The 43,594-nt window shown below is 72.8% G+C and carries 31 protein-coding genes, 1 tRNA gene and 1 pseudogene; 16 read left to right on the top strand and 17 right to left on the bottom strand.

The genetic code is table 11. The annotated features are described in order from the left end of the window. Positions 1-1,089 (top strand): annotated as a pseudogene (locus LG632_RS13395) (YfhO family protein); the annotation flags it as partial. Here the strand turns inward: LG632_RS13395 and LG632_RS13390 are convergent. The 6 genes from LG632_RS13390 to LG632_RS13365 form a co-directional block, all read right to left on the bottom strand. After that, on the bottom strand, positions 1,074-2,588 hold the full coding sequence (locus LG632_RS13390) for a serine/threonine-protein kinase (RefSeq protein WP_226727247.1): 1,515 nt from the start codon (positions 2,586-2,588) through the stop codon (positions 1,074-1,076). The pseudogene LG632_RS13395 and the gene LG632_RS13390 sit on opposite strands and share 16 nt — an antisense overlap. Next, positions 2,585-3,232, bottom strand: coding sequence for a hypothetical protein (locus tag LG632_RS13385; protein ID WP_226727246.1), 648 nt, complete (start codon positions 3,230-3,232; stop codon positions 2,585-2,587). Before LG632_RS13385 ends, LG632_RS13390 begins: the two co-directional genes overlap by 4 nt. Positions 3,233-3,341: 109 nt before the next feature. Next, positions 3,342-5,348 carry an N-6 DNA methylase gene (locus tag LG632_RS13380; RefSeq protein ID WP_226727245.1) on the bottom strand — a complete coding sequence of 669 codons (2,007 nt, stop codon included), beginning with the start codon at positions 5,346-5,348 and terminating at the stop codon, positions 3,342-3,344. A 111-nt stretch (positions 5,349-5,459) separates the two neighbouring features. Then, positions 5,460-8,996: a transcription-repair coupling factor gene (mfd, locus tag LG632_RS13375; protein ID WP_226727244.1), complete on the bottom strand. Its 3,537-nt coding sequence runs from the start codon at positions 8,994-8,996 to the stop codon at positions 5,460-5,462. A 682-nt stretch (positions 8,997-9,678) separates the two neighbouring features. Continuing rightward, positions 9,679-12,255, bottom strand: coding sequence for an ABC transporter permease (locus tag LG632_RS13370; RefSeq protein WP_226727243.1), 2,577 nt, complete (start codon positions 12,253-12,255; stop codon positions 9,679-9,681). Continuing rightward, on the bottom strand, positions 12,252-13,028 hold the full coding sequence (locus LG632_RS13365) for an ABC transporter ATP-binding protein (protein WP_264201759.1): 777 nt from the start codon (positions 13,026-13,028) through the stop codon (positions 12,252-12,254). Before LG632_RS13365 ends, LG632_RS13370 begins: the two co-directional genes overlap by 4 nt. A gap of 331 nt (positions 13,029-13,359) precedes the next feature. Between LG632_RS13365 and LG632_RS13360 the strand changes: the two genes are divergently transcribed. Both LG632_RS13360 and LG632_RS13355 read left to right on the top strand, forming a co-directional pair. Beyond that, positions 13,360-15,036: an MFS transporter gene (locus LG632_RS13360; RefSeq protein ID WP_226727241.1), complete on the top strand. Its 1,677-nt coding sequence runs from the start codon at positions 13,360-13,362 to the stop codon at positions 15,034-15,036. Positions 15,037-15,205: 169 nt separating this feature from the next. After that, positions 15,206-16,036: a hypothetical protein gene (locus LG632_RS13355; protein WP_226727240.1), complete on the top strand. Its 831-nt coding sequence runs from the start codon at positions 15,206-15,208 to the stop codon at positions 16,034-16,036. Positions 16,037-16,330: 294 nt separating this feature from the next. On the opposite strand, the gene LG632_RS13350 is transcribed toward LG632_RS13355, so the two are convergent. The 3 genes from LG632_RS13350 to LG632_RS13340 form a co-directional block, all read right to left on the bottom strand. Beyond that, the gene (locus LG632_RS13350) at positions 16,331-17,206 is read right to left on the bottom strand and encodes a coiled-coil domain-containing protein (protein WP_226727239.1); all 876 of its coding nucleotides are present in this window, start codon (positions 17,204-17,206) and stop codon (positions 16,331-16,333) included. 227 nt (positions 17,207-17,433) lie between these two features. Continuing rightward, positions 17,434-20,349: an SUKH-4 family immunity protein gene (locus LG632_RS13345; RefSeq protein ID WP_226727238.1), complete on the bottom strand. Its 2,916-nt coding sequence runs from the start codon at positions 20,347-20,349 to the stop codon at positions 17,434-17,436. Positions 20,350-20,356: 7 nt separating this feature from the next. Then, on the bottom strand, positions 20,357-21,340 hold the full coding sequence (locus LG632_RS13340; RefSeq protein WP_226727237.1) for an SMI1/KNR4 family protein: 984 nt from the start codon (positions 21,338-21,340) through the stop codon (positions 20,357-20,359). Between the two features lie 252 nt (positions 21,341-21,592). Between LG632_RS13340 and LG632_RS13335 the strand changes: the two genes are divergently transcribed. After that, on the top strand, positions 21,593-22,126 hold the full coding sequence (locus LG632_RS13335) for a YwqJ-related putative deaminase (RefSeq protein WP_226727236.1): 534 nt from the start codon (positions 21,593-21,595) through the stop codon (positions 22,124-22,126). Next, the gene (locus LG632_RS13330; protein WP_226727235.1) at positions 22,126-22,650 is read left to right on the top strand and encodes an SUKH-3 domain-containing protein; all 525 of its coding nucleotides are present in this window, start codon (positions 22,126-22,128) and stop codon (positions 22,648-22,650) included. The genes LG632_RS13335 and LG632_RS13330 overlap by 1 nt, the downstream gene beginning before the upstream one ends. A gap of 215 nt (positions 22,651-22,865) precedes the next feature. Here the strand turns inward: LG632_RS13330 and LG632_RS13325 are convergent, their stop codons facing one another. Next, positions 22,866-24,203, bottom strand: coding sequence for a sensor histidine kinase (locus LG632_RS13325; RefSeq protein ID WP_226727234.1), 1,338 nt, complete (start codon positions 24,201-24,203; stop codon positions 22,866-22,868). 150 nt (positions 24,204-24,353) lie between these two features. Between LG632_RS13325 and LG632_RS13320 the strand changes: the two genes are divergently transcribed. The 7 genes from LG632_RS13320 (at position 24,354) to LG632_RS13290 (ending at position 30,090) form a co-directional block, all read left to right on the top strand. After that, on the top strand, positions 24,354-25,046 hold the full coding sequence (locus LG632_RS13320; protein WP_308108366.1) for a hypothetical protein: 693 nt from the start codon (positions 24,354-24,356) through the stop codon (positions 25,044-25,046). Between the two features lie 6 nt (positions 25,047-25,052). Further along, positions 25,053-25,123, top strand: a tRNA-Gln gene (locus LG632_RS13315). 109 nt (positions 25,124-25,232) lie between these two features. Next, positions 25,233-26,681: a bifunctional UDP-N-acetylglucosamine diphosphorylase/glucosamine-1-phosphate N-acetyltransferase GlmU gene (gene glmU / locus LG632_RS13310; protein WP_226727233.1), complete on the top strand. Its 1,449-nt coding sequence runs from the start codon at positions 25,233-25,235 to the stop codon at positions 26,679-26,681. Between the two features lie 123 nt (positions 26,682-26,804). After that, positions 26,805-27,782 carry a ribose-phosphate diphosphokinase gene (locus LG632_RS13305; RefSeq protein WP_226727232.1) on the top strand — a complete coding sequence of 326 codons (978 nt, stop codon included), beginning with the start codon at positions 26,805-26,807 and terminating at the stop codon, positions 27,780-27,782. Positions 27,783-27,969: 187 nt separating this feature from the next. Then, complete coding sequence (locus LG632_RS13300; protein WP_226727231.1) at positions 27,970-28,548, top strand: 50S ribosomal protein L25/general stress protein Ctc; 579 nt, start codon at positions 27,970-27,972, stop codon at positions 28,546-28,548. Between the two features lie 87 nt (positions 28,549-28,635). Further along, on the top strand, positions 28,636-29,229 hold the full coding sequence (gene pth, locus LG632_RS13295) for an aminoacyl-tRNA hydrolase (protein WP_226727230.1): 594 nt from the start codon (positions 28,636-28,638) through the stop codon (positions 29,227-29,229). A gap of 117 nt (positions 29,230-29,346) precedes the next feature. Continuing rightward, a complete protein-coding gene (locus tag LG632_RS13290) occupies positions 29,347-30,090 on the top strand; it encodes an LPXTG cell wall anchor domain-containing protein (protein WP_226727229.1) in 744 nt (247 codons plus the stop codon). Positions 30,091-30,162: 72 nt separating this feature from the next. Here LG632_RS13290 and ppc read toward each other — a convergent pair whose 3' ends face one another. Beyond that, positions 30,163-32,892: a phosphoenolpyruvate carboxylase gene (gene ppc / locus LG632_RS13285; RefSeq protein ID WP_226727228.1), complete on the bottom strand. Its 2,730-nt coding sequence runs from the start codon at positions 32,890-32,892 to the stop codon at positions 30,163-30,165. Between the two features lie 287 nt (positions 32,893-33,179). Between ppc and LG632_RS13280 the strand changes: the two genes are divergently transcribed. The 3 genes from LG632_RS13280 (at position 33,180) to LG632_RS13270 (ending at position 36,790) form a co-directional block, all read left to right on the top strand. Continuing rightward, entirely contained in the window at positions 33,180-34,160 is a 981-nt protein-coding gene (locus LG632_RS13280; protein ID WP_226727227.1) for an acyl-CoA desaturase, read from the top strand. Beyond that, positions 34,157-34,834: a TetR/AcrR family transcriptional regulator gene (locus tag LG632_RS13275; RefSeq protein WP_226727226.1), complete on the top strand. Its 678-nt coding sequence runs from the start codon at positions 34,157-34,159 to the stop codon at positions 34,832-34,834. The genes LG632_RS13280 and LG632_RS13275 overlap by 4 nt, the downstream gene beginning before the upstream one ends. 228 nt (positions 34,835-35,062) lie before the next feature. Next, entirely contained in the window at positions 35,063-36,790 is a 1,728-nt protein-coding gene (locus LG632_RS13270) for an FG-GAP repeat domain-containing protein (protein ID WP_226727225.1), read from the top strand. A 92-nt stretch (positions 36,791-36,882) separates the two neighbouring features. Here LG632_RS13270 and LG632_RS13265 read toward each other — a convergent pair whose 3' ends face one another. Continuing rightward, a complete protein-coding gene (locus LG632_RS13265) occupies positions 36,883-37,245 on the bottom strand; it encodes a VOC family protein (protein ID WP_226727224.1) in 363 nt (120 codons plus the stop codon). A gap of 5 nt (positions 37,246-37,250) precedes the next feature. Beyond that, a complete protein-coding gene (locus LG632_RS13260) occupies positions 37,251-38,120 on the bottom strand; it encodes a trans-aconitate 2-methyltransferase (RefSeq protein WP_226727223.1) in 870 nt (289 codons plus the stop codon). A gap of 161 nt (positions 38,121-38,281) precedes the next feature. Here LG632_RS13260 and tamR point away from each other — a divergent pair, with 161 nt between their 5' ends. Further along, positions 38,282-38,779, top strand: a complete 498-nt coding sequence (gene tamR, locus LG632_RS13255) for a MarR family transcriptional regulator TamR (protein WP_069920592.1) — start codon at positions 38,282-38,284, stop codon at positions 38,777-38,779. Here tamR and LG632_RS13250 read toward each other — a convergent pair. The 4 genes from LG632_RS13250 to LG632_RS13235 all read right to left on the bottom strand — a co-directional run. Beyond that, a complete protein-coding gene (locus LG632_RS13250; RefSeq protein ID WP_226727249.1) occupies positions 38,738-39,502 on the bottom strand; it encodes a LuxR C-terminal-related transcriptional regulator in 765 nt (254 codons plus the stop codon). The genes tamR and LG632_RS13250 overlap by 42 nt on opposite strands. 554 nt (positions 39,503-40,056) lie before the next feature. After that, entirely contained in the window at positions 40,057-41,025 is a 969-nt protein-coding gene (gene galE, locus LG632_RS13245) for a UDP-glucose 4-epimerase GalE (RefSeq protein ID WP_226727222.1), read from the bottom strand. A gap of 89 nt (positions 41,026-41,114) precedes the next feature. Then, on the bottom strand, positions 41,115-41,798 hold the full coding sequence (locus tag LG632_RS13240) for a response regulator transcription factor (RefSeq protein WP_226727248.1): 684 nt from the start codon (positions 41,796-41,798) through the stop codon (positions 41,115-41,117). A gap of 157 nt (positions 41,799-41,955) precedes the next feature. Further along, a partial coding sequence (locus LG632_RS13235) for a proline-rich domain-containing protein (protein WP_308108360.1) occupies positions 41,956-43,594 on the bottom strand: 1,639 nt, incomplete at its 5' end.

The raw sequence follows: 43,594 nt of genomic DNA, 5'->3' as shown, positions 1-43,594 counted from the left end.
GCGGCGCTGCTGCCGGCGGCCCTGCTGACGGCCGCGCTGGTGGTGCAGGCCGCGGCCACCGTGGCGTACGGGCACCGGGGCAAGCTCGGCGGGCTGGACGACTACCCGTCCTGGGGCCCGGCGCACACCGCCCGGGCCCGGGCCCTGGCCGCCGCCGACGGCTGGCCCGCGTACCGGACGGACGCCGGCCGGCCGGCGCTGACCGGCAACGACCCGATGCTGCTGGGCGGCGAGGGCGGGGCCTACTACAGCAGCCACACCCCGGACGTGTTCACCCGGACCATGGCCGCGCTCGGCGCCGGCTGGACCTCCCGCGGCCGCAACGTGCAGAGCATCGACAACCCGGTCACCGACGCGCTGTTCGCGGTGGGGGCCCGGCTGAAGCCGGACGGCACCGTGGCCCGCTCGGCGCTGCCGCCCCTGCCGCTGGTCACCACCCGCCCGCCGGGCGCGAGCCCCGGCTACGGAAACTCGCCGTTCGCCAACCAGGAGCTGCTGCTGGGCGCGGAGGTCTACGACCCGCCGGCGGCCCCCGGCGTGTGCGCGGCCGGGACCGAGGCCTTCCTGTGGGCACCGGCCTACGACGCCACGGCCCGCCTGGCGGACGGCCCGGCCGTCCGGCTGAACGGCCGCTCCCCCCGCAACCGGGCCGCCCTCCAGCCGCTGGGCACCTCGCACGGCGAGCGCTCGGCGCTGGTCCTCGACCGGCCCGCGCCGCCCGCCTGGGAGCTGGGCTGCCTGGACCGGGCCCGGCTGGCGGCCGCGGTGGAGCGGCTGCGGGCCACGGCGGCCACCTCCGTGGAGGTCCACGACTCGGGCGTCTCGGCGACCCTGCCCGCCGGGAGCACCGGTACGGCCGTCCTCGCCACCCCGGCCGTACGGGGCTGGCGCTGCAACGGCCGTCCGGCCGGCTCCCACCTGGGCCTGGTCGCCGTCCCGCTGGACGGCCGGACCACGACGGTCACCTGTACGTTCCGCCCGCCGGGGCTGTACCCGGGCGCGGTGGCCGCGGGCCTGGCGGCGGCTGTGCTCGCGCTCCGGCCGCTGCTGCGGCGCCGGTCCGCCGACCGGGCTCAGCCGCGGACCTGACCCAGCCAGTGCAGGGTGCGGCGGACCTCGTCCGGGAAGGGGTGCGCCGGACCGTGCAGGCGCTCGGCGTCGAACAGCAGCCGCGCCAGGGTGTCGTGGGCGGCCGGGCGGTCGCCCAGCGACAGCAGCAGGTGGGCGATGCGGCGGCGGACCTGGAGGGGCAGCTCCGGGTCGGGGTTGGCGTAGTGGTTCTCGAACAGCGGCAGCAGCGAGCGGTACTCGGCCAGGGCGGCGGCGGGCTCGCCGAGCTGCTCCAGGCACATCGCCGCGTCGTAGCGGAAGCGCAGGGCCTGCGGGTCACCCGCCGGGAACTCGTCGGCCAGCCGGCGCAGCTCGGGCAGGGCGCGGCGGTACTGGCCGTCGTCCATGAGCGTGGCGGCGTACTGCTTGCGCAGACTGCGCACGACCGGGGAGCGCTCGCCGTGCTGGGCGGCGGCGGTCGGCAGGATGCCGCCGAGCAGGTCGACGGCCTGGGTGAGGCGGCCCTGGTCGAGCAGCTCCTTGACCTGGTCGACGGTGGCGGCGAGGTCCGGTCGGGCGGGCACCGGCGGGGCCGCCGGGCCGGGGGCCGGCGCGGCGGTGGCCCGGTCGGGCCAGGGCGCCTGCGGGCGCAGGAACGGCCGGGTCGGGTCGAGCGGGCCGGCCGGGACGGCGGAGCCCGCGGTGGGCAGCAGCGGGACCAGCGCCTCGTAGACCTCCTGGGCCGAGGACGGGCGCTCCTGCGGGTCCTTGGCCAGCAGGTGCAGCAGGAGGTCCTCCAGCTTCTGCGGGATCTCCGGGCGCAGCTGGCGGACCGGCAGCGGGGGCTCGTACAGGTGCCGGTGGAGCACGCCGAGGGCGGTGGAGCCAGCGAAGGGGACGTTGCCGCTGAGCAGTTCGTACAGCAGCACGCCGAGGGCGTAGAGGTCGGTGTACGGGCCGACGGCGCCGCCCATGGCCTGCTCGGGGGCCATGTACGCCGGGCTGCCGATGGGCGAGCCGGTGCTGGTCAGGCGGGTGGTGTCGGTGTCCATGACGGAGGCCACGCCGAGGTCGAGCACGGTCACCGTGCCGTCGGGGCGGACCATCACGTTGCGCGGCTTGAGGTCGCGGTGGACGATCGGCACCGCGTGCACGGCGGAGAGCACCGAGCACAGCTGGGCGACGACGGAGACCGCCCACGGCCAGGGGTACGGGTCGTGCTCGGCGAGGTGGTCGGCGAGGTCGGCGCCCTCGACGTACTGCATGACGAGGAACAGGTCGTCGCCGTCGCTGCCCGCGTCGTGGACGGTGACCAGCCCGGGGTGGTCGACCTGGGCGGTGACCCGGCACTCGCGCACGAACCGGCGGCGCAGCTCCTCGGCGACGGTGCCGGGGCCGGCGACCTTGTCCGGGCGCAGCAGCTTCACGGCCACCCGCCGGTCCAGGCGCTGGTCGTACGCCGTCCAGACCTGGCCCATGCCGCCCTGGCCGAGGACGGTGGCGAGCTGGTAGCGGTCGCCGACGATCCGCTCGGTCACTGGTCGCGCTCCTGGCGGCGCAGCAGCTCGCTCAACTCGTCGAGTTCGGCGCGCACCTGGCCGATGCGGGGCTGCTGCGGGACGGGCGGCGGGGTGGGCTGCTGCACCGGCGGCACGGGCGGGACGGGCGTGGCCGGCTGCTGGGGCACGGGCGGGACGGGCGTGGCCGGCTGCTGCGGCACGGGCGGGAGCGGCGTGGCGGGCGTGTGCGCGTGCGGGTAGCCGTAGGCGGGCTGCTGTTGCTGCGGGGGCACCGGCGGGTAGTACGGGCCGGCCGGCTGCCGGCCGTACCAGCCGGCCGGGTGGGAGTTGTAGTGCCGGATGTCCTCGTAGAGGAAGTAGGCGACGACGGCGATCGCGGTGATGAGCGAGGTGGTCATCGCGATGTCGGTGCCGCGCGAGGTCTCGCCGTCGGGGGTGTCGTCGTTGCCGAGCAGGGCGATGCAGGTGATGTTGATGGCGACGGTGACGGCGAACAGCAGCCAGTTGCGCCTGCTGCGCGTGACGATGGCCAGCTTGAGCAGGCTCGCCCACGCGAAGAACCCGCAGGTGAGCAGGGTCAGCGCGGTGAACACCACGCGCAGCGTCACCTGCACCCCGTTGTTCGACGGGGCGGGGTGCTGCGGGAGGCCGGGGCCGTGCATCGCTGCTCCTGGTGACCGGGGCTGAAAACGTACGTGTCAGAGCGTATACAGGGACGCCGTCACCCGGTCGGCGGATGCACCAACCGTCATGCGGGTGTGACCACCGCCGTCAGGACGGGCCGACCGTGCCGTCGGACAACCCGTCGTACAGGCCCTGGACGAGCTGTTCGCCGAGCCGGGCGGCCGCCCGCAGCGCGTCCTCGAACGCGGCCAGCGCGCGGAAGCGTTCGCCGTAGCGGCGCTGGTCGGCCAGGGGCAGCCGGGGCAGCTGCAGGCGGCGTACGTCGAGCCGGGTGGCGGTGGAGGCGTGGCTGCTGGCCCGGCGGGCGGTGGCGGTGCCGCGCAGGAACCCGGCGAGGAACCAGGGGTCGAGGGCGGCCGGGTCGGGGCGCAGCAGGACCAGGTTGCGGCCGAGGGCGGCGCCGGCGGTGGCGTCGGTGACGACCCGGGCGGTGGCCGTGCCGCCGACGGCGGGGACGACCACGTCGCCCGCGGCCAGCGGCACCGGGGCTCCGCTGCCGGTGCCGGTGTGCAGCACCAGGGCGCCGGTCCGGGCGAGTTCGCCGAGGGTGGTGACCGGCGGCCGGGCCCGGTCCCCGGGGGCGGCCGGCGGCGGGGTCAGCTCGGCCGCCAGGTGCAGGGTCCGGTCCAGCCGCTCCCGTACGTCGGCCAGCTCGGCCAGGCCGCCGGGCGCGGCGGGCGGCGGCAGGTGGCGCCCGGGGGTGAGGTCCACGTCGTCGTCGAGCAGCTCGATGACGGACACCGCCCGGCTGCCGGCGGGCAGTTCGACCGCGCCGCCGGGGCGGTCGTAGGCGGCCCAGGCCCCGGTCACCAGGGTGTGCACGGCCGGCCAGGAGGCCTTCTCGCGTTCTGCGCCCCCGGTGGGGGCCGGTTCGGCGGCGTCGACGAGCAGCAGGTCCGCGGGGGCCGGGGCGCCGGGAACGGGCCGGCGCAGCACCCACAGGTGCAGCGGGACGCCGTACGGCGGCGCGGCCCCCGCGGGGAGCGCGACGACGGCGCGCAGCGCACCGCGGCGCAGCAGGTCGGCGCGGATGCGGCGGCCGGAGCGGCGGGCGGCGGCGGCCGGGGGCATGAGCAGCACGGCGGTGCCGCCCTCGCGCAGGTGGGCCAGGCAGTGCTGGACCCAGGCCAGTTCGGACTCGGCGCGGGCGGGCAGGCCGTACTCCCAGCGCGGGTCGTAGGCGAGGTCCTCGTGACCCCAGGCGCGCTCGTTGAACGGCGGGTGGCACAGCACCACGTCGACGGCGGCCTGCGGGAAGGCGTCGGCCCGCAGGCTGTCGCCGCCCGCGGCGCGGACCTCCCCGGCCCCGTGCAGGGCCAGGCGCAGCGCGGTGAGCGCGGCGAGTTCGGGTGCGGCGTCCTGCCCGTGGCGGACCAGGCCGCCGGGCGCGGCCCGCACGGCCCGCAGCAGCGCGCCGGTACCGCAGGCGGGATCGAGCGCGCTGCGCGCGGGCCCGGCCAGCGCCGCCATCAGCTCGGCGGGGCCCTGCGGGGTGAGCGTGTACTGCCGGGGATTGGCGTCGAGGTACCGCCCGACCAGGAACTCGAACGCCTGCCGGGCCCCCGTCTCGGCCGCCAGCCGGGCGGCGGCCCGCAACAGGGGGACGGTGGCGGCGCCGGCGGGCCCGGCGCTCGCGCCGGCGGCGGGTGCCGGGTCGGGGCCGGGCCGGGCGGGCAGGTGGGTCAGCGGGTGGTCGGGGCCCAGGCGTGCGGCCAGGAGCGGGGCCGCCACGTCGGGGAGCAGGGCCGCCATGCGCGCGTCCGACACGGCCGTCAGCTCCAGCCACTGCGTGGGCCGTTCACGGACGACGAGCAGGGCCCGGCCGACCTCGACGAGGGCGGCCACGGCTCCGCCCGGATGACCGAGGACCTGCTGCCAGACCCGCTCGCGCAGCGGCACCTCGGCCAGCTTCCCCTGCGCCCGCAGCCAGTCCTCGACGTCGGCCAGCGCGAAGGAGGGGCTGGCCGGGGTCCCGCCGACGGGGCGGGGGAAGTCGGCGTGGCGCCGCCGCCAGTTGCTGACGGCGGCCCGCCCCACCCCCGCCATGCGCGCGATCCCGGCGGCGGTCACCTCGGCGGCAGTGTGTTCCGGCATGGGGCGAGCGTACCGCGCCACACCGTGTTGACTCGGTTCACAGGCGAACAGGTGCTGAACGCTGCTCGCCACCGCCGACTCGGGCCCGGTCGGGCCCGAGGGCCGGCCCGCCTAGCTCAGCACCGTCGTCAGGAACTCGCCGGTCCACGCCAGCAGTTCACGCCCGACCAGCGGCTTGCCGCCGATCTTGCCCGTCTTCGGGCGGGGCACCAGCACCTGCGACGTCGCCGGCTTGAGGATCGTGCCCGGGTACAGGCGCTTGAGGCGCAGCTCCTGGGACTCGCGCAGCTCCACCGGGCCGAAGCGGATGTTGGTGCCCTGCAGGGTGATGTCGGCGACCCCGCAGGCCCGGGCCAGCATCCGCAGGCCCGCCACCAGCAGGAGGTTCTCCACCGGCTCGGGCAACTTGCCGTAGCGGTCGGAGAGTTCCTCGCGGACGGCCTTGATGTCCTCCTCCGAGGCGGCCGAGGCGATCGCCCGGTACGCCTGCAGGCGCAGCCGCTCCCCGGGGGCGTAGTCGTGCGGGACGTGCGCGTCCACCGGCAGCTCGATCTTGACCTCCAGCGGCGGCTCCTCCTGCGCGCCGCCCTCCAGGGAGGCCCGGTAGTCCGCCACCGCCTCGCCGACCATGCGCACGTACAGGTCGAAGCCGACGCCCGCGATGTGACCGGACTGCTCGCCGCCGAGCAGGTTGCCCGCGCCGCGGATCTCCAGGTCCTTCATGGCCACGTACATGCCCGCGCCCATCTCGGTGTGCTGGGCGATGGTGGCCAGGCGCTCGTGGGCCGTCTCCGTCAGCGGCTTCTCCGGCGGGTACAGGAAGTACGCGTAGCCGCGCTCGCGGCCGCGCCCGACGCGGCCGCGCAGCTGGTGCAGCTGGGAGAGGCCGAAGTTGTCGCCGCGTTCGACGATGAGGGTGTTGGCGTTGGAGATGTCGATGCCCGACTCCACGATCGTCGTCGAGACCAGCACGTCGAACTTCTTCTCCCAGAAGTCCACGACGACCTGCTCCAGGACCTGCTCCGACATCTGGCCGTGGGCGGTGGCGATCCGCGCCTCGGGCACGATCTCGCGCAGCCGCGCCGCGGCCCGGTCGATCGACTCGACCCGGTTGTGGATGTAGAAGACCTGGCCCTCGCGCAGGAGTTCGCGGCGCACGGCCGCGCCGATCTGCTTCTCCTCGTACGGGCCGACGAAGGTCAGCACCGGGTGCCGCTCCTCCGGCGGCGTGGTGATGGTGGACATCTCGCGGATGCCCGTCACCGCCATCTCCAAGGTGCGCGGGATCGGGGTGGCGGACATGGTCAGGACGTCGACGTTGGCGCGCAGCTTCTTCAGCTGCTCCTTGTGCTCGACGCCGAAGCGCTGCTCCTCGTCGACGATGACCAGCCCCAGGTCCTTGAACCTGGTCTCGGACGAGAACAGCCGGTGCGTGCCGATCACCACGTCCACCGAGCCTTCCTTCAGGCCCTCCAAGGTGGCCTTGGCCTCGGTGTCCGTCTGGAACCGCGACAGCGCCCGCACGTTCACCGGGAACTGGCTGTAGCGCTCGGAGAACGTGCCGAAGTGCTGCTGGACGAGCAGGGTCGTGGGCACGAGCACGGCCACCTGCTTGCCGTCCTGGACCGCCTTGAACGCCGCCCGCACCGCGATCTCGGTCTTGCCGTAGCCGACGTCGCCGCAGATCAGCCGGTCCATCGGGACCGACTTCTCCATGTCCTCCTTGACCTCGGCGATGGTGGTGAGCTGGTCGGGCGTCTCCGCGTACGGGAACGCGTCCTCCAGCTCGCGCTGCCAGGGGGTGTCGGGGCCGAACGCGTGACCGGGCGCCGCCATCCGGGCCGAGTAGAGCTTGATGAGGTCGGCCGCGATCTCCTTGACGGCCTTCTTGGCCTTCTGCTTGGTCTTGGTCCAGTCGGCGCCGCCGAGCCGGTGCAAGGTGGGCGCCTCGCCGCCGACGTACTTGGTGACCTGCTCCAGCTGGTCGGTGGGGATGTAGAGGCGGTCGCCGGGCTGGCCGCGCTTGGCCGGGGCGTACTCCACGAGCAGGTACTCGCGGGTGGCGCCCTGGACGGTGCGCTGCACCATCTCGATGTAGCGGCCCACGCCGTGCTGCTCGTGGACGATGTAGTCGCCGGCCTGCAGGGTCAGCGGGTCGATCGTCTTGCGGCGGCGGGCCGGCATCCGGCCCAGGTCCTTGGTGGCGGTGCGCTGACCGGTCAGGTCGGTCTCGGTGAGCACCGCGATCCGCAGCGCCGGGTCGACGAAGCCGCTGTCGAGGGCGCCGCAGGCGACGTGCACCAAGGAGGGCTCCAGCGCGCCGAGGTCGGCCTGGAGCCGGGCGGCGATCCCCTCGCCGCCGAGCACCTCGACCGTACGGGCGGCCGGGCCGTGGCCCTCGGTGACGTACACGGTGCGCCAGCCGTCGGCGATCCAGCCCTTGGTGTCGGCGAGCGCGCGGGCGGTGTCGCCGCGGTAGCTCTCGGGGGCGTGCATGCCGAGCTTCAGCGTGTCCGCGGACAGCTCCTCGTCGGCGGCGAACGGGGACACCGACCACCACATCATGCCCAGGTCGCGGGCCCGGTCGCGGACGTCGGCGATGCCCCAGAGGCTGGCCGCGCCGACGTCGATGGGCGCCTGCCCGCCGCCGGCGGTGGCGGCCCAGGACGCCTGGAGGAACTCCTGGCTGGTGGCGACCAGGTCGGCGGCCCGGGTCCGGACCCGCTCGGGGTCGCAGACCACGGTCATGGCGCCGTCCGGCAGCACGTCGAGCAGCAGCTCCATGTCGTCGACGAGCACGGGGGCCAGGGACTCCATGCCCTCGACGGCGATCCCCTCGGCGATCTTGTGCAGCAGTTCGCCGAGCTCCGGGTGCCGCTCGGCGAGGTCGGCGGCCCGCGCCCGGACCTCGGCGGTCAGCAGCAGTTCCCGGCAGGGCGGGGCCCACAGGCCGTGCTCGGCGATCTCCAGCGAGCGCTGGTCGGCCACCTTGAAGTAGCGGATCTCCTCGACCTCGTCGCCCCAGAACTCGATGCGCAGCGGGTGCTCCTCGGTGGGCGGGAACACGTCGAGGATGCCGCCGCGCACGGCGAACTCGCCGCGCTTCTCCACCAGCTCGACCCGGGCGTACGCGGCCGCCGCCAGCGCCTCGGTGACCTCCCCGAGGTCTGCGCTCTGCCCCTGCCGCAGGGCCACCGGCACCAGGTCCCCCAGACCCTTGACCTGCGGCTGCAGCACGGACCGGATGGGCGCGACCACCACGGCGACGGGGCCCGCGGCCGGGTCGTCGTCGCTGGGGTGCGCCAGCCGCCGCAGCACCGCCAGCCGCCGGCCGACGGTGTCGCTGCGCGGCGAGAGCCGCTCGTGCGGGAGGGTCTCCCAGGCCGGGTAGTCCACCACCGCGCTCTCCTGCCCCGGCGGCATCAGCGAGCGCAGCGCCGCGGCCAGGTCCTCGGCCTCCCGGCCGGTCGCGGTCACCGCGAGCACGGTGCGCCCGGTACGGCGGGCCAGCGCGGCGATCGCGAAGGGCCGGGCGGCCCCCGGACCGACCAGATCGACATGCATCCGGTGACCGTCGCCGGCCGCCTTGACCGCCTCGTCCAGGGCGGGGTCCGCGGTGACGGCGTCGAGCAGTCCGTGCAGGCTCATGAGGGCTTTCCATCCGCAGGTCTCGGGGGCAACGCGAAGGGCCCGACACGTGAACGGGCCGGGGGTACCCAGCCTACGTCTCCCCTCGGGGCCCCGCCCGGAGATCCCGCCCCGCCGCGGCTCCGGGCCGGGGGCGCAGGGTGGGGGTGTCCGGGACGTAAAGCGTGATTTGTGGCGTGCACCGCGCCCCACGAACGAAACGAGGCGACCCGCCATAAATCATGCAGTCCCGGACACCCCCACCCGGAGCTCCCGGCCCCCGCACAACGCCTCCGCGAGGCAGCACCGGGCCCGGCAGGCGCGCACCGGGCCCGGCAGGCGCGCACCGGGCCCGGCGGGCGTACGCGGGGCCGGGCAGGCATGCGCCGGGCCCGGCGGTTGACGGGGCCCGGCTTGGCGGGGACGCGCAGGGGCCCGGGGGGACGGCGACTCCGGGTGGGGGTGTCCGGGACTGCATGATTTATGGCGTGGTGCCTCCTACTGCGCTGGAGGCCAGGTCTCGCCACACATCACGCTTTACGTCCCGGACACCCCCACCCTCCGCCCCCGTCCCCCCGGGCCGGGCTCGGCCGCGAGGGGCGGCCGGGTACGCCTGGGGCCCCGGCCCGGCCAAGGTGGCGGGGCCGGGGCCCGGGCCCCGTCGTGGTGCGCGCGGCCCGGGACACCCTGGCCGCCGCGCGACCTATTCGCTGGCGATCGCGTTCAGCACGTTCATCCGCCCCGCCCGGAACGCGGGAACCAGCGCCGCGAACAGGCCCACCAGGGCCGAGCCCGCGAAGACGCCCAGGATGGTCGGCCACGGGATCTGCAGGACCTTCATGCCCTCCAGGGCCAGCAGCTGCTGCGCCGTCGCGCCCCAGCCCATGCCCAGTCCCAGGCCCAGCAGGGCGCCGAAGAGGGCGATGACCACCGACTCCAGGCGGATCATCCGCCGCAGCTGGCGGCGGGACAGGCCGATGGCCCGCATCAGGCCGATCTCCCGGGTCCGCTCGACCACCGACAGGGCCAAGGTGTTCACCACGCCCAGGACCGCGACGATGATCGCCAGGGCCAGCAGGCCGTAGACCATGTTCAGCAACTGGCCGACCTGGTCCTTCAGCAGCTGCTTGTAGTCGGTCTGGTCGAGCACCTTGTACTGCGGGTACGGCGCCAGCGCCGCCTTCAGCGCCGTGTAGGCGCTGTCGCCCTTGCCGCTCTGGGCCTTGCCCAGCAGCATGAACGGCCGCGGCATCCGGTCGGCCGGCACGTACTGCTCGGCCGTCCTGGTGCTGATGTACATCGCGCCCTTGTCGAGGTTGCCCTCGTCCTTGGTGATCGCCGCGACCTTCAGCTTGGCGCTACGGCCCTCCGCGAAGGCCACCGTCAGCTCGTCGCCGACCTTGACGTGGTGGGCGGCGGCGTAGTCCGAGCCGACCGCCATGCTGCCGGCGGCGTACGCGTCGGCGTGCTGCCCGGCGGTCGTCTTGCGGCGCACGTCCTCGGCGTACGTCGGGTCGGTGACGCTCAGGCTCTCCTCGACGGTGGAGCCGTCGGGCGCGGTGACCTTGGCGTCCAGACCGCGGTACGCGGTGACGTGCTGGAGTCCGGGCACGCCGCGCATGGCCTGCTCGGCCTGCGGCACCACCGGCTGCCCGGTCTGGGACTGCACCATGAAGTCGGCGCCGACGGTCCGGTCGAGTTCGTCGGTGGCGGAGGCCACCATGGAGGAGCCGACCACGGACAGGCAGGCGACCAGCGCCAGTCCGATCATCAGCGCGGCGGCCGTGGCCCCCGTACGGCGCGGGTTGCGCAGCGCGTTGCGCTCGGCGAGCCGGCCCACCGGGCCGAACGGCCGCAGCACGACACCGGACAGCACCCGCACCACCCCGCCCGCCAGCAGCGGGCCGATCACGATGAAGCCGATCAGGGTGAGCACCACGCCCAGGCCCAGCCACAGCGAGCCCGGACCGGCCGTGGCGGCCCGCGTGGTGAGGAACAGGGCCGCGCCGCCGGCGGCCGTGAGGACCAGGCCGAGGACGCCGCGGACCAGGCCCGCCTTGCGGTCGCCGGGGGTGCCGGCGTCGCGCAGGGCGGCCATCGGGGAGACCTTGCCGGCGCGGCGCGCCGGGACGTACGCGGCGACGACGGTGACGACGACGCCGAGCACCAGGCCGACGACCGGGGTGGTCCACAGGACCGTGAGGTCGTCCAGGGAGAGGTTCATGCCCATCTGGCCCATCAGCTTCATCAGGCCGACGGCCAGGCCGATGCCGGCGCCGATGCCGAGCAGCGAACCGAACACGCCGAGCAGCAGGGCCTCGGTGAGCACCGAGCGGTTGATCTGGCCGCGGTCGGAGCCGATGGCGCGCAGCAGGCCGATCTCGCGGGTGCGCTGGGCGACCAGCATCGAGAAGGTGTTGAAGATCAGGAAGATGCCGACGAGGAACGCGATGGCGGCGAAGCCGAGCATCACGTACTTCATGACGTCGAGGAAGGCGCCGACGTCCTTGCGTCCGGCGTCCGCGGCCTCCTTGGCGGTCTGCAGCTTGTACGTGTCCGCGCCGAGCGCGGTGGACAGGTTCGCCTTGAGCCGGTCGGGGGAGACGCCGTCCTGGGCGGTGACGTTGACGTGGGTGAGCAGCCCGGCCCCGCCGAGCAGCTTCTGCTGGGCCGTCGCCATGTCCAGGTGGATCAAGGTGGCGCCCGGGTTGGTCACCTTGAAGGTGGTGATGCCCGTGACGGTGGCCCGGAAGTCGCCGGGCAGGGCGATGATCCGCAGCTCGTCACCGATCTTCAGCTGGTGCTTGCGGGCGGTGTCGGCGTCGAGCATCACCTCGGTGGGCCCGCGCGGCGGGTGGCCGGAGCTGACCTCGACCGACTTCAGCTCAAGGTCGTTCCAGCTGGCGGCGATGGTCGGGGCGCCGGAGGTGGGACCGATGTCGTTGTTGCGGGAGTCGACCACCGTGACGGACATGGAGACCACGCTGCCCTCGGCGGACCGCACGCCCGGCACCTTGGCGACCTTGTCCACCGTGTCGGCGGGGACGGTCTCGGGCCGGCCGCGCTGCGGGTTCTCCTCGCCCGACCCGGGCGCCGCGGCGCTGACGGTGACATCGGCGCCGGTGGTCGCGAACAGCTTGTCGAAGGTGGTGTTCATGGTGTCGGTGAACACCAGCGTGCCGCACACGAAGGCGACGGAGAGCAGGACCGCGACGGCCGAGAGCGCCATCCGCCCCTTGTGCGCGAGGACGTTGCGCAGGGAGGTCTTCAGCACGCTCACGAGGTCCGCCCGCGCGCGTCGAAGTCCTTCATGCGGTCCAGGACCTGGTCGGCCGTCGGGTTCCACATCTCGTCCACGATCCGGCCGTCGGCCAGGTACAGCACGCGGTCGGCGTAGGAGGCGGCGACGGGGTCGTGGGTGACCATCACGATGGTCTGGCCGAGCTCGTCGACCGAGCGGCGCAGGAAGCCGAGCACCTCGGCGCCGGCCCGGGAGTCCAGGTTCCCGGTCGGCTCGTCCCCGAAGATGATCGCCGGCCGGGCGGCCAGCGCCCGGGCCACGGCCACGCGCTGCTGCTGGCCGCCGGAGAGCTGGGTCGGGCGGTGCCGCAGGCGGCCGGACAGGCCCACGGTCTCCACCACCCGGTTCAGCCACTCCGGGTCGGGCTTGCGGCCCGCGATGTCCATGGGGAGGGTGATGTTCTCCAGGGCGTTCAGCGTCGGCAGCAGGTTGAAGGCCTGGAAGATGAAGCCGATCCGGTCCCGGCGCAGCTGGGTGAGCTTCTTGTCCTTCAGGCCGGTGATCTCGGTGTCGGCGAGGTGGATCTGCCCGCTGGAGACGGTGTCCAGACCGGCCAGGCAGTGCATCAGGGTGGACTTGCCGGAGCCCGACGGGCCCATGATCGCCGTGAACTGCCCCTGGTGGATGTCCACGTCGACGTGGTCCAGGGCGACGACACGGGTCTCACCGGAGCCGTAGGCCTTGACGACCTGCCGTGCCCGGGCCGCGACGGGCACGGCTCCCCCCGTACCGCCGTGCCTGGTTTCGGTCATTGCCGTTGTCACGGTCTTCTCCTCGTCGTCCTGTCCGGTGTGCCTGCGTCGTCGCTCGGCGAGAGTCTGTGGCCTGCGGGCCGACCGCCGCGCTGGGGCGCGACCCCGTCTTCGGCGGGGGGTTGTCCCCACCCCCGGGCCCGTAGGAACCAGTTAAGAACCGGCCGGAAACCGTTTCCTCATCCACCGGGACGAAGGACCCCTGGGCCGTTGTGAGGACCGTCCCCTAGGGGTCCTCACCCCTGCGGCGGACGTGAGATGGGGGATTCCGTCGGGTGCGCGGCGGTGAGAAGGTGTTCCCCGCACCTGCGTGCACAGTGAAAGGATCTTGGTGACTGCGGGGGAGAGCACCGGCGGCGCGGGCGGCGGCAGCGGCAACGGCAACGGCAACGGCGGCAGCAGCAACGCCAGCGGCAGCGGCAGCGGTACCAGCAGCAGCGGTACCAGCAGCAGCGGCAGCAGTACGGACGCCGGCCCGGGCCGGCCGGCCCCGGCCGACCACCCGGGCCGGGCGCCCCGCCCGCGTACCGCGGTGGTCGCCGCGCTGATGCTCACCATGGGCCTCGCCGCCCTCGAAGGCACCATCGTGGCCACCGCCGTCCCCCAGATCGTCGGCGACCTCGGCGGCTTCTCCGTCTTCTCCTGGCTCTTCTCCGGCTACCTCCTCGCGGTCACCGTCAGCCTTCCGGTGTACGGCAAGCTCTCCGACACCTTCGGCCGCAAGCCCGTCCTGCTGTTCGGCATCGCCCTGTTCCTGGTGGGCTGCCTGCTGTGCTCGGTGGCCTGGAACATGGCGGCACTGATCGCGTTCCGTATCGTCCAGGGGCTCGGCGGCGGCGCCCTGCAGGGCACCGTGCAGACCCTGGCCGCCGACCTGTACCCGCTCAAGGACCGCCTGCGGATCCAGGCCCGCATGTCCACGGTGTGGGCCACCTCCGCCGTCGGCGGCCCGGCGCTCGGCGGACTGCTCGCCGCGTACGCCCACTGGCGGTGGATCTTCCTGATCAACCTGCCCGTGGGGGTGGTGGCCCTGTGGCTGATCCACCGTCACCTACGGGAGCCCGCCCGCACCCCGGCCGCCCCGCGCGGCCCGATCGACTGGGCGGGGGCGCTGGCCGTCTTCGCCTGCGGCGGCACTCTGCTGTTCGCCGTGGTGCAGGGCGGGGTCGCCTGGCCCTGGCTGTCGGCTCCCTCACTGGCGCTGCTGGCCACGAGCGCCGCCCTCGCGGTGCTCGTCGTACGGATCGAACGCCGGGCCGAGGAGCCGGTGCTGCCCGGCTGGGTGTGGCGCCGGCGGACCATCGCCGCCGTCAACCTCGCCATGGCCGCCCTCGGCGTGGTCATGGTCGCCCCGGTGGTCTTCGTCCCCACCTACGCCCAGAGCGTGCTCGGGCTGGACCCGATCAGCGCCGGCTTCGTGATGTCCGGCATGACCCTGAGCTGGCCCGTCACCGCCGCCCTGAGCCAGCACGTGTACCGGCGCATCGGCTTTCGCAACTCCGCGGCCCTCGGCATCGGGCTGGCCGCCGTCGTGCTGTTCTCCTTCACCCTGCTGCCCCACCCGGCGCGGCCCTGGCAGCCCGCGCTGATCATGCTGCTGCTGGGCGCGGCGCTCGGGCTGTTCCAGCTGCCGCTGATCGTCGGGGTGCAGTCCACCGTCGGCTGGGGCGAGCGCGGCACGACCACCGCCTCGGTGCTGTTCTGCCGCCAGGTCGGACAGAGCCTCGGCGCCGCCGCGCTCGGCGCGGTCGCCAACCTCACCATCGGCGCCCGGCTCGCCGACGCCGCCGTGCCGGGCCTGCCGACCCGGCTGGACGACGTCTCCCAGGCCCTGGACCGGCCGGACCTGGTACCGGCGGCCGCCGCCGAACAGCTGCGCGGCGCGGTGGCCACCGCCGTGGACCACATCTTCCTCGGCGCGAGCGCGGCGGCGGTGGCCGCGCTGCTCGTCCTGCTCGTCGTCGCACCGCGCCGCTTCCCGGTGCTGCCGGAGCAGCGGGAGGACTGAGCCGGGGCGCCGAAGGCGGGTCGGGGTGCGGGGCGCCGAAGGCGCCGCGGTGTGCGGGGCGGCGGCGGCGCGACGGGCCGCCGGGCGCGCGGCGGTGTGCGGGGTGGCGGCTTGTCATGTCCCCGGTAGCACGATACGACTGCGGAGACCGACAACGGGGGGAACACACATGCTTTCGGCACTCTGGGCACTCGCCGCCCTGGCGGCCCTGGCCGGGCCGGCCCTGCTGCGCCTGCGCCGCGCCCCGGCCTTCCTGACCGGCCGCGACGGGCGGCTGTCCACCTCCACCACCCTGGCGTTCGCCTGGACGGTGATCCTGGTCTGGCTGCTGGTGACGATCCTCGGCTACGGCCTGGTCGCCGGCGGCGGCACCTCGTACTTCCACGGCCCCGACGGCCCGCTCTCCTCCCTCACCACCGTCTACCTGCCGCTGCTCGGCGGCCCCTACGTCGCCCTGATCGCGGCCAAGGCGGTGGTCGGCATCCGGGTGCAGCACGGCACCCTCAGCAAGCCCGCGCTCCGGCCCGGGGCCCGACCCACGGCCCGCGACCTGATCGCCAACGACGGCGGCCGCACCGACCTGGTCGACCTCCAGTACGTCGTGCTCAGCGCGGTCACGATGGCCTACGTCGTCGCCTTCTTCCTCGCGGACGTCCGCGCGGGCCTGCCCGACCTGCCCGACCAGATCTGGGCGCTGACCGGCGCGCCCGCGGGCGCCTACCTGGTCAACAAGCTGGCCGCCCGGCCCAACCCGGTCATCACCCGCGTCACCCGCACCACCGAGGGCTTCGTGATCGAGGGCGGCGGCTTCGACGCCGACACCACCCACGGCAACCCCAAGGTCACCGTGGACACCCTCCCCCCGGTCGTCGCCACCCCCACCCCGGACGGCACCCTCTTCGTCCCGTCCCAGGGCACCTCCCCGGACACCCCGGCCACCCTCCACGTCACCGCCCGCGGCCTCCGCAGCGACCCGTACCACTACACCCCGAACCCCTGACACCCCCGGCACCACAACCCCCACCCGCCACCGCGCCACCCGGCCGGGCCGACCACGGCCTACCCCCGAACCCGCCCGCGCCCTCCGGGCCACGGCCCTCCCGCCGAGCCGCGACACCGGGGCCGAAACCAGACCGCGCAGCAGACCCAACCGGCTCCCCGCCAGCCGGCGGACACGCCGCACGCGGCGGGCGGACGCCGGCCGCCCCGGCCCCCGCCCCGCGGCCCGGCGCCGGGGACCGGGCGGCCGTTGGCGGGGCCGCGTGCGTACGGGCTCGCGGCGGAGCCGTGCGGGTCAGCCTTCGGCCGGGGCTCGGCCTGTGAGGGCGGCCAGGCTGGCGCGGACGTGGTCCATGTGGGCCCGGATCTCCTCCTGGGTCGCCGCGTGCTCCCGCAGGAGCCGCTCCGTCTCGCGGGCCACGCGCTCCTCGCGCACCCGCGCCTGCGCCAGGAGTTCCTCGGCACGGGCCTCCGCCTCGTCCTGGCTGTGCCGGGCGGACTCCTCGGCCTCCGCGTAGGCGCGCCGCGCCTCCGCCAGCCGGCCCTGGCCGTACCGGTCCCACTCCCGGTCCCGCGCGTCGGCCTCGGCCTCACGCCGGGCGTACTCGCGTTCGGCCGTCTCCCAGCGCTCCCGCCGCTCCGCCTCCTGCTCGGCCAGCAGCGCGTCGCAGCGCCGGCGCATCTCGTCCAGCGCCGCCTGCCCCTCGCCCACCCACGCCGCCGCGTCCTGCCGGGCCGCCCCCCGCACCTGGTCGGCCTCCTGCTCCGCCCGCAGCAGCGCCTGCCGGATCCGGACCTCCGTCTGCTCCCGCACCGCCTGCGCGTCCTGCCGGGCCAGCTCCGCCACCCGCTCCGCGTGCGCCTCGGCCGCACCCGCGATCGCCACCGCGTCGGCACGGGCGTCCGCCCGTACCGCGTCGGCCTCCTCCAGCACCAGCGCCAGGATCCGGCGGGCGCGCTCGCTCAGGTCGTCGTACGTCTGCGGCGCGAGCGCCGCCACCGCCTCCTGCAGCCGCTCCGCCTCGGCCTCCATGCGCCGGGCCAGCACGGTCAGCCGGGCCACCCGCTCCCAGGCCTCGTCCCGGCTCCCGGACAGCCGGGCCACGGCCCGGTCGACCTCGTCCGGGCGGTACCCGCGCCCGCGGACGGTCGCGAAACCATGGGGTGACATGGGTGCACTCATCGGGGAAGCGCCTCTCTGCCGGGGCCGGTGCGCGTCGATTCCTGTCAAGGATGCGTCATTTGCCCCTGGAAGCGGCAATGGCCGGGCCGCAACCCCCGTAACGAGGGTCGCGGCCCGGCCACCCGGACGGCGCCGGCCACCCCGACGCCGCCCCGCTCAGCCGGACCCCACCGGGCCCGGGCCGGCCCGGTGCGAAACGCCCCGGGCCGCGACGGTCAGAGCAGGCCGTCCCACATCTGCTCCACCAGCACCGACCACCAGCTCTCCGGCGAGGCCAGCGCCGCACTGTCCAACCCCGCCAGGTTCGCCTGGAAATCGACGGTCCAGCGGCCCGCCTGCTCCGGCGTCAGATGCAGCCGCAGACGCCACATGTGACCCAGCATCGCCAGCGACCGCGCGAACTGCGGCAGGCTGGAGTTGACGAACTGCGGCGCCACCGGCGCCCCACCCGGACCACCCTCCACCGGCACGGCCACGATGTGCGCCGTCCCGTACTGCACGCACAACGCCTTGCCGAAGTCGCTGCCGATCACCAGGTACGAACCCGCGTCCGAGGCCGGCTGCACCTGGCGCTGCGCGGCCAGCTCCGCCAGCGTCGGCACCGGCTGGCCCGGCTGGGCCTGCGCCCAGAAGAACGGCCCCATGTCCAGCGGCAGCCCCGCCCACACCAACGTGTGCGCGACGATCTCCGGCACACCCTGCCGGGACACGGCCCGCTGGTCGTACCGGAACACGCCCTGCGGGCCGAACGCCGCCAGCAGCTCCTGCCCGATCGCCTCCATCGGGACGGCCGGCTGCAGCGGCACCTGCGGCAGCGGCGCCCGCACCGGCGCCGGGCGCGCCGGACCGTCGGCGACCTGGTGCAGCTCCCCCTGATGGGTGAGCAAGTGCCGCATGCCCGCCTGACGGCCGGCGTGGTCCTTGCCGTACGGCGCCACGCTGGTGATCCGCACCTGCGGCCAGGTCTCGCGGATCATCCGCGCGCAGTAACCGCCCGGCAACTCGCACGACTCCAGCTCCGTGTGCAGCTCCAGCACCTGCTGCGGCGGCACGTTCATCGCGCGCAGCTCGTGCAGGATCTGCCACTCCGGGTGCGGGGTGCCGGGCGCCGAGCGGCGGATGATCTGCTGCTCGGAGCCGTCGGGCGCGCGGTAGCGCAGCACGGCCTGGTAACCGGGCCCGACCGTGGGCACGCCCGGCTGCGCCGGAGCCGGCGCCGGAGCCGGCGCTCCTGCCTGCGGCGCGGGCGCCGGGGCCGGAACGGGCGGCGGGACCTGCCCGGGCCCGGCCATCATCGTCGGGGCGTGGTCGAGCCCGGCACCGCCAAGGCCGCCGGGCGCGGCCGGGGCACCGGGAGCCCCGGCACTACGCGGGGCACCGGGAGCGCCGGGGGCTCCGGGCGGCCCCGGAGGAGCCGGCGGGCCACCCACCGCGGGCCCGGCCAGCATCGTCGCCGCATGGTCCAACCCACCACCGAGCGAACCAGGCGCACCAGGCGGCCCAGGAGGCGCCACCGGCGCACCAGGAGCACCAGGAGCCGGAGGCGGACCGGGAGGCGCGGGCGGACCACCCACCGCGGGCCCGGCCAGCATCGTCGCGGCATGGTCCAGCCCACCGCCGCGGGCCCCGCCGAGGGACCCGCCGGGCACGCCGGGAGGACCAGGCGGCGCAACGGGCGCACCAGGAGCACCAGGAGCCGGAGGCGGATCGGGAGGAGCCGGCGGACCACCCACCGCGGGCCCGGCCAGCATCGTCGCCGCATGGTCCAACCCACCACCGAGCGAACCAGGCGCACCAGGCGGCCCAGGAGGCGCCACCGGCGCACTAGGAGCACCGGGCGGCCCAGGAGGCGCGGACGGCGCAGCAGGAGCACCAGGCGGCCCAGGAGGCGCAGGCGGACCACCCACCGCAGGCCCGGCCAGCATCGTCGCCGCGTGGTGCGGGGCACTCGGAGGCACAGGCGCACCAGGGGCTCCCGGCGGGCCGGGGGGCACAGACGCGGGCTGCGCCCCGGGCGGACCGGCGGGGCGTTCGGGCTCCGCCCTGCCGGTGGAGGCGTTCGCGAAGTCGATGTCGATGTCGAGAGCCGGAGCCACGGCCGTGGCGGGCAACTGGCTGCCCCCGGGCAGGAGCGTGGTCTTGGCCTCCGACCCGGCGCCGGGCGCCGCGTCGTCGTCGAAGTCCGACCCGGACAACGGCGGCGCGAACACCGTCGCGGGCAACGGCACCGAGGCGTCGTCACCCCCGGTCACATCGGTCCCCGCCCAGGGCGTCTCCCCACCCGCGGCCGGGAACCCGGACCCGGGCGCACCCCCACCCGAACCGGTCGACCCCGGCGCGTCCGGGAACGCCCCGGCACCGGAACCGGCAGACCCCGGCGCGTCCGGGAACGCCCCGGCACCCGGCGCGGGCGTCCCGCCGGCCGGCGCACCGGACACCGGCACACCGGACACCGGCGTACCGGACACCGGCGTGCCACCCGGCACGGCCGCACCGTCCGACGCCGCACCGCCCGACTGCGCACCAGCCGACGCCGCACCGGCCGATCCCGACACCCCGACACCCGACGCAGGCACCGACGAGTCCGGCGCACCCGGGAAGGCGTCCGCCCCACCAGGGGCCGACCCACCACCGGGCACCCCCGGCACCGCCGCCCCACCGGACGGAGTCCCCGCCGACGCCGAAGCCACACCCGCAGCCGCACCCGAAGCCGCATCCGCAGCCGACACCGGCCCCCGAGCGGCAGAACCACCCGGAATCCCCTGGGCATCCGCCGCCGCCTGCAACCACTCCGGCGGACTGAGCATGAACGACGTCTGCTCCGAGTCGATCCGCGGCGGCGGCACCGACACCTCCGGCACCCCGGCCGAGGCCACCCCGTACTCCTCCTCGTACCGCCGGATCACCTCACCCACCGGCAACCCCGGCCACAACGTCACCTCACCGCTGTCCCGCGCGATCACCAACCGCTGCCGGCCACCACCGGACACCGGCCCCGTCGGCCGGTCCTCCGCCCACACCACGAAACCGAGACCGAACTCCCGCACCCGCACCTCACGGTGCTGGTACGCCGGCACGTCCCCGTTGATCCACTCCTCGGCGCGCTCCTGCGCCTGCGCGAACGTCACCACGACCCGATCACCCCTCCACCGCGACCGGAACCGAACGCGCGAATCCGCCGTCCACCATCAGACCGGCCACCGACTCCAGCTCCGGCGGATTCCCCGCCAACCGTTCGAGAAAGGCGTCGAAATCGGAACCGCACGGCAACAGCAGCCGCTCCACCCGCTCCTGCACCGTCCAGCCGTCCTGGTCACGCGCATCGTCGAACGGGGAGAACCACACCGAGCCCAGCCCCTCACCCCTCACCTTCACCGCCAGCAACCCGCCCTGCACGAACGCCACCCCCAGGTAGTCCTTCGTCAGGTGGTCCCGCAAACACTTGTTGACGTACACCAGGTCGTTCACCGCCGCCTCCTCACGCACCGTGAAGAACGGCTGGTCCACCAGCAACCCCAGCTCCACGTCCAACGCCGCACCCACCGGCGCACAACCACCCGCCGCCTTCAAGAACGCCCGGTACGGCTCCGGCAACCGGTAACCCAGGTCCTCCTCCACACCCTGGACCTGCGCCTCCGACACCGACACCACCGTCTTCGGCAACGCCAGGTGCACCGGCCGCGCCTCCTGCAACGGCCGCGTACCCCGCTTCGACCGGTCCACCGGCGCCGTCGCGAGCCCGGCATGATGCCGCAGCAACGCCTTGACCTCCACCGGAACCAGCTCCAGCCGACGCGACCCCGCCACGTGGTGCCACGTCCAACCGTGCGGCGTCGCCACCGCACCCACCGTGTCCCACAACTCGTGACCCGCCGCACGCATCGCCGCGTTCGCCGACACATAGTCCGTCAGCCGCAGCTCGTCCACACCGAAACCCTCCGGCGGCTCGGCGATCTCCACCGCCGCCCGGGCATAAGCGGAGAAGTCCGGATGACCGTTCCCGTCCATCCGCACCCCCTGAGGATGCCGCGCGGCCCGGACCGGGTCCGGAAAGTGCACGACCTGCCCCGAGTACGCGGCATTGGGTGGCGCGGCCTGCTGCCCGAGCCGACCTGTCGTCATGGCGGTAGCCCCCTGCTGGATCTGGCTGATTCACCCCAGCCTATGCGGTCCCGCAACCGGCCCACCCGCCCCCGACACCCGCACACCCCCCACCCGCGCACAGACCACCGGCACGGGCCAGGAACATCCGAATTGATACGAATATTCGACCCCGCTTCCGCACGACAGGGGACATTTGGCAGGCTGTCCCCTCAGCACGGGGGCGTGCGCACAGCGGCAGACCACCGCAGCCACGGGAGGAAGAGCGCGACCATGCAGCACACGGCGACAGCACCACGCACCGACACGCCGGCCCACGACAGCACCGCCGGCGACCCCCGGCTGCGCTGGAGCACCACCGACGGCCCCGCCGTACCCGTACTCCGGTTCCGCCGCGACGGCATCCTCCCCACCATCGCCGCAGCCCTCTCCGTCCGCGGCGAAACCCTCACCAGCACCGCCGGCAAAGGCGACCGCCCACCCACCCTCCACCCCCTCGTGCAGGACTTCCTCGACACCCTCACCAGCGGCCAACGAGAACGCTTCACCGGCCGCTGCCCCGAAGCCATCCTCATCTCCCGCCACCTCACCACCGTCGAAGGCGCCCGCAGCAAACGCGCCTCCCGCAAACCACTCACCCCCGGCGAAGCCCGCCGCGCCCTCAAACACGCGAAGATCACCGCCCGCCGCATCCGCGAGGACGGCGACCCCCTCCACGGCAGCTACGCCCCGCCCTGCCGCTCCTGCGACGCCCTCCTCGCCCACTTCGGCGTACGACCCGTCGACCTCACCACCCCCGAGAAGTGATGACCACCGCCTCAGCCTCCTACGACCGCTCCTCGGCCACCCGCTTCCCCCACACCGTCGACACCGCCCTGCGCACCGCCGGCTGGGAACCAGGCCGCTGGGACATCAAACAGGCCGAGTACTGGGCCGACGCCCTCCGCGACCACACCACCGCAGCCGGCCACCGCCACACCGTCTTCCCCGCAGCCGTCGAAGCCTGGGCCGAATTCGGCGGACTCACCGTCACCGCACCCGGACCCGGCCGCCAAATAGCACCCACCACCCTCAGGCTCGACCCCCTCACCGGACTCCACCTCGCCCGCACCCTCGCCGACCTCGGCCGCGCCCTGTCCACCGAACTGTGCCCCCTCGGCACCGAAGCCGACGGCAACGCCCACCTCGCCCTCGACGCCACCGGCCGCGTCTACTCCATCGACCACACCGGCGACTGGTACCTCGGCGCCACCCTCGACGAAGCCCTCACCACCCTCCTGACCGGCCTCCAACCCGCCCGCCTCACCACAGGCGACCAGCCGCCCCGCTGAACCCCGCAGGCCACAACCGGCACACGGGCCGACCACCGGCCCGTGCGCCCACCCACCGGCCCCCCGAGCCCCCGGGCCCCCGGCCGCCGGCCCGCCGACCCCCGGCCCACCGACCTCACGGACCCGGCCCACCGACCCCCGGCCCACCGACTCCCACCCCCGGGACCACCGGCCCGCGACCACGGACCACGGGCCACCGACACCACCCGCGGCCCCTACGCCACCTCCGCCGCCCCCGCACCCGGCAGCACCGCCGACACCCGAAAACCACCCGCATCCGTCGGACCCGCCACAAACACCCCACCCAACCCCAGCACCCGCTCCCGCATCCCCACCAGCCCATTGCCCCCACTCGGCAACCCCGGCTCCGGCACCCCGCCGTCACACGGACGACCGTTCTCCACCTGCACCGCCACCTCACCACCCCGATGCGCCACCCGCACCACCACCTCCGCCCCCGCGGCATGCTTGTGGCAATTCGTCAACGCCTCCTGCACCACCCGGTACGCCGCCTGCTCCACCTCCGCCGCGTACACCCCCGCCTCACCCCGCACATCCAACTCCACCCGCATCCCCGCAGCCCGCGACTGCCCCACCAACGCCCGCAACTCCCCCAACGTCGGCCCCTCCTCCCCCACACCAGCCGACCCACCGCACGACACCGACCGCACCGCCGCCGCCACCCCGGCCGCCTCCCGCACCGGCACCGCCGCCACCCCCGACACCACCCCCGACGACGGCTGCGGAGCACGCAAGACACCCAACATTTCCCGCAACTCCGTCAATGCCTGCCGACCCATGTCCCCCACCAACGCCGCATTCCGCCGCGCCTTCTCCGGGTCCTTCACGGCCACCGCCTGCAACGCCGCCGCATGCACCACCATCAACGACACCCGATGCGCCACCACGTCGTGCATCTCACGCGCGATCCGCGTCCGCTCCTCCTGCCGCGCCCACTCCGCACGCTCCTCCGCCCGATCCGCAAGCAGCGACAACTCCCGCTCCAACGAATCCGCACGCTCCTGCAAACTCTCCAGCAACCGACGCCGCGCACCCATGTACAGGCCGTACAGAACCGGCGGCACATTCAGCGCGACCGCGATGAACACCGCGAGCGTCGCCACGTAACCGGGCCCGACCTCACCGTTCACGTCCGCACGCGTCCGCACCCACATCACCACGAACGTCGCCACGAACGACATCGACGTCAGCGTGACCGTGATCCGCCGCGGCACCTCCGACGCGGCCACCGTGTACAGCCCCACAAGGCCCAACAGGAAACCGATCGCCGCCGGCGCCACCGCGATGCCCACCAGCACCACCGCCACCGGCCACCGCCGACGCAGCACGAGCGTCGCCCCCACGAGCGCCGCGAGGACCACACCCACCGCCGTCGGCACCCCGGCCTCACCGGCGACGGCCACACCCTCCCAGCCGCACTCCAGGGCCGACACCAGCCCCAGCCCCACATCCAGCACGGCCTCCCCAGGCCGCCCCCACCACAACGGCCCCGCGCGAACCCCTTCGCCCTGCCGTTCCCCCGTACTGGTCATGCCCACCAGCGTACGGGCGGGCCCCCGCCGCACCGGCGGCTTATCACACACACTCCGGAGATGCGCCCAAATCCGCGACCATCGCACATACGACTGAATCATCCGGATTTCATGGCAGGAATACCGAATTCCGGACGCACCGTAGCCCCCATGAAGGCAAAAACCGACCTCCAGGCCAGGGCCCGCGAGCTACGCCTCCAGGGCCGCACCTACAACGAGATCACCGCCGAGCTGGGCTGCGCCAAGAGCTCGGTCTCCCTCTGGGTCCGCGACCTGCCGACGCCCGCACGGCGCGTCGAGCAGGGCAAGCAGGCCGCCCGCGCCCGCTGGGACCGCGAGCTGGCCGCACGGGACGCCGCCCGCCAGGAGACCAAGCGGGCCGCCGCGGCGGAGATCGGCACCCTGACGGAGCGGGAGCTGTTCCTCATCGGCGTCGGGCTCTACTGGTCCGAGGGAGCGAAAGACAAGACCTACGATCGCCGCGAGCGGGTGATCTTCGTGAACAGCGATCCGGGCATGATCAAGGTCTACCTGACCTGGCTTCGCCTGCTGGGCGTGGACCCCGAGAAGATCCACTTCAGCGTCACGATCCACGAGACGGCAGACATTCCGGCCGCCGAGAAGTTCTGGGCCGATCTCGCCGGGATCGACCTCGCCGATCTGGGCACGACCGTCATCAAGCGCCACACCCCGACGACCCTGCGCAAGAACACGGGGGAGTCCTATCGCGGGTGTCTCACCGTCCGAGTGCGGCAAAGCGCCGAGCTTTACCGTCGCATCGAAGGCTGGTGGTGCGGCATAGTAGGGGCTGCATACGAGGCCGATCTTCTGAATCGGACATAACGGCTATCCCGGGTCGTCTAAGGGCAAGACGTCAGATTTTGGTTCTGATCATGGGGGTTCGAGTCCTCCCCCGGGAGCATGCGTGGCCGGGCCCCGACCGTCACGGTCGGGGCCCGGCCTCGTTCACGGCCCCCGACCCCCCGGTATCCTGCACGGGTCCACCACCCGAAGCCGAAGGGCACACCCGTGAGCGCCAACCGCCCGGCAGCCGTCGTCGTACTCGCAGCGGGTGAGGGCACCCGCATGAAGTCGGCCACTCCGAAGGTTCTCCACGAGATCTGCGGGCGTTCGCTCGTCGGTCACGTCGTCGCCGCCGCCCGTGAGCTGGACCCGCACGACCTGGTCGTCGTCGTGGGACACGCCCGGGAGCAGGTGCAGGCGCACCTCTCCGCCGTCGACCCCGGTGTGCGCACCGCGGTGCAGCACGAGCAGAACGGCACCGGTCACGCCGTCCGGATGGCTCTGGAGGAGCTCGGCGGGGCGGTCGAGGGCACCGTGGTCGTCGTCTGCGGTGACACCCCGCTGCTGACCGCGCAGACCCTGTCCGCGCTGGTGGCCACGCACGACGCCGACGGCAACGCCGTGACGGTGCTGACGGCCGAGGTCCCGGACTCGACCGGTTACGGCCGCATCGTGCGCGATGTGGAGTCGGGCGCGGTGAAGGCGATCGTGGAGCACAAGGACGCCACGGATGCGCAGCGTGCGATCCGGGAGATCAATTCGGGTGTGTTCGCGTTCGACGGTGCGCTGCTGGCGGATGCGCTGGGGAAGGTCCGTACGGACAACAGTCAGGGTGAGGAGTACCTGACGGATGTGCTGGGGATCTTGCGTGAGGCGGGTCATCGGGTGGGTGCGTCGGTGGGGAAGGACCACCGGGAGATCCTGGGGATCAACAACCGGGTCCAGCTGGCGGAGGCGCGTGCGCTGCTGAATGCGCGGCTGCTGGAGCGGGCGATGCTCGGTGGGGTGACGGTGGTGGATCCGGGCAGTACGTTCGTGGACGTGACGGTCGGTTTCGGTCAGGATGCGCTGATCCATCCGGGTACGCAGCTTCTGGGTGACACGTATGTCGGTGAGGGCGCGGAGGTGGGTCCGAACACGCGCCTGAGGGATACGCGGGTGGGTGCCGGTGCGCGGGTGGACAACACGGTGGCGGACGGTGCGGTGATCGGTGAGTTCGCGAGTGTGGGGCCGTTCGCGTATCTGCGGCCGGGTACGTCGTTGGGTGCGAAGGCGAAGGCCGGGACGTACGTGGAGATGAAGAACGCGTCGATCGGTGAGGGTACGAAGGTGCCGCATCTGTCGTACGTGGGTGATGCGACGATCGGTGAGTACACGAACATCGGTGCGGCGAGTGTTTTTGTGAACTATGACGGTGAGCACAAGCACCACACGACGGTCGGTTCGCACTGCAAGACGGGGTCGGACAACATGTTTGTGGCGCCTGTCACGATCGGGGACGGTGCGTACACGGCTGCCGGCTCGGTGATCACCAAGGATGTGCCGCCCGGTGCGCTGGCTGTGGCCCGTGGTCAGCAGCGCAATATCGAGGGTTGGGTGGCTCGTAAGCGTCCGGGTAGTGCTGCTGCGCAGGCGGCGGCGTCGGCGGTTCCGACGGACTCCGACGCGCACTGACCGGAAACAGGTAGGCCGGGGACGGCGTACCGTGATAGTGCACGCAATTCGGCTGGTTCGCCGTGCGCGGGACGGACGCGCATGGGGCCGAGCAGCTTTCAACACGTCTGAGGAGACAGTGCTGTGACCGGGATCAAGACGACCGGCGAGAAGAAGCTGATGCTCTTCTCCGGCCGCGCCCACCCCGAGCTGGCCGAGGAGGTCGCGCATCAGCTGGGTGTCGGTCTGGTGCCGACGAAGGCTTTTGATTTCGCCAATGGTGAGATCTATGTCCGCTTCGAGGAGTCGGCGCGGGGTGCGGACTGCTTTGTGATCCAGAGCCACACGGCTCCGATCAACAAGTGGGTCATGGAGCAGTTGATCATGATTGACGCGCTGAAGCGTGCGTCGGCGCGTTCGATCACGGTGATCGTTCCGTCGTACGGGTATGCGCGGCAGGACAAGAAGCACAAGGGCCGTGAGCCGATTTCGGCGCGTCTGGTGGCGGATCTGCTGAAGACGGCGGGTGCGGACCGGATCTTGACGGTGGACCTGCACACGGATCAGATCCAGGGGTTCTTCGACGGTCCGGTGGATCATCTGTCGGCGCTCAACGTGCTGGCGGACTATGTCGGTGCGAAGGTGGACCGGAGCAAGCTGACGGTGGTGTCTCCGGACGCGGGCCGGGTGCGTGTGGCGGACCGTTGGTGCGACCGGCTGGATGCGCCGCTGGCGATCGTGCACAAGCGTCGTGACAAGGACGTCGCCAATCAGGTGACGGTGCACGAGGTGGTCGGTGAGGTCAAGGGCCGCGTCTGCGTGCTGGTGGACGACATGATCGACACCGGTGGCACGATTTGTGCTGCGGCCGAGGCGCTGTTCGCGCACGGTGCGGAGGATGTGATCGTGACGGCGACGCACGGCATTCTGTCGGGGCCGGCTGCGGACCGTCTGAAGAATTCGAAGGTGAGCGAGTTCGTGTTCACGAACACGCTGCCGGATCCGTCGGACCTGGAGCTGGACAAGATCACGGTGTTGTCGATCGCTCCGATGATCGCTCGTGCGGTGCGTGAGGTCTTCGAGGACGGTTCGGTGACGAGCCTGTTCGAGGAGCAGCAGTAGCGGGGACGAGGGTCGTGTAGATCCTTTTTTGGTGTGGCCTCCCGGCCGGGTAGACTCATCGGGTTGCTCGGCGAGGGAGGCCGCACGCGTGTGCGTGGCGGTTCTCCGTTATCGACGCGCTCTTCGTAGCAGGCCGTTTGGTGGCCGGGTGACCTTGTCCGTATCCGTCACCCCACGAGGAGTGAACATGTCCGAGGTGAAGCTTTCCGGCTCGCTGCGTACCGACTTCGGTAAGGGCGCTGCCCGTCAGGCGCGTCGCGCGAACCTGACGCCGACCGTGATCTACGGTCACGGCCAGGACCCGAAGCACGTCAACGTCGAGGCGCACGCGCTGATGATGGCGCTGAAGACCCCGAACGTCCTGATCTCCCTGGACATCGAGGGTGCGGGCACCGAGCTGGTGATCCCGAAGGCCGTGCAGCGTCACCCGCTGAAGCCGGTCATCAACCACGTGGACTTCCTCGTCGTGAAGAAGGGCGAGAAGGTCACGGTGGAGGTTCCGGTGCACGCCGAGGGTGAGCTGGCTGCGGGTGGGAACCTGCTGGAGCACGTGCTGAACACCCTGTCGGTCGAGGCCGAGGCCACGCACCTGCCGGAGGCCGTGACGGTGTCGGTGGAGGGTCTGGAGGCGGGCGCGTCGGTGCTCGCGAAGGACGTCACGCTGCCGTCGGGTGTCACTCTGGTGACGGACGCGGACGCGGTCGTGCTGCAGGTGCTGGCGGCGCAGGCCGAGGAGCCGGCCGCGGAGGAGACCGAGGAGGCCTGAGTCCTCTCGGTACCACGTTGCTGACCGACCGCCGTTCTGCTCCTGTCGGAGTGGGGCGGCGGTCGTCTTGTGTGAGGAGCGAGCAGAGTGTCGGACGAGTCGAGCCCGTGGCTGGTGGTCGGGCTGGGTAATCCGGGTGCCGAGTACGCGGGGAACCGCCACAACATCGGTTTCATGGTGGTGGATCTGCTGGCGGAGCGGATGGGTGGCAGGTTCAAGGCGCACAAGGCGGGTCGTGCGCAGGTGGTGGAGGGCCGTGTGGGTCCGCCGGGGCCGGCGGGTCGGCGGGTGGTGCTGGTGAAGCCGATGTCGTTCATGAATCTGTCGGGTGGCCCGGTGACGGCGTTGCGTGATTTCTACAAGGTGCCGCTGGAGCGGGTGGTGGCGGTGCACGACGAGTTGGACATCGATTACGCGACGTTGCGGTTGAAGCTGGGGGGTGGGGACAACGGCCACAACGGGTTGAAGTCGATCACGAAGTCGTCGGGGGCGGGGTATCACCGGGTGCGGTGCGGTATCGGGCGTCCTCCGGGTCGGATGCAGGTGGCGGACTTCGTGTTGAAGGATTTTTCGTCGGTGGAGCGCAAGGAGCTGGACTGGTTCGTGGACCGTTCGGCGGATGCGGTGGAGTGTCTGGTGGTGGAGGGGTTGGAGCGGGCGCAGTCGGCTTACAACTCCTGATGCTGGTGTGATCGTTTTTTCGGGTGGTGCGTAGCGGCTTGACCGTGGCGGCGGGGATCAGCATGCTGAGCTGCCGCCCCCCACGGTTGGTCTCCCTCGTACACCTGAGGTTCCGCTATGCCCATATCGAGGCTTCATCGGGCGGCTGTCGTGCTGCCTGCCGCTGCTTGTCTGCTGGTCGCGACGCCTGCGTTCGCGGCTGATTCGTACACGGTTCCGCTGCACCAGCAGGTGCCTTTGACGGCTGCGGGGTTCGGTGAGCACGAGGCGAAGTGCGCCTCGGTTCCGGCGTCGCAGGACGGCTGGCACTTCATCGCTCCGGGCAATCCGAAGGCGGTTTCCTTCGTGAAGCTGACGGTGACCTTCGAGCCTGGTGGGCAGCAGGTCGTGACGTCGTTCGGGCCGCCGAACGCGAACCACGCGTACGTGGCGTCGGCGCCGGGTGCGAAGCTGACGTCGGCGGTGGCCGAGGTGCGGGGCGGGGCGTTGTCGTGGTTCAACTTGTCCCACACGTGTCCGGCGGTTTCGGGGCCGGGTGCGTCGCCGTCGCCGAGCGTGTCGGCGTCTGCGTCGTCCAAGCCGTCGCCGTCGGTGTCGCCGTCGGTGTCGGTGTCGCCGTCGTCGTCGGTGTCGCCGTCGGGTTCGGCGGGGCCGAAGCCGTCGGGTTCGGTGAGCGGGTCGCCGTCGTCGGCGGCGCCGGTGTCGTCGGCGCCGGTGCCGTCGGGTTCGCCGTCGTCGCCGTCGGGTGGTCTGGCGAAGACCGGTTCGGACGCGCCGGTCGGTCTGCTGGCCGCGTTGGCGGGTGGGCTGATCGCGGTGGGTGCGGCGTTGACGGTGCGGCGGCGTCGGGCGATGCGGTAGTGCTGTGGTGAGGAAGCCCCCCGTCGCCGGGAGACCGGCGGCGGGGGGCTTCGTCGTGGGTGGGGTGGTTGGTCAGCCGGTGTTGCGGAGGCCGGCGGCGACGCCGTTGACGGTGAGGAGCAGGGCGCGGCTGAGGAGGGGGTCGGGGGTTTCGCCGGCTGCGGCGGCGGCTCGCTGGCGGGCGAGGAGGGAGACCTGGAGGTAGGAGATGGGGTCGAGGTAGGCGTCGCGGACGGCGAAGGTCTGCTGGAGGACGGGCTGGGAGTCGAGGAGGCGTTCGCCGCCGGTGATGCGCAGGACTTCGGCGACGGTGAGGGCGTGTTCGGCCTGGATCAGTTCGAAGATGTGCTTGAGGTGGTCGGGCACGAGGGTGTCGACGTAGTGGCGGGCGATCCGCAGGTCGGTCTTGGCGAGGGTCATCTCGACGTTGGACAGGAAGTTGCGGAAGAAGTGCCAGCGGTTGCCCATCTCGGTCAGGACGTCGTCCTGGCCGGCTTCGCGCAGGGCCTTCAGGCCGGAGCCGACGCCGTACCAGCCGGGGACGATCTGGCGTGACTGGGTCCAGCCGAACACCCAGGGGATGGCGCGCAGGCCGTCGAGGCCGGCGCCGGAGTCGGGGCGGCGGGAGGGCCGGGAGCCGAGGTGGAGGTCGGCGAGCTGGTCGACGGGGGTGGAGGCGAAGAAGTAGGCGGGCAGGTCGGGGTCCTCGACCAGGCGCCGGTAGGCGGCGTGTGCGGCGTCGGAGACGATGTCCATGGCGGCGTCCCAGCGGGCCAGGGCGTCGCTGGACTGGCGGGGTGCGGTGTGCAGCGCGGAGGCCTGGAGGGTGGCGGCGACGGTCAGTTCGAGGTTTTCGCGGGCGAGGGACGGTACGAGGTACTTGTCGGAGATGACTTCGCCCTGTTCGGTGACCTTGATCTCGCCTTCGAGGGTGCCCCAGGGCTGGGCGAGGATGGCGTCGTGGGAGGGGCCGCCGCCGCGGCCGACGGTGCCGCCGCGGCCGTGGAAGAGGCGCAGGCGGACGCCGTAGCGGTGGGCGACGTCGCGCAGGCGGCGCTGGGCGCGGTGGATCTCCCACTGGCTGGTGGTGATGCCGCCGAACTTGGAGGAGTCGGAGTAGCCGAGCATCACTTCCTGGACGTCGCCGCGGAGGGAGACCAGGCGCCGGTAGGAGGGGTCGGCGAGCATGTCGTCGAGGATGACGTCGGCGGCGCGCAGTTCGTCGGTGGTCTCCAGCAGGGGGACGATGCCGATCTTGGCCCAGCCGGCGTGGAGGTCGATGAGGCCGGCTTCGCGGGCGAGGACGGCGGCGGCGAAGACGTCGTCGGCGCCTTGGCACATGGAGATGATGTAGGACTCGATGACTTCGGGGCCGAACTTCTCGAAGGCGTCCTTGATGGTGAAGAACACGCCGAGGGTCTTGGCGCCGGCGGCGTCGAGGGGGGCGGGGGTGGGGGCGAGGGGGCGGCGGGAGCGCAGTTCCTTGGCCAGGAGCTTTTGCCGGTAGTCGCGGGGCATGTCGGCGTAGCGCCAGGATTCCTCGCCGAGGCGGTCGAAGAGCTGGCCGAGGGCGTGGTGGTGGGCGTCGGCGTGTTCGCGTACGTCCATGGTGGCGAGCTGGAGGCCGAAGGCGGCGAGGGTGCGGATGGTGCGGTCCATGCGGCCGTCGGCGAAGAGGCCGCCGCGGTGCTCGCGCAGGGAGGTCTGGATGAGGGTGAGGTCGGCGAGGAGTTCGGCGGTGCCGAGGTAGTCGCGGCCGGTCTCGTGGGGGGTGCCCTTGGCGAGGCGTTCGCGGGTGTTGAGCAGCTTCTGCCGGATGCAGGTGGCCTTGAGGCGGTAGGGCTCTTCGGCGTTGAGGCGCTTGTAGCGGGGGCTGATCTCGGGGAGGCGTTCGAGGTCGGTCTGGAGGGAGGCGAGGAGTTCTTCGGTGGCGCCGGTGTAGCGGATGGAGTTGGACAGCAGGCCGCGGAGGAAGTCGATGAGGTCCAGTGCGTCGCTGATGCCGTGTTCGTGCTGGAGGATCAGCACCTCGCGGGTGACCTCGGGGGTGACGTTGGGGTTGCCGTCGCGGTCGCCGCCGATCCAGGTGCCGAAGGTCAGGGGGCGGGTGCCGGGGGGGAGCTCGACGCCGACGCGCTGGAGTTCGGCGGCGAGGTCCTCCAGGACGTCGCCGACGGCGCCGGCGTGCAGTTCGTCGAGGTAGTAGATGGCGTTGCGGGCCTCGTCGGCGGGTTCGGGCCGTACGACGCGCAGTTCGTCGGTCTGCCAGATGAGGTCGATGTTCTCGGCGAGCCGCAGGTCGTGCCGGCGGCGGTCGCCGGCGCCGGTGACGGGTTCTTCGAGCAGTGCGGCGACGCGGCGCAGCTTGTTGAGGACCGAGCGGCGGGCCGCTTCGGTGGGGTGGGCGGTGAAGACCGGCCGGACGTTGAGGTGGGCGACGGTTTCGCGCAGGTGTGCGGGGTCGGCGTCCTTGAGCATGTCGGCGGTGCGGGCGAGGAGGCCGCCTTCGGCGGCGCGCAGGGCGCGCAGCTCGCGGCCGCGGTGGACCTGCTCGGTGACGTTGGCGAGGTGGAAGTAGGTGGAGAAGGCGCGGACGAGCTTGGCCGCGGTCTCCAGGTCGGTGTGTCCCAGCAGCTCGGCTGCGGCTTCGCCGTCGGTGCGGGTGAGCGCGCGGACCTGTTCGACGAGGTCGAGGAGTTCCTGGCCCTCTTGGCGGACGAGGGTCTCGCCGAGCAGGTCGCCGAGGCGGCGGATGTCGGCGCGCAGCTCGGCGTTGGGGGTGGACTGGTCAGCACTGCTCACGGGTGCGGCTCCTTGCAGTGTTACGAACGCTACTGGGGCGGACCGCGCTGTCCGACGGCACCAGGATAGGTGGCCTGGGGTGGTGCCGGTGGTACCCCCCACCTGGGGCGGGGTGGGACCGGGGGTGCGGAGGGGTAGGGGAGCTGTTGCCGTGGGGCGCGCCTTTGCCATACTTACGTTGCCGTAGGTTACGGTCCCGTAGCCGTAGTGGCCCGAGCCGGCGTGGACGACCCGCGGGTCGTGCCGACTCCCCCCTTCCCCCCATCCCCCACCCCCAGGGACGCCCTATGACTCTTTCGCCCGATCTGATCAGGGGCGGCTCCGCGCCCTCGGACGAGGCCGAGACGTCCGCGACGCTCGGTGGCGAGCAGAAGCGGTCGATCGAGCAGATCGCGCTGCTGCTGTTCATCACCGTGCCTTTCGTGGCGTTGCTGGCGGCGGTTCCGCTGGCGTGGGGCTGGGGGGTGAGCTGGCTGGATCTGGGTTTGATGGCGTTCATGTATTTCGTGGCGTGCCACGGGATCACGGTCGGTTTCCACCGGCATTTCACGCACGGTTCCTTCAAGGCGCGGCGGCCGCTGCGGATCGCGTTGGCGATCGCCGGGTCGATGGCGGTGGAGGGGCCGCTGGTGCGGTGGGTGGCCGATCACCGCAAGCACCACAGGTTCTCGGACGCCGAGGGTGACCCGCATTCGCCGTGGCGGTTCGGGGAGACGGTTCCGGCGCTGTTGAAGGGCTTGTGCTGGGCGCATGTGGGGTGGTTGTTCGACGCGGAGCAGACCGATCAGCGCAAGTACGCCCCTGATCTGGTCAAGGACCGGGCGCTGCGGGCGGTCAGTCGGCAGTTCGTGCTGTGGACGGTGGTGTCGCTGCTGATCCCGCCGCTGGTGGGCGGGCTGGTGACCTGGTCGTGGTGGGGGGCGTTCACGGCGTTCTTCTGGGGCTCGCTGGTCCGGGTGGCCCTGCTGCACCATGTGACGTGGTCGATCAATTCGATCTGTCACGCGGTGGGCAAGCGCCCGTTCCGGTCCCGGGACCGCTCGGGCAACGTGTGGTGGCTGGCGGTGCTGTCGTGCGGGGAGTCCTGGCACAACCTGCACCACGCGGACCCGACCTCGGCCCGGCACGGGGTGCTGCGCGGGCAGGTGGACTCCAGCGCCCGGCTGATCCGCTGGTTCGAACAGCTCGGCTGGGCGACCGACGTGCGGTGGCCGTCGGAGGACCGCATCGACGCCCGGCGCAAGGAAAACCTGTCGAACGCGGCATGATGGGGGGCGTGGCGATCGACGGCGGTAGTACTTCCAGCAGCGACAGGCCCCGGCGCAGCCGCCGGGTGAGGATGACGGGCGCGGAGCGGCGCCAGCAACTGCTGGACATCGGCCGTGCCCTGTTCGCCGAGAAGGGCTTCGAGGGCACCTCGGTGGAGGAGATCGCGGCGAAGGCGGGGGTGTCCAAGCCGGTGGTCTACGAGCACTTCGGCGGCAAGGAGGGGCTGTACGCGGTCGTGGTCGACCGGGAGATGCGCCAGTTGCTGGACATGGTCACGGGCGCGCTGACGGCCGGGCATCCGCGGGAGCTGCTGGAGCAGGCGGCGTTCGCCCTGCTGGACTACATCGAGACGTACACCGACGGTTTCCGCATCCTGGTCCGCGACTCCCCCGTCGCCCAGTCGACGGGTACCTTCGCCTCGCTGATCAGCGACATCGCCACGCAGGTGGAGGACATCCTGGGCCTTGAGTTCAAGGCCCGCGGCTTCGATCCGAAGCTGGCCCCGCTGTACGCGCAGGCGCTGGTGGGCATGGTGGCCCTGACGGGCCAGTGGTGGCTGGACGTCCGCCGCCCGAAGAAGGCCGAGGTGGCCGCGCACCTGGTGAACCTGGCCTGGCACGGCCTGGACGGCCTGGAGTCGAAGCCCCGCCTGGTGGGGCACCGCAAGAGCTGATCGCGGGCGGCCGGGCGGCGATCGACGACATGTCGAAAGGTTGTACGAGAAACCACTTCTTCCTCGGGGATCTTCCCGCGTACTCTGTGATCACTCCCGGGGGGGAACGCAAAATCACCGACGGCGCAGCTCAGGCATGCCCGCATGGTCCATGCCCGCATGCCCGCACGCGCTCGTGGAAGTCCACGCGTCCACCCGGTTTCACCTTGCTACTCAGGGAGAAACCTCTTGTCCCACTCGCGCTCCAAGCGCCTCGCCCGCCTCGCCGCCTGCACCGCTCTGGCTCTCTCCGCGGGCGCCCTGCTCTCCGCCGGTCCGGCCTCGGCCGCCGGCAAGGGGTCGGACCGCCCGGCGGCCGTCGCCCCGGCGGTCAAGCCGACCGTCACGCGTCCGGAACGCGACCAGCGCGCTTGGGCGCAGGGCGCGACCGCGGCCACCCAGCAGCCGCGTCTGGACCTGGACGGCGACGGCTTCAGCGACCTGCTGTTCCGCACCGGCGCCGGCTACACGGGCGCCTTCCCGACCAGCAACCCGCAGTCCCCGGTCGTCGACTTCCGCATCGAGGGTGACGACCAGGAGACCGTCAAGGACATCGTCGCCCTGGGCAACGCCGTCGGGAACTGGAACCCCGAGATCCTGACGCTGACCTTCGACGGCAAGCTCCAGCTGCGCGAGACCTCCGGCAACTGGGCCGGGGCCCCGCTGTGGACCGGCACCGGCTGGCAGGTCTACAACCGCGTCTTCGGCGCCGGTGACCTCAACCGGGACGGCCGCCAGGACCTGCTGGCCCGCACGCCTTCCGGTGACCTGTACTACTACGCCGGCACCGGCAACGTCTCCAGCCCGTTCGCGGGCCGGGTCAAGGTCAGCAGCGGCTGGGAGCAGTACGACCAGATCCTCGGCACGGGTGACGTCGACGGCGACGGCGCGCCGGACGTCATCGGCCGCATGCCCACCGGTGAGCTCTTCCTCCACCGGGGCTCCGGCAACGCCTCCAGCGTCCTGCAGTGGCGCACCCAGATCGCCAGCGGCTGGACCTTCTACACGCAGCTGGTCGCCGCCGACGACATCGACGGCGACGGCAAGGCCGACATCATGGGCGTCACCGGCACGGGCGACCTGTTCTGCCACTTCTCCGAGGGCAACGGCAGGTTCACCTGGCAGTACGAGTGCGGCAAGGGCTGGACGAGCCTGGAGATGTTCGTCGGCGCGAGCATCACCCCCGTCTACGGCAAGAAGAGCATCGGCGGGATCGACGCCAACGGGCAGGCGTGGCAGCACGTCAACAAGCTCGACGGCGGTTTCCACGCCCCGTTCAAGTCGGGCGGCTTCGTGTGGCCGGACGACGGCTCGAAGCTCGTCCTGGCGGCCGGTCTGGACAAGCGGAACTGGGGTCACCAGCTCCAGTTCAACCAGTGGGGCCTGACCAACCGCACCACCGGACAGTCCCTCGCCGGTGACTGGTGGGGCGTCACCAGCTACGTGGTCGGCGGCGGCGACGTCTCCGGCGACGGCAAGGGCGACCTGCTGACCCGTGACATCTGGGGCAACCTCTACGTCCACCAGGGCGACGGCACCGGCAACAAGTTCGCAGCCCCGATCAATGTCGGCGGCGGCTGGGACCAGTACAAGTTCATCGCCTCGGGTGACTTCAACGGCGACGGCCACGCCGACGTCGCGGGCGTCACGCCGAACGGTGACGCGTACTACCACCAGGCCACGGGCAACGCCTCGGCCCCGTTCAAGGGCCGCTGGCTGGTGACCAACCTGTTCACGCCCAACCTGGTCTCCGTGACCTCTCCCGGTGACGTGACCGGTGACGGCAAGGCGGACCTGATCCTGGTCGACGCGGACGGCACGGTGACCCGGAAGGCGGCGGACAACCCGTTCGGCAGCGCGGTCTGGTCCGGCGCGGTCGGCGTCGCGAACGGCTTCACCTACCGCAGCATCGGCTGATCGGCTTCTGCGGGCCCGACGGCGCCCCGGCACCGGATCTTCCTCCGGTGCCGGGGCGCCGTGTCATAACCAGGGGCGGGTGCTCCCCGGGGTCACGGGGTGGGCTCCAGGAACTCCAGGCGGTTGCCGACCGGGTCCTCGGAGTAGAAGCGCCGGTGGCCGGGGAGGTTGTCGTCCCAGACGACCTTGGCCCCGCGTTCCTCCAGCTGGGCGGCGTAGGCCTCGATGCCGGTGACGCGCAGGCCCGGGTGGGCCTTGCGGGCGGGGCGGAAGTCCTCCTCCACGCCCAGGTGCAGCTGCACCGGGCCGGCGGCGAACCAGCAGCCGCCGCGGGCCGCGAGGACGGGCGGTTTGGGGATCTCGGTCATGCCGAGCACGCCCGCGTAGTAGGCGCGCAGCTGGTCCTCGGAGCCGGGCGGGGCGGCGAGCTGGACGTGGTCGACGGCAGTGAGCACGGTGGTCAGTTCTCCTTGCGGGCGATGGCGAAGACTCGCCGGAACGGGAAGACGGTGCCGCGGGGGCCGGGCGGGTAGGCGCCGCGCAGCAGGTCGCGGTACTGGAGCAGGAAGTCGGAGACGGCCTCCTGGTCCTCGCCGAGCGCGGTCAGCACCGGGCGCAGGGCGGTGCCCTTGACCCAGTCCAGGACGGGGTCGGGGCCGGTGAGCATTTGGTAGTACGTGGTCTCCCAGACCTCGACGGCGCAGCCGAGTTCGGTGAGCCGGGCCAGGTACTCGCCGGGTTCCAGCAGGTGGATGTAGCGGGCGCCCAGGCCCGCGAGGCGGGGCCGCCAGCGCGGGGTGTCGCAGAGGGCGGCGAGCAGGCTGTGGCTGGGCGCCTGGAAGTTGCCGGGGATCTGGAAGGCAAAGGTGCCGCCGGGCCGCAGGCCGTTGATCCAGGCGGCGAAGGAGCCGGGGTGGCTGGGTACCCATTGCAGGGCGGCGTTGGAGACGATCAGGTCGTAAGGCTCCTCGGGCAGCCAGGAGGCGATGTCGGCGTGCCGGAAGTCGAGGCTGCCGCCGCCGGGTGTGGGCCCGGCGTGCTCCTCGGCGGCCCGCTCCAGCATCTCGCGCGAGAGGTCGTAGCCGGTGATGCGCGCCTTGCTCCAGCGGTCGGCGAGCAGGGCGGTGACGTTGCCGGGGCCGCAGCCCAGGTCGGCGATGCGGGGGGCCTGCGTGGGCAGGTCGGGTATCCGGGCGAGCAGGTCCACGAAGGGGCGTGTGCGGTGGCCGGCGTGCCGCAGGTACTGCTGCGGGTCCCAGGTGGGCGCGGAAGGCGTGGGGCCTTCGGTGACCGTCCGGGAACGGACGGCCGGCGCAGCATCGGAATGCATGTTCGAGCCTCCCTACTGGCGGGGCGGGATGAAGCGGAAGCAGTCCCGGCCCCCTCCATGCCCCAGCCTCGCGGGAAATATATCTCGATGTCAAGATGCTTGATCACAAGAGACTTGAATTCAAGATACTTCATGTCGATAGATCCCTTACACTGAGCGGCATGGAGGACGAGGTCGACCGATTGGTCGCGGCATGGCGGCGGGAGCGCCCTGACCTCGACGTGGAACCGCTCGAAGTGCTCAGCCGCGTCAGCCGGCTCGCCCGTCACCTCGACCGGGCCCGCCGGCTCGCCTTCTCCGAGCACGGCCTGGAGCCGTGGGAGTTCGACGTCCTCACCTCCCTGCGCCGGGCCGGCGCCCCCTACCAGCTCTCCCCGGGCCAGCTGCTCACCCAGACCCTGGTGACGTCCGGCACCATGACCAACCGCATCGACCGGCTCGCCAAGAAGGGCCTGGTCGAGCGCCTGCCCGACCCCAGCGACCGCCGGGGGGTGCTGGTACGCCTGACCCCCGAGGGCCGTGACCGGGCCGACCAGGCGCTCGCCGGCCTGCTGGCGCAGGAGCGGGCGATCCTCGCCCAGCTCTCCCGCGCCCAGCGCGGGGACCTGGCGGCCCTGCTACGCCAGCTGACCGCTCCGTTCGACAACATCCCCGGCTAGCTCCGCCGGCCGCACCCCGGCCCGCCGGGCCAGGGCCACGGCCGCGAGCGTGGAGTGCACGCCGAGCTTGCCGAGGACGTTCTGCATGTGGGTGCGGACCGTGTGCGGGGACAGGAACAGCCGCGCGGCCACCTCCTTGCGGCCCAGGCCCGCCACCATGCAGCGCAGCACCTCGTGCTCACGCGGCGTCAGGGACTCCACCAGCCGCTCGCTGTCGGTACGGTGCTTGCGGGCGGCCGTCAGCTCCCGCAGCACGCCGGTCAGCAGCGCGGGCGGCAGATGGGTCTCCTCCCGCAGCACGCCCCGTACGACGGTCAGCAGGCGCGAGAGCGAGCAGTCCTTGGCCACCCAGCCCGAGGCGCCCGCCTGCAGGGCCAGCGCGGCCCGGCGCGGGTCGTCCCGCTCGGCCAGGACCACCGTACGGACGCCCGGATGGGCCGTACGCACGCCCGCGACCAGCGAGATGCCCTCCCCGGCCGGGGGCGGGCCCGAGCCCGACTCCCGCTGGACGGGCACCGTGCCCGCGCCGCCGCCGAGGTCGGCGTCCACGAGCAGCACGTCGAAGCGGCGCCCCTCACCCGCCGCGCGGTCCAGACAGCGCAGGGCCGCCGGGGCGCTCCCGGCCGCGGACACGTCCACGTCGGGCTCGGCCGCCAGGGCGGCGGCGAGCGACTCGGCGAAGATGCGGTGATCGTCCACCACGAGAACCCGGATACGAACCACAGACACCCCCAAGGGTCGGGGAACGGACGACGGCGGGTACGACGCCCGGATCCGGGGTTCGCCGCAGCCGCCCCGGCCGCCGCCGTGACTTCAGTGCTACCCCGGACCGGACGTCGTACCCGATGTGTCTCGACCCCTGAATCAACACCGGCCCCCACCGGTGTCACGCATCAGCGTAGGGCCCCGGGCGTCCGGCGGTTGGCCGAATAGCAGAAGTTTTCCGAGGGATTTTCCGGCCCAGGGGCTTCGAAGTCCCGATCAGGTGGCTGGAATTGGCCCCTTCGGGGCCCTCGCGAAACCATTCTGCGGCCGTGATCGTGCCACGGGCAGTTGCACGGGGTGCGATTCACGCAGCGTGCGTACGCCGGGCGCCCGCGCACACAGCACGGCCCCGGCGCGTGAGCCGTCTCACGCGCCGGGGCCGTACGCCGTGCGAGGGGAGCCGTACGCCGTGGCGAGAGCCGCCCTACGCCCTGGCGAAAGCCGCCCTACGCCGTGGCAGGAGGAGCAGTACGCCGCGCCGGGCGGGGTCCGCGCCCCGCCGCGCGCCCGGTTCAGGCCTGCGCGGCCCGCCGCCGCTGGGCGAACTCCCAGGCGTCGGCGACGATGCCGGCGAGGTCCGGGCGCCGCGGGGTCCAGCCGAGCCGCTCGTGCGCCCGCGCGGCCGACGCCACCAGGACGGCCGGGTCGCCGGCCCGGCGCTCGGCGACGACCTCGGGGATCTCGTGCCCGGTGACCTTGCGGACGGTCTCGATCACCTCGCGGACCGAGAAGCCGTTGCCGTTGCCCAGGTTGCAGATCAGGTGCTCGCCGGCGACGGCCGCGTCCAGCGCCGCCAGGTGCGCCTCGGCGAGGTCGGCGACGTGGATGTAGTCGCGCACGCAGGTGCCGTCCGGGGTCGGGTAGTCCTCGCCGAACACCGAGATCGCCGCGCGCTGCCCCAGGGCGACCTGGAGGACCAGCGGGATCAGGTGGCTCTCGGGGTCGTGCCGCTCGCCGTACGCGCCGTACGCGCCCGCCACGTTGAAGTAGCGCAGCGAGACCGCGGCCAGGCCGTGCGCCGCCGCCTCACCGGTGATCATGTGGTCCACGGCCAGCTTGGACGCGCCGTACGGGTTGGTCGGCGCGGTCGGCATGGTCTCGGTGATCGGGGTGGACTCCGGCTCGCCGTAGGTGGCGGCGGTGGAGGAGAAGACCAGCTTGCGCACGCCCGCCCCGCGCATGGCGGCCAGCAGCTCCATGGTGCCGCCGACGTTGTTGTCCCAGTACTTGCCCGGGTTCACCACCGACTCGCCGACCTGCGAGAAGGCCGCGAAGTGGAGCACGGCCTCGTAGGAGTCGTCCAGGTGGCGGCCCGCGTCGCGGATGTCGGCCTCGATCAGGGTGGCGCCGGCGGGGACGCCCTCGCGGAAGCCGGTGGAGAGGTTGTCGAGGACCGTGACCTCGTGGCCGGCCTCCAGGAGATGGGCCGCGCACACGCTGCCCACGTATCCGGCGCCGCCGGTGACCAGGTACTTGCTCACTCGCCTACTACCTCTCGCATGGATGCACCCGTCCGGGATGACGTCTCTGGCTTACCCCATGGACGGTGCTGCGGGGAAATCGGCCGCCCTCACGGACCCGTGGGGCGCTGCCCGGCGGCCCGGTCCAGCAGCCCGGTCCGGGCGGCCAGCGCCGCCGCCTCCAGCCGGGAGCCGACGCCCAGCTTCATCAGCACCCGCTGCACGTGCGTGCGGGCCGTGCTGGGCGCGATGGCCATCCCGGCGGCGATCAGCCGGGTGTCCTCGCCCTCCGCGACCCGCACCAGCACCTCGACCTCACGCGGGGTCAGCAGCCGCAGCAGCCGCCCGGCCTCGTCGTCCGGCTGGGCCGCGGGGTTGAGCAGCTCCCCGAACGCGCCCTGGAGCAGCTGCGGGGCCACCGCCGCCTCGCCCGTGCGGGCCTTGGCCAGGGCCCGCTCCACGCCCTCGATCCGCTCGTCCTGGCGTACGTAGCCCGAGGCGCCGGCGGCGAAGGCCGCGGCGATCCCGCGCGGGCTGGGCACCGGACCGAGGACCACGACGGCGATCTGCGGGCGCTCCCGCTTGATCCGCACGACCGGGTCGAACACCCCGGGCTCGGCGGGGGTCGCGGTGCCCAGGAGGCAGACCTCCGGCGAGCGGCTGATGACCAGCTCGGCGGCGCCCGCCGCCGGAGCGGTCGCGGCCAGCACCCGGTGACCGCGCAGCTTCAGTGCCGAGGCGAGCGCCTCGGCCAGCAGCCGGTGCTCGTCGACCACCACGACCCGTACGCCCATTGCGGCACCCACCCCCGACCCTTCTGCCCCGGCAAGCTACACGCTTGTTCGACGGTGTGCGCCGGTTACCGACGAGAAAGCCCCCGGAAGGGCGGACCTTCCGGGGGCGTTCCTGACGCGTTCGCCTGGCGGGTGCCGCAGCCGGTGCGGCGGGCGGTCAGTTCGCGGCGAAGGAGGCGAACAGGTACTCCGGGTCGCCGCTGCTCGAGTACCGCTTGCTGATCAGCTGCTCGGCGATGAACAGCCGGCCGTTGTGGTAGCGGTACTCGGCGTGCTCGACGGAGAAGCTGGTCTCGGCGCGCCGGAAGTCCTTGTCCGCCGGCATCTCCATCAGCAGGGTCTCCTTCATCGTGGCCCCGTCGATGCTGACCACCTGGCCGCCCTTGTCGTACGGCGGCCACTTGTAGGCGATGATGTTCGACCCGTCCATGCGCAGCGGGACGAGCGTGTAGCGCTCGCCGGCGTCGGCGCGGTCCGTGGTCTGCTTGCCGGTGTTCAGGTCGAACGACAGCAGCTCGTTGGTGCGGCCGGTGGCCGTGGCGCCCTGGTGCTCGGCAGAGGGCACGTAGACCTTGCCGTTGCCGACGACGATCTTGGTGCAGCCCTCGACCTCGGTGGCCGGGCAGTCCGGGTCGTAGTTGCCCGAGGACATCGCGATCTTGGTCTTGAGCTGGCCCGCGTCGTCGATGACGAACAGGTCGCTGACCCCGCTGCCGCCCTTGGCCGTGTCGCCGACGTCGGCGGCGACCACGAACGGCTTGGTGGACACGATGTGGGCCCACTCGATGCCGGGGGACATCTTGTACGAGGACTTGGGCGCGCCGGTGGCGGGGTCGAGGACCTGCGCCTGGAGGTACTGCTGGCCGTAGCCGCCGCACTTGCGGAGCACGGCGAGGGCCTCGCCGCCGCCGTAGCCGAGGTCGTAGCACTTCTCGGCGTCCGGCTTGGGCAGCCACAGGTTCTTGCCGTCGGCGAGGTTCCAGGCGGCGCCGCCCTGCAGGCCGCCCGCGGCCACCGTCTGGCCGGAGAGGGTGACCTCCTTGAACTCCACCTTCTTGTCGCCGCTGGCGACCGACTGGACGGAGCCGGACCAGGCCAGCTTGCCCGCGTTGAGGTCGATCACGCCGACCTGGTTGCAGCGGGGGTACTTGTTCTGGTCGGAGGGCATGCCCTCCTGGAACAGGACGGCGGTCTTGTTGTCGCTGACGTGGGTGGTCGCGCCGCACAGCTGGCCGGTGAGCGGGATCTCCCACTTCTTGCCGCCGTCGTTGAGGCCGTAGCCGACGATCTTGGCCACGTCGCCCTTGACGTAGACGGAGTCGGTGATCCAGGAACCGCCGACGTCCACGACGTCCTGGACCTCCGGCTGCGGCACGTTGACCAGCGTCTTGGCCTTGGTGTTCGACGGCACCTTCTCCGTGCCGCCGCCACCGCCGGGCTTGTCGCCGCCGCCACCGCCGTTGTTCTGGCCGTTGGCGGTGTCCTGCTTGCCGCCGCCGTCGTCACCGGAGGTCAGCCAGAAGCCGCCGCCGACGATGAGGGCGATGGCGAGCACGGCCGCGCCGATGATCATCAGCTGGTTGCGCTTGGCGTTGCCGCCGCCGGGCGCCGGCGCGGCCGCCATCGGGACGGTGCCCGGCTGCTGGGGCCAGGGCGACGGGGAGGTCCAGGTGGGGGCGCCGGGCGCCGGGGTGCCGGGCGCAGGGGCGCCGGGGGCCGGGGTGCCGGGCTGCTGCGGGTAGCCGTAGCCGGCGGGCGGCTGCTGCGGGTAGCCGTAGCCCGGCTGGGGCTGCGGC

Source organism: Streptomyces antimicrobicus, assembly GCF_020532625.1.
GTDB classification, from domain to species: Bacteria; Actinomycetota; Actinomycetes; order Streptomycetales; family Streptomycetaceae; genus Streptomyces; species Streptomyces antimicrobicus.
Note: the sequence above shows the minus strand (reverse complement) of the source record. Positions and strands in the feature narration are given on the sequence as shown.

Coding starts and splice junctions, on each gene's coding strand:
- LG632_RS13280 (WP_226727227.1), top strand. CDS start 33,180: ATGACTCTTTCGCCCGATCTGATCAGGGGCGGCTCCGCGCCCTCGGAC.
- LG632_RS13290 (WP_226727229.1), top strand. CDS start 29,347: ATGCCCATATCGAGGCTTCATCGGGCGGCTGTCGTGCTGCCTGCCGCT.
- LG632_RS13330 (WP_226727235.1), top strand. CDS start 22,126: ATGACCACCGCCTCAGCCTCCTACGACCGCTCCTCGGCCACCCGCTTC.
- LG632_RS13260 (WP_226727223.1), bottom strand. CDS start 38,120: ATGCATTCCGATGCTGCGCCGGCCGTCCGTTCCCGGACGGTCACCGAA.
- LG632_RS13325 (WP_226727234.1), bottom strand. CDS start 24,203: ATGACCAGTACGGGGGAACGGCAGGGCGAAGGGGTTCGCGCGGGGCCG.
- LG632_RS13300 (WP_226727231.1), top strand. CDS start 27,970: ATGTCCGAGGTGAAGCTTTCCGGCTCGCTGCGTACCGACTTCGGTAAG.
- LG632_RS13355 (WP_226727240.1), top strand. CDS start 15,206: ATGCTTTCGGCACTCTGGGCACTCGCCGCCCTGGCGGCCCTGGCCGGG.
- LG632_RS13320 (WP_308108366.1), top strand. CDS start 24,354: ATGAAGGCAAAAACCGACCTCCAGGCCAGGGCCCGCGAGCTACGCCTC.
- LG632_RS13240 (WP_226727248.1), bottom strand. CDS start 41,798: ATGGGCGTACGGGTCGTGGTGGTCGACGAGCACCGGCTGCTGGCCGAG.
- LG632_RS13275 (WP_226727226.1), top strand. CDS start 34,157: ATGATGGGGGGCGTGGCGATCGACGGCGGTAGTACTTCCAGCAGCGAC.
- LG632_RS13385 (WP_226727246.1), bottom strand. CDS start 3,232: ATGCACGGCCCCGGCCTCCCGCAGCACCCCGCCCCGTCGAACAACGGG.
- LG632_RS13340 (WP_226727237.1), bottom strand. CDS start 21,340: ATGACGACAGGTCGGCTCGGGCAGCAGGCCGCGCCACCCAATGCCGCG.
- LG632_RS13365 (WP_264201759.1), bottom strand. CDS start 13,028: ATGACCGAAACCAGGCACGGCGGTACGGGGGGAGCCGTGCCCGTCGCG.
- LG632_RS13335 (WP_226727236.1), top strand. CDS start 21,593: ATGCAGCACACGGCGACAGCACCACGCACCGACACGCCGGCCCACGAC.
- tamR (WP_069920592.1), top strand. CDS start 38,282: ATGGAGGACGAGGTCGACCGATTGGTCGCGGCATGGCGGCGGGAGCGC.
- LG632_RS13350 (WP_226727239.1), bottom strand. CDS start 17,206: ATGTCACCCCATGGTTTCGCGACCGTCCGCGGGCGCGGGTACCGCCCG.
- mfd (WP_226727244.1), bottom strand. CDS start 8,996: ATGAGCCTGCACGGACTGCTCGACGCCGTCACCGCGGACCCCGCCCTG.
- LG632_RS13380 (WP_226727245.1), bottom strand. CDS start 5,348: ATGCCGGAACACACTGCCGCCGAGGTGACCGCCGCCGGGATCGCGCGC.